Source organism: Gracilibacillus sp. YIM 98692 (assembly GCF_010993965.1).
In the GTDB taxonomy this organism is placed as follows: domain Bacteria; phylum Bacillota; class Bacilli; order Bacillales; family Amphibacillaceae; genus Gracilibacillus.
The window spans coordinates 1-57,671 of sequence record NZ_WIXM01000017.1; the positions used below are offsets into that span (position 1 = coordinate 1).

At 36.5% G+C, this 57,671-nt stretch carries 42 protein-coding genes, 9 tRNA genes, 1 rRNA gene and 1 riboswitch (1 of these 53 running past the window's edge); of the genes, 47 read left to right on the forward strand and 5 right to left on the reverse strand.

The genetic code is table 11. The features are described 5' to 3' along the window. Positions 1 to 178: 178 nt before the first annotated feature. The 24 genes from rrf (at position 179) to GHD00_RS13835 (ending at position 22,094) form a co-directional block, all read left to right on the forward strand. Positions 179 to 294: ribosomal RNA gene (gene rrf, locus GHD00_RS13720) — 5S ribosomal RNA — on the forward strand. A gap of 44 nt (positions 295 to 338) precedes the next feature. Then, positions 339 to 413, forward strand: a tRNA-Asn gene (locus GHD00_RS13725). Positions 414 to 416: 3 nt separating this feature from the next. Continuing rightward, positions 417 to 488, forward strand: a tRNA-Thr gene (locus GHD00_RS13730). A gap of 21 nt (positions 489 to 509) precedes the next feature. Next, a tRNA-Glu gene (locus GHD00_RS13735) sits at positions 510 to 584 on the forward strand. Between the two features lie 78 nt (positions 585 to 662). After that, a tRNA-Val gene (locus GHD00_RS13740) sits at positions 663 to 738 on the forward strand. Positions 739 to 768: 30 nt separating this feature from the next. Continuing rightward, positions 769 to 844, forward strand: a tRNA-Thr gene (locus GHD00_RS13745). A gap of 14 nt (positions 845 to 858) precedes the next feature. Beyond that, positions 859 to 944, forward strand: a tRNA-Tyr gene (locus GHD00_RS13750). A gap of 51 nt (positions 945 to 995) precedes the next feature. Further along, a tRNA-Gln gene (locus tag GHD00_RS13755) sits at positions 996 to 1,070 on the forward strand. A gap of 28 nt (positions 1,071 to 1,098) precedes the next feature. Next, positions 1,099 to 1,174 (forward strand) — tRNA-Lys (locus GHD00_RS13760). A gap of 8 nt (positions 1,175 to 1,182) precedes the next feature. Beyond that, a tRNA-Ala gene (locus GHD00_RS13765) sits at positions 1,183 to 1,255 on the forward strand. A gap of 288 nt (positions 1,256 to 1,543) precedes the next feature. Next, a complete protein-coding gene (locus GHD00_RS13770; RefSeq protein WP_163538734.1) occupies positions 1,544 to 3,211 on the forward strand; it encodes a glycoside hydrolase family 13 protein in 1,668 nt (555 codons plus the stop codon). Between the two features lie 380 nt (positions 3,212 to 3,591). Next, complete coding sequence (sigW, locus tag GHD00_RS13775) at positions 3,592 to 4,155, forward strand: RNA polymerase sigma factor SigW (RefSeq protein ID WP_163538779.1); 564 nt, start codon at positions 3,592 to 3,594, stop codon at positions 4,153 to 4,155. Positions 4,156 to 4,169: 14 nt separating this feature from the next. Further along, positions 4,170 to 4,778 (forward strand): zf-HC2 domain-containing protein, encoded by a 609-nt coding sequence (locus GHD00_RS13780; RefSeq protein ID WP_163538735.1) that lies wholly within the window; start codon positions 4,170 to 4,172, stop codon positions 4,776 to 4,778. A 139-nt stretch (positions 4,779 to 4,917) separates the two neighbouring features. After that, positions 4,918 to 5,739 (forward strand): diadenylate cyclase CdaA, encoded by an 822-nt coding sequence (gene cdaA, locus GHD00_RS13785; RefSeq protein ID WP_163538736.1) that lies wholly within the window; start codon positions 4,918 to 4,920, stop codon positions 5,737 to 5,739. Next, positions 5,732 to 6,970 carry a CdaR family protein gene (locus tag GHD00_RS13790; protein WP_163538737.1) on the forward strand — a complete coding sequence of 413 codons (1,239 nt, stop codon included), beginning with the start codon at positions 5,732 to 5,734 and terminating at the stop codon, positions 6,968 to 6,970. The genes cdaA and GHD00_RS13790 overlap by 8 nt, the downstream gene beginning before the upstream one ends. Before the next feature lie 62 nt (positions 6,971 to 7,032). Further along, complete coding sequence (gene glmM, locus GHD00_RS13795; protein ID WP_163538738.1) at positions 7,033 to 8,382, forward strand: phosphoglucosamine mutase; 1,350 nt, start codon at positions 7,033 to 7,035, stop codon at positions 8,380 to 8,382. A 453-nt stretch (positions 8,383 to 8,835) separates the two neighbouring features. Continuing rightward, positions 8,836 to 10,638 carry a glutamine--fructose-6-phosphate transaminase (isomerizing) gene (gene glmS, locus GHD00_RS13800; RefSeq protein ID WP_163538739.1) on the forward strand — a complete coding sequence of 601 codons (1,803 nt, stop codon included), beginning with the start codon at positions 8,836 to 8,838 and terminating at the stop codon, positions 10,636 to 10,638. Positions 10,639 to 11,127: 489 nt separating this feature from the next. Continuing rightward, a complete protein-coding gene (locus GHD00_RS13805; RefSeq protein ID WP_240468708.1) occupies positions 11,128 to 14,187 on the forward strand; it encodes a family 78 glycoside hydrolase catalytic domain in 3,060 nt (1,019 codons plus the stop codon). A gap of 278 nt (positions 14,188 to 14,465) precedes the next feature. Then, entirely contained in the window at positions 14,466 to 15,464 is a 999-nt protein-coding gene (locus tag GHD00_RS13810; protein ID WP_163538740.1) for a LacI family DNA-binding transcriptional regulator, read from the forward strand. A gap of 230 nt (positions 15,465 to 15,694) precedes the next feature. After that, entirely contained in the window at positions 15,695 to 16,942 is a 1,248-nt protein-coding gene (locus GHD00_RS13815) for an ABC transporter substrate-binding protein (RefSeq protein ID WP_163538741.1), read from the forward strand. A gap of 107 nt (positions 16,943 to 17,049) precedes the next feature. Then, positions 17,050 to 17,913 carry a carbohydrate ABC transporter permease gene (locus GHD00_RS13820; protein ID WP_163538742.1) on the forward strand — a complete coding sequence of 288 codons (864 nt, stop codon included), beginning with the start codon at positions 17,050 to 17,052 and terminating at the stop codon, positions 17,911 to 17,913. Beyond that, on the forward strand, positions 17,913 to 18,731 hold the full coding sequence (locus GHD00_RS13825; protein ID WP_163538743.1) for a carbohydrate ABC transporter permease: 819 nt from the start codon (positions 17,913 to 17,915) through the stop codon (positions 18,729 to 18,731). Before GHD00_RS13820 ends, GHD00_RS13825 begins: the two co-directional genes overlap by 1 nt. Before the next feature lie 22 nt (positions 18,732 to 18,753). Next, positions 18,754 to 20,430: a glycoside hydrolase family 13 protein gene (locus GHD00_RS13830; protein WP_163538744.1), complete on the forward strand. Its 1,677-nt coding sequence runs from the start codon at positions 18,754 to 18,756 to the stop codon at positions 20,428 to 20,430. Between the two features lie 29 nt (positions 20,431 to 20,459). Then, a complete protein-coding gene (locus tag GHD00_RS13835; protein ID WP_163538745.1) occupies positions 20,460 to 22,094 on the forward strand; it encodes a glycoside hydrolase family 13 protein in 1,635 nt (544 codons plus the stop codon). Between the two features lie 138 nt (positions 22,095 to 22,232). Here GHD00_RS13835 and GHD00_RS13840 read toward each other — a convergent pair whose 3' ends face one another. Next, on the reverse strand, positions 22,233 to 22,655 hold the full coding sequence (locus GHD00_RS13840) for a VOC family protein (RefSeq protein ID WP_163538746.1): 423 nt from the start codon (positions 22,653 to 22,655) through the stop codon (positions 22,233 to 22,235). Between the two features lie 284 nt (positions 22,656 to 22,939). Here GHD00_RS13840 and GHD00_RS13845 point away from each other — a divergent pair, with 284 nt between their 5' ends. The 5 genes from GHD00_RS13845 to solA all read left to right on the forward strand — a co-directional run bounded on the left by GHD00_RS13845 (position 22,940) and on the right by solA (position 29,841). Next, on the forward strand, positions 22,940 to 23,824 hold the full coding sequence (locus GHD00_RS13845; protein ID WP_240468709.1) for a sugar-binding protein: 885 nt from the start codon (positions 22,940 to 22,942) through the stop codon (positions 23,822 to 23,824). After that, positions 23,821 to 25,242: a sensor histidine kinase gene (locus GHD00_RS13850; protein ID WP_163538748.1), complete on the forward strand. Its 1,422-nt coding sequence runs from the start codon at positions 23,821 to 23,823 to the stop codon at positions 25,240 to 25,242. The genes GHD00_RS13845 and GHD00_RS13850 overlap by 4 nt, the downstream gene beginning before the upstream one ends. A gap of 27 nt (positions 25,243 to 25,269) precedes the next feature. Beyond that, positions 25,270 to 26,832 (forward strand): helix-turn-helix domain-containing protein, encoded by a 1,563-nt coding sequence (locus tag GHD00_RS13855; RefSeq protein ID WP_163538749.1) that lies wholly within the window; start codon positions 25,270 to 25,272, stop codon positions 26,830 to 26,832. 320 nt (positions 26,833 to 27,152) lie between these two features. Continuing rightward, positions 27,153 to 28,556, forward strand: a complete 1,404-nt coding sequence (locus GHD00_RS13860) for a sugar porter family MFS transporter (RefSeq protein ID WP_163538750.1) — start codon at positions 27,153 to 27,155, stop codon at positions 28,554 to 28,556. Positions 28,557 to 28,710: 154 nt separating this feature from the next. Further along, positions 28,711 to 29,841: an N-methyl-L-tryptophan oxidase gene (solA, locus tag GHD00_RS13865; protein WP_163538751.1), complete on the forward strand. Its 1,131-nt coding sequence runs from the start codon at positions 28,711 to 28,713 to the stop codon at positions 29,839 to 29,841. Positions 29,842 to 29,951: 110 nt separating this feature from the next. Here solA and GHD00_RS13870 read toward each other — a convergent pair whose 3' ends face one another. After that, positions 29,952 to 31,289: an MATE family efflux transporter gene (locus GHD00_RS13870; protein ID WP_163538752.1), complete on the reverse strand. Its 1,338-nt coding sequence runs from the start codon at positions 31,287 to 31,289 to the stop codon at positions 29,952 to 29,954. A gap of 274 nt (positions 31,290 to 31,563) precedes the next feature. Here GHD00_RS13870 and GHD00_RS13875 point away from each other — a divergent pair, with 274 nt between their 5' ends. The 5 genes from GHD00_RS13875 (at position 31,564) to GHD00_RS13900 (ending at position 37,629) form a co-directional block, all read left to right on the forward strand. After that, complete coding sequence (locus tag GHD00_RS13875) at positions 31,564 to 32,823, forward strand: sugar ABC transporter substrate-binding protein (RefSeq protein WP_163538781.1); 1,260 nt, start codon at positions 31,564 to 31,566, stop codon at positions 32,821 to 32,823. A gap of 75 nt (positions 32,824 to 32,898) precedes the next feature. After that, the gene (locus tag GHD00_RS13880) at positions 32,899 to 34,179 is read left to right on the forward strand and encodes a sugar ABC transporter permease (RefSeq protein WP_163538753.1); all 1,281 of its coding nucleotides are present in this window, start codon (positions 32,899 to 32,901) and stop codon (positions 34,177 to 34,179) included. Further along, entirely contained in the window at positions 34,179 to 35,021 is an 843-nt protein-coding gene (locus GHD00_RS13885; RefSeq protein ID WP_163538754.1) for a sugar ABC transporter permease, read from the forward strand. The genes GHD00_RS13880 and GHD00_RS13885 overlap by 1 nt, the downstream gene beginning before the upstream one ends. A 34-nt stretch (positions 35,022 to 35,055) precedes the next feature. Beyond that, the gene (locus tag GHD00_RS13890; RefSeq protein ID WP_163538755.1) at positions 35,056 to 36,798 is read left to right on the forward strand and encodes a glycoside hydrolase family 13 protein; all 1,743 of its coding nucleotides are present in this window, start codon (positions 35,056 to 35,058) and stop codon (positions 36,796 to 36,798) included. 354 nt (positions 36,799 to 37,152) lie between these two features. After that, the gene (locus GHD00_RS13900) at positions 37,153 to 37,629 is read left to right on the forward strand and encodes a metal-dependent hydrolase (protein ID WP_163538756.1); all 477 of its coding nucleotides are present in this window, start codon (positions 37,153 to 37,155) and stop codon (positions 37,627 to 37,629) included. 104 nt (positions 37,630 to 37,733) lie between these two features. Here the strand turns inward: GHD00_RS13900 and thiC are convergent, their stop codons facing one another. Continuing rightward, a complete protein-coding gene (thiC, locus tag GHD00_RS13905) occupies positions 37,734 to 39,518 on the reverse strand; it encodes a phosphomethylpyrimidine synthase ThiC (RefSeq protein ID WP_163538757.1) in 1,785 nt (594 codons plus the stop codon). Between the two features lie 135 nt (positions 39,519 to 39,653). Continuing rightward, a riboswitch (TPP riboswitch) is annotated at positions 39,654 to 39,768 on the reverse strand. Between the two features lie 150 nt (positions 39,769 to 39,918). Between thiC and GHD00_RS13910 the strand changes: the two genes are divergently transcribed. After that, positions 39,919 to 40,446 (forward strand): NfeD family membrane protein, encoded by a 528-nt coding sequence (locus GHD00_RS13910; RefSeq protein WP_163538758.1) that lies wholly within the window; start codon positions 39,919 to 39,921, stop codon positions 40,444 to 40,446. 18 nt (positions 40,447 to 40,464) lie between these two features. Further along, a complete protein-coding gene (locus GHD00_RS13915; protein ID WP_163538759.1) occupies positions 40,465 to 41,913 on the forward strand; it encodes a flotillin family protein in 1,449 nt (482 codons plus the stop codon). A 253-nt stretch (positions 41,914 to 42,166) separates the two neighbouring features. Here GHD00_RS13915 and GHD00_RS13920 read toward each other — a convergent pair whose 3' ends face one another. Then, a complete protein-coding gene (locus GHD00_RS13920; protein WP_163538760.1) occupies positions 42,167 to 43,156 on the reverse strand; it encodes a LacI family DNA-binding transcriptional regulator in 990 nt (329 codons plus the stop codon). A gap of 281 nt (positions 43,157 to 43,437) precedes the next feature. On the opposite strand from GHD00_RS13920, the gene GHD00_RS13925 reads away from it, so the two are divergent. From GHD00_RS13925 to GHD00_RS13970, 10 genes are all read left to right on the forward strand, one after another. Further along, the gene (locus GHD00_RS13925; protein ID WP_163538761.1) at positions 43,438 to 44,736 is read left to right on the forward strand and encodes an ABC transporter substrate-binding protein; all 1,299 of its coding nucleotides are present in this window, start codon (positions 43,438 to 43,440) and stop codon (positions 44,734 to 44,736) included. A gap of 165 nt (positions 44,737 to 44,901) precedes the next feature. Next, positions 44,902 to 45,762: a carbohydrate ABC transporter permease gene (locus GHD00_RS13930; RefSeq protein WP_163538762.1), complete on the forward strand. Its 861-nt coding sequence runs from the start codon at positions 44,902 to 44,904 to the stop codon at positions 45,760 to 45,762. Further along, positions 45,762 to 46,580 (forward strand): carbohydrate ABC transporter permease, encoded by an 819-nt coding sequence (locus tag GHD00_RS13935; RefSeq protein WP_163538763.1) that lies wholly within the window; start codon positions 45,762 to 45,764, stop codon positions 46,578 to 46,580. The genes GHD00_RS13930 and GHD00_RS13935 overlap by 1 nt, the downstream gene beginning before the upstream one ends. Positions 46,581 to 46,608: 28 nt before the next feature. Continuing rightward, a complete protein-coding gene (locus GHD00_RS13940) occupies positions 46,609 to 48,276 on the forward strand; it encodes a glycoside hydrolase family 13 protein (protein WP_163538764.1) in 1,668 nt (555 codons plus the stop codon). A gap of 34 nt (positions 48,277 to 48,310) precedes the next feature. Continuing rightward, complete coding sequence (locus GHD00_RS13945; protein WP_163538765.1) at positions 48,311 to 49,804, forward strand: glycoside hydrolase family 32 protein; 1,494 nt, start codon at positions 48,311 to 48,313, stop codon at positions 49,802 to 49,804. A gap of 243 nt (positions 49,805 to 50,047) precedes the next feature. Beyond that, complete coding sequence (locus tag GHD00_RS13950) at positions 50,048 to 51,046, forward strand: LacI family DNA-binding transcriptional regulator (RefSeq protein WP_163538766.1); 999 nt, start codon at positions 50,048 to 50,050, stop codon at positions 51,044 to 51,046. Between the two features lie 110 nt (positions 51,047 to 51,156). Beyond that, on the forward strand, positions 51,157 to 52,119 hold the full coding sequence (locus tag GHD00_RS13955; RefSeq protein WP_163538767.1) for an ABC transporter permease: 963 nt from the start codon (positions 51,157 to 51,159) through the stop codon (positions 52,117 to 52,119). A gap of 16 nt (positions 52,120 to 52,135) precedes the next feature. Then, on the forward strand, positions 52,136 to 53,032 hold the full coding sequence (locus GHD00_RS13960; RefSeq protein ID WP_163538768.1) for a carbohydrate ABC transporter permease: 897 nt from the start codon (positions 52,136 to 52,138) through the stop codon (positions 53,030 to 53,032). A gap of 33 nt (positions 53,033 to 53,065) precedes the next feature. Continuing rightward, positions 53,066 to 53,662: a YesL family protein gene (locus tag GHD00_RS13965; RefSeq protein WP_163538769.1), complete on the forward strand. Its 597-nt coding sequence runs from the start codon at positions 53,066 to 53,068 to the stop codon at positions 53,660 to 53,662. Between the two features lie 132 nt (positions 53,663 to 53,794). After that, the gene (locus GHD00_RS13970; protein WP_240468710.1) at positions 53,795 to 55,414 is read left to right on the forward strand and encodes an ABC transporter substrate-binding protein; all 1,620 of its coding nucleotides are present in this window, start codon (positions 53,795 to 53,797) and stop codon (positions 55,412 to 55,414) included. Between the two features lie 72 nt (positions 55,415 to 55,486). Here GHD00_RS13970 and GHD00_RS13975 read toward each other — a convergent pair whose 3' ends face one another. After that, positions 55,487 to 56,830, reverse strand: a complete 1,344-nt coding sequence (locus tag GHD00_RS13975; protein WP_163538770.1) for a GntP family permease — start codon at positions 56,828 to 56,830, stop codon at positions 55,487 to 55,489. 287 nt (positions 56,831 to 57,117) lie between these two features. Between GHD00_RS13975 and GHD00_RS13980 the strand changes: the two genes are divergently transcribed. Then, on the forward strand, positions 57,118 to 57,671 hold the 5' portion of the coding sequence (locus GHD00_RS13980; RefSeq protein WP_163538771.1) for a MurR/RpiR family transcriptional regulator. Its footprint extends 301 nt past the window's final position; the window shows 554 of its 855 coding nt (coding positions 1-554); it begins with the start codon at positions 57,118 to 57,120; the stop codon falls past the right edge of the window.

A 57,671-nucleotide genomic window follows, 5' to 3' on the forward strand; every position in this document is an offset into this window, starting at 1 on the left:
CTGACGAATACTAATCGATCGAGGACTTAACTATCATGATGAACGCTTAAAACCGTTCGGTTTTGATGTCTATTTTTCTTATCTAGTTTTTAGGGTATATCCTTTTTAAAATGAAAAGGAAGATCTGTTAATCCCGTTCACGTCCTGTGAACAACACAGATCGACTTACATCTGTAAGCCTGGTAACGATAGCGGAGAGGTCACACCTGTTCCCATGCCGAACACAGCAGTTAAGCTCTCCAGCGCCCATGGTAGTTGGGGCTTTGCCCCCGCAAGAGTAGGACGTTGCCAGGCTAAGGCTTTAACAGCTTTGTGAAGCATCATTGTTTTATAAATATTCCACAGTAGCTCAGTGGTAGAGCAATCGGCTGTTAACCGATCGGTCGTAGGTTCGAATCCTACCTGTGGAGCCATTTGCTTCCATAGCTCAGCGGTAGAGCACTTCCATGGTAAGGAAGGGGTCGCCGGTTCAAGTCCGGCTGGAAGCTCTGCTAGATTTATATATTAATGGCCCGTTGGTCAAGTGGTTAAGACACCGCCCTTTCACGGCGGTAACACGGGTTCGAATCCCGTACGGGTCACCACTATACTCTTTTAACAGGAAGGCATGTTAAAATCGCGACGTTCTGTCGCAACACATGCACTAGCACATCCTGTGCGTCGGAGGATTAGCTCAGCTGGGAGAGCACTTGCCTTACAAGCAAGGGGTCGCAGGTTCGAGCCCTGCATCCTCCACCATTCCCTTAGCAAAAGTAAATATTACCATAAGCCGGTCTAGCTCAATTGGTAGAGCAACTGACTTGTAATCAGTAGGTTGGGGGTTCAAGTCCTCTGGCCGGCACCAGTCTGATATGTCTTGGAGGGATAGCGAAGTTGGCCAAACGCGGCGGACTGTAAATCCGCTCCCATCGGGTTCGTAGGTTCGAGTCCTACTCCCTCCACCATATTGTATAAACTTTTTACGATTGGGTTATACTATTGTTAAAAGCAATTATTGGGCTATAGCCAAGCGGTAAGGCAACGGTTTTTGGTACCGTCATGCGCTGGTTCGAATCCAGCTAGCCCAGCCATTTTTTTTTGTTTTTTTCCTGACATGGAGAGCCATTAGCTCAGTTGGTAGAGCATCTGACTTTTAATCAGAGGGTCGGAGGTTCGAATCCTCCATGGCTCACCATTTGATATGGGGCCTTAGCTCAGCTGGGAGAGCGCCTGCTTTGCACGCAGGAGGTCAGCGGTTCGATCCCGCTAGGCTCCATTATATTATAAAAGGAAAAGCCACGAGGAACTTTTGTGGCTTTTCTTTTTTGTTTCTTCTAGTACAAATGTAAGTATGGGAGGTATATATGAAATTCCTACTTATAAAAAGGTTGTAACTTCCATTTAAAAACGATATAATTTGAGTATACCCATAATTTAATGGGTTTATGTTTTAAGTTTTAAAGCAAACGATTGCACTGAAATATTGATTTTTTATATTATACGGCTTTTATTTAGTATCTATTAAAATGCAATCGTTTTAATAGAGTCGTGAGGGGGACTATCGATGAAAAAAACTTGGTGGAAAGAAGCTGTAGCTTATCAAATTTATCCTAAAAGTTTTATGGATGCAAATGGAGATGGGATAGGAGATCTGCAAGGTGTTCTGTCAAAGCTAGATTATATAAAAAATTTAGGCGCAGATGTCATCTGGATTTGCCCTATCTACCAATCTCCTAACGATGATAATGGTTATGACATCAGTGATTATAAAGACATTATGGCTGATTTTGGAACAATGGAAGACTTTAATCAATTATTAGATGAAGTGCACAAACGTGATATGAAGTTAATTATGGATTTAGTTATTAATCACACTTCTGATGAGCACCCATGGTTTGTAGAATCTAGATCGTCAAAAGATAATCCTTATCGAGATTATTATATATGGCATCCAGGCAAAAACGGAAGAGAGCCGAATAATTGGGAGTCTATCTTTGGAGGGTCTGCTTGGGAGTATGATTCTACGACAAAAGAATATTATATGCATGTATTTTCTAGAAAGCAGCCAGATTTAAACTGGGAAAATCCTAAAGTGCGTCAAGACTTATATCAAATGATAAATTGGTGGTTGGATAAGGGGATCGATGGTTTTCGAGTAGATGCCATTTCTCATATTAAAAAGGTGCCGGGATTTCCTGATATGCCTAATCCTCATAAAAAGCGATATGTTTCATCAATGGATGGTCACATGAATCGACCAGGTATTCAAGCTTTCTTAAATGAATTGAAAGAGAACACGTTTAACCAATACGATATTATGACAGTTGGTGAAGCAAATGGTGTAAAAGTAAAGGAAGCAGAATCTTGGGTTGGTGAAAAGAATGGTGTTTTTAATATGATTTTTCAATTTGAACATTTAGATCTTTGGGGAACGAGCAAGAATGGCAACTTAGATTTACCTAGCCTAAAAAAAACATTGTCCAAATGGCAAAAGGGTTTAGATGGGGTAGGTTGGAATGCTTTATTTTTAGAGAATCATGATCAGCCACGTTCTGTTTCCACATGGGGAGATGATCGAAAGTATAGAGTGGAATCTGCGAAAGCACTAGCAACTATGTTCTTTCTCATGCAAGGAACACCGTTTATATATCAAGGGCAGGAAATTGGTATGACGAATGTACAGTTTGATTCTATTGAAGATTATGACGATGTTGCAATTCATAACCTATATAAAAATGAATTAAAAAATGGGAAAACACATCAGGAGATAATGGACATAATATGGAAGAATGGTCGTGATAATTCAAGAACGCCTATGCAGTGGAATGATAGTGTGAATGCTGGATTTACAACAGGAAAACCTTGGCTAAAGGTGAATCCTAACTATAAAGAAGTGAATGTTAAACGGTCAATAGAAGATCCGGAATCTATTTATCATTACTATAAAAAGTTAATTCATTTGAGAAAGAATAATGACATACTCATTTACGGAAGCTATGACATGGTTTTAGCAAACCATCCAAGAGTTTATGCATATACTAGAACTTTAGGGGAAGAAACTTATTTGATTATCGTAAATATGTTTAACGAAAAAACTCACGTCACTTTACCAAATGCTTTAAAAACCAAGCAGTTACACCTTAAGGTTAGCAACTTTCAAGTAGACACAAGGCAAGTAGATCATTCTTTTTCTTTAAGGCCATATGAGGCTAGAGTATATCATGTTGTATAAGGGGTCCTCCCTTTTACTCAATCTGTTCTAAATAAGTACTAAAAGCGATAAAATTTCGAGTGGTATTTTTACATCATTCGGATTTTGTCGTTTTTTATTTGTTTATAATTGCCAAAAATTTAGGTTTTTTATACATAATACCTTTTATTCTTGCTATAATGTTTTTTGGAATAATTTTTCACCTTATCAGAATTTATATCGTGTTACAGATGAAGTCAATTCGACGTAGATACCACTATTCAGAAGATAAATAAGCGCCATTACGTCTCTGACTTCACCAAAGGCTCGTCAATCGACGAATTTTCTTTAGGAAAATTGAAACCTTTTGGTGATCTATTTCGTATAACAATTTACCGCAGGGTAGCGGAGGTAATAAAATGATGGAAGAACGACTAAAGAAAAGTATTAAATTAGTAAAAAAAGGCGATCAAACAGCATTTGAAGATATTGTTTCTTATTATCAAAATAATGTGTTTGCTATATGTTTTCGTATGCTTGGGAGCAAGCATGAAGCAGAAGATCTAGCACAAGAAACATTTATCCGTGCTTACGTAAATATTCATTCTTACGATGAAAATAGGAAGTTTTCAACATGGCTTTACCGAATAGCTACCAATTTGTCTATTGATAGAATAAGAAAAAAGAAGCCAGACTATTATCTAGATGCAGAAATTAAAGGTACCGAGGGACTGACCTTATATTCTCAAATTCCAAATGATCAAGTGTTACCAGACAATGAGGTGGAAAGTTTGGAAATGCAAGCCTATATTCAAAAAGAAATTATGGCTTTACCTGCTAAATACAGAAGTATTATTGCACTAAGGTTTTTAAATGAGCTATCTCTGAAGGAAATTAGTGACGTATTAGAGATTCCGGTAGGTACAGTGAAAACAAGAATTCATCGAGGCAGAGAAGCTCTCAGAAAAAGGCTTCGTCATGTTTGAAAGGGGTGGATATGATGAGTTGTGATAAAGAAATAGTTGAAATGATGCATCAATATTTAGATGGTGATTTAGATAAAAGTGAAGAAAAAAAGTTGCGCGCCCATTTACAATCATGTCAAGCTTGCCAACATCATTTCCATGAGTTAAAAAGAACTGTAGCCCTAGTGACTGCTAATGTAGATTTACAGCCTTCTCCTGATTTCACTAAAAAAGTGATGTCTCAATTACCGACAGAAAAGAAACGTAATTCGGTGATTCGCTGGATGAGGGTCCATCCGATGATAACAGCAGCAGCTATTTTCTTTATTCTTATGATGAGTGGTGTTTTTTCCGCTTGGAATCAAGATCAATTGTCCTATCCAACAGGAAAGAATCTTATCGTTAAAAATGATATAGTGATTGTGCCTGAAGGTGTAACAATTAATGAGGATATTGAGATACAAAACGGAAATGTAAAAATAGAAGGAAAAGTAAATGGTGATGTGATTGTGATAAATGGTGAGCACCTTACCGCTTCTGCGGGAGCAGTGTCAGGAGATATCAAACAGATCGATCAAATATTCAGTTGGTTGTGGTATAGATTAAAAGAACTAGGACAAAGTGTGTTTGATTTAACAAAATAATTTTTAGATGGAGAGTGATCTATATCTTTAGATACAGATCACTTTTTTATTAATAGGAAGCATACAAAATATGATATAATACGGTTAGATAATCATTTTAATAGAAAGAGGATTCGGATGAACATAAGGTTGTGTTTGCATGGGTAACTGGGACTGGAGCTTTTTAAGTATTTTAAAAGTTGTAGTAGATATCACCATTGTCTGGTATGTATTATACAAATTACTAATGCTTATTCGTGGAACAAAGGCTATTCAGTTGTTAAAAGGTATATTCGTAGTCATTACCATTTATTTTATAAGTGTTGTATTAGAGTTAAGCACAGTGCGAATGATTATATGGCAAGTCATTATGTGGGGGCCGCTTGGTATTATTATCCTCTTTCAACCTGAGTTGCGAAGGGCATTGGAACAGCTTGGGCGTGGAAGTTTTTTCTCGAGAAATACAGAGTCTGAAGAAGAAGCGCTTAATCAATCGATTGATGCTATAGCAAAATCCTGTAAATATATGGCAAAGCGTCGAATTGGGGCTTTAATCACGATAGAACGAGAAACAGCTATGGGAGATTATGTATCAACCGGCATCCCGATTAATGGAAAATTAACCAATCAATTGTTAACCAATATATTTATCCCGAACACACCACTTCACGATGGAGCTGTGATAATTAATCGTGACAGCGTCGTAGCAGCAGCTTGTTATTTGCCGTTATCAGAAAGTCCCTTTATTTCAAAAGAGTTAGGAACAAGGCATCGTGCGGCTCTAGGTATTAGTGAAGTTACAGATTCGATAACCATTACAGTATCTGAAGAAACAGGTAACATATCATACACAAAAAATGGGGAGCTCCATCGAAATGTTTCTACTGAGAAGTTGGCGGAGATGCTCGAACGAGAGCTAGTAACGAAATTTAAGACTTCTTCGTCAAAAGCTTGGAATTGGAGGGGTAGAAAAAATGAATAAATGGTTAGAAAAAACCTGGGCGATTCGTGTCGTTGCATTAGTGCTAGCAGTGTTATTATTCGCAGTAGTAGCTTTTGATGAAAGAGTTTATGATAATGAGGATGGTTATGATTCCCCTTTTGGCACAACTAACGAAACGCAGACATTAGATGATATTCCTGTACGAGCAGAAATTGATCAAGAAAAATATGTTGTACGAGGTGTACCTGATACCGTGACGGTTACATTACAAGGTTCAGTTAGTTTAGTAACCTCTACCACATTGCAACGAAATTTCGAAATATTTGTTGACTTAGAAGATTTAGGAACTGGAACACACATGGTTCCGTTAGAACATTCAGGTATAGCAAACCGAATAAATGTCTATATTGAACCACAAGAAGTGGAAGTAACAGTTGAGGAAAGAGCCACAAAGGATTTCGATGTCACCATGGATATTGTAAACCGAGATCAAATGGAGGCAGGTTATGAAGTAGCCAATATCTATGCAGAACCAGAACAAGTAACGGTTACTAGCTCTAAAAGCATTGTCGATCGAGTAGCCATCGTGAAAGCATTTGTAGACGTGGCTGGTGCAGGAGAGCCACATACCGTTGATAATGTACCTGTTAAGGTGTACGATAATCAGGGGAATGAGTTATCTGTTCGAATAGATCCACCAACTGTCGATGTCACGCTAGATGTAAAAAATCCTCATAAAACGGTACCAATATCGTTGAATACAACGAATAGTGTACCAGATGGTTATAGAATTACATCAATGGAATTAAAGAGAGAAGAAGTAGAGGTTTATGCTTCAGAATCTTTTTTAGAAGGTCTATCAGAAATAGGAACAACAACAGTTGATTTAAGTGAAATAACAGAAAATCAAACAATTGAAGTGGGACTAGCTTTACCGTCAGAAGTTAGAAAAGTAAATAGTAAAACAGTTCAGGTGGAAGTCCAAGTAGAGGAAATTGAAGAAAGAACGCTTGAAAACATCTCCATAGAAACAGAAGATCCAGGAAATACAGGGCGTGTTCAGTTCCTTGAACCTTCTACGGGAATGCTTGATGTCACAGTAAAAGGCTATCCTTCCAGCTTAGAGAATATAAACAAATCTGATATCCGCCTTTATGTATCGGTGGGTAATAGAGATCCAGGAGAGTATGAACTAGACGTCCAATGGGAAGAAGTAGAGGATGTAGAAGTAGAATTAGAAATTGACCAAGCTAGGGTCTCGGTTGAGTAGCTTATCACATACATAGATTTTATGAACGGGAACTGTTTTTGATAAAAAAGGAGAGATACAGAATGGGAAAATATTTTGGTACCGATGGTGTCCGAGGAATTGCTAATAAAGATTTGACACCAGAATTAGCATTTAAATTGGGGCGTTACGGTGGCTATATCCTAACAAAAGAAGTCGAGAACCCGAAAGTATTAATAGGCCGTGATACGAGAATTTCCGGAAATATGTTAGAAGGCGCATTAGCTGCTGGTCTGTTATCTATTGGGGCAGAAGTGATGCGTCTTGGAGTAATTTCTACACCGGGAGTAGCTTATCTTGCAAAAGCAATGAGTGCACAAGCTGGTGTTATGATTTCAGCATCTCACAATCCTGTTGAAGATAATGGTATTAAGTTCTTTGGATCTGACGGGTTTAAATTGTTAGATGAACAAGAAGAAGAGATTGAGGCATTGCTTGAAAAGGAAGAGGATGATTTACCTCGTCCGATTGGTGGAGCAGTAGGGCAAATCAATGATTACTTTGAAGGTGGACAAAAATATATACAATACTTAAAGGAAACAATCGATAATGAATTCGAAGATTTACATATTGCGCTAGATTGTGCACATGGTGCCACATCTGGTTTAGCATCGCATCTTTTTGCTGATTTAGAAGCGGAAATTTCAACGATTGGTTGTACACCGAATGGCCTAAATATTAATGATGGAGTTGGCTCCACACACCCAGAGAAGTTGCAGGCATTAGTAGTTGAAAAAGAAGCAGATGTTGGTTTAGCCTTTGATGGAGATGGTGATCGCCTGATTGCTGTTGATGAAAAAGGAAATATAGTAGACGGGGACCAAATCTTATTCATCATTGGAAAGTATTTAAATCATAAAAGATTATTACGGCATTCAACCGTTGTATCAACTGTTATGAGTAATATTGGTTTCTATAAAGCATTAGAAGCAAATGGAATGAGCAGTAATAAGACCGCCGTTGGAGATCGTTACGTAATGGAAGAAATGCGTAAAGGTGGCTATAATCTAGGCGGTGAGCAGTCTGGCCATATCATATTTCTTGATCACACGACAACAGGAGATGGCATGTTGTCTGCTATTCAGTTAGTGAATGTGATGAAAGAAACAGGACGAACGCTTTCTGACTTAGCAAGTGAAATAGAGAAGTTCCCACAAGTTTTAAAGAATGTGCGTGTAGTAGAAAAAAATCAGGTCATGTTAAATCAAACAGTATCAGAAGCGATAGAGAAAGTAGAAAAGGAAATGGGAGATCGTGGTCGTGTATTAGTGCGACCTTCTGGTACAGAGCCATTAGTCCGTGTCATGGTCGAAGCACCCACGCTTGAAGATTGTAATTATTATGTGGATCAAGTGGTCGAAGTGATTGAAAAGGTTATGGGAATGGAAGAATAATAAAAATGAAAAAATAAAGAAGCCACAGCAGAAATTGTGGCTTCTTTTCACTATTACTGATTTTTTTGCATAGAATAGTGTTAACTAAAGTTTCATGCAAGTTTTTGTTGCTAAATACAGTATTTTCAAGTAAAATTGAATAAGTCATTTTGTAATGACCGACTCAAAAATAGAAAGGAGCATCGAAGTATATACTTGTAAAGCGCCAGGGCTATGGATTGACGATATCACATAGCTGACGAGGAGGAGGATTATCGAGTTTGATCGGCGGATACCTCCCGGTTGTCAAACATCTCAACCGATATGTTTTTATTCGAAAGCGATTAGGCAACTTTTCGTACAAGAATAAAGACAAGATGTATGAACAAACGAGAAAGGGGCAATCGGACGCCCCTTGAACAGCAGTGCAACGGGCGTTAGTTTGCCCCTTTAATTAAAGGAGGAAACAACGCTATGTGCGGAATAGTAGGATATATTGGGGAAGAAAATTCGAAAGACATTTTATTAAACGGGTTAGAAAAATTAGAATACCGTGGATATGATTCAGCTGGTATTGCTGTCTTAAATGATGCTGGTATGAACGTTTTTAAAGTAAAAGGTCGTATCGCAGCGCTTCGAGACCAAGTGGATGATGAGGTGCAAGCAACAATGGGAATTGGCCACACTCGCTGGGCGACTCATGGCGAACCGAGTGTTGATAATGCCCACCCACATCAAAGTCTATCCGAGCGTTTTACTTTAGTTCATAACGGGGTCATTGAAAATTATTATGAAATTCGCGATGAATATTTAAAAAATATGGATTTGAAAAGTGAAACAGATACGGAAATTGTTGTGCAGCTGATTGAACAGTTATACGAAGAAGTCCATGATGTACAACAAGCTTTTCGACAAGCACTTTCTTTATTAAAAGGATCCTACGCTATTGCGTTAGTGGACAATGAAAATTCAGATATGATCTATGTAGCGAAAAATAAAAGTCCATTACTCGTAGGGCTAGGCGATGGGTTTAATGTAGTTGCTAGTGATGCAATGGCAACATTGAAGGAAACCGATCGTTATGTAGAGATCGAAGATAAAGAAATTGTTTTGGTGAAAAGAGATCAAGTCCAAATTCAAAAACTAGATGGCACAACAGTGGAACGTGAATCATATGTGGCGGAAATTGATGCAGCTGACACCGAAAAAGGAACATATCCGCACTTTATGTTAAAAGAAATCGATGAGCAGCCGTTAGTGATTCGAAAAATTATTCAGGAGTATCAAGATAGTGATGATACGATCAAGTTAGACGAAGATATTCGAAAAGCGATGAAAAAGGCTGATCGTATTTATATCATTGCAGCAGGTACTAGTTACCACGCTGGACTTGTTGGAAAGCAATTTATTGAAAAGCTGGCAAACATCCCAGTAGAAGTGCATATTGCAAGTGAATTTTCTTATAATATGCCATTACTTTCTGAAAAACCGTTGTTTATTTATATTTCACAAAGTGGAGAAACAGCAGATAGTCGTTCGGTATTAGTGCAGACCAAACAATTAGGTCACCCGGCACTAACGGTTACGAACGTACCTGGTTCAACCCTTTCTCGTGAAGCAGACTATACCTTGCATTTACATGCAGGGCCAGAAATTGCTGTGGCCTCAACGAAAGCTTACACTGCCCAAATTGCCGTTCTAGCCATTTTAGCTGTAGATACAGCAAGAGCAAAAGGGGTAGAATTAGCGTTTGATCCATTACAGGAGTTAGGGATTGTAGCAAGTGCGATGGAATCCTTAACAGATCAAAAGGAATCGTTTGAGGTAATAGCAAAAGATATGTTTGAAACTACTCGAAATGCATTTTTCATTGGTAGAGGCATGGATTATTTCGTCGTTCAAGAAGCAGCGTTGAAGCTGAAAGAGATTTCCTACATCCAAGCAGAAGGATTTGCTGGCGGGGAACTAAAGCATGGTACGATTGCGCTTATTGAAGATGGTACTCCAGTTATTGCGATTTCCACGCAAGATAATGTGAACTTATCGATCCGTGGTAATGTTCAAGAAGTAGCCGCGCGTGGGGCCAATGCATGTGTTGTAAGTATGAAAGGACTGGAGAAAGATGATGATTCATTCGTACTTCCACAAGTACATGAACTGTTAACACCATTAGTAAGTGTGATTCCAATGCAATTACTAGCCTATTATGCGGCATTGCATCGAGATTGCGATGTGGATAAACCTCGTAACCTTGCAAAAAGTGTTACAGTAGAATAATGTATTAATAATCTAGCTGCAAATGTGCTCACGTACAATATAGTTGGTAAACTAAAAAAGTTTAATTTAATATGGCGATATAAGGATTAAAGCTTTGTTTTAGGAAAAATTATCATAAACATGCCAGCTTTTTTCGGAGTGGTATAGATGATTATGTCTAACAGAAGTTTAACAATGATATTTTTAACTAAAAGTCCCTTGAGAATTTTCTTAAGGGACTTTTTGTATTTCTAGAACCCTAGAAAGAAATACCTTTGACTGTTGGTCTATTAAGGTACTAACGTTTTATGAACATTCTTATGTTTTAAGAATTTAAAATTAGCGTGCAGAGGATTTCTAATATATCCTCTGCTCTTTTTAAATAAAAGTTTTTCGACTCTGTATTGTCTATATAACCATGTTAATATGTCTGGATTACCTATCTTGTAGTTGTATAATAAATACTATAATTTATTTAGAGGAGTTTTTATCTCTTGAGGAGGGAAAGGTTTGAATACACAAAAGGATAATTTAAAGAGCAAGGTAAAGATTAATAACTTGAAAGTTGAAAATGCATATAACCCACTGGGCGTTGACGCAGAAAAGCCACGATTTAGTTGGATGATGGAATCAGATTTACATGGGCAAAAACAAACTGCTTATCAAATTCTTGTTGCGTCAAGTCCTTCACAATTAAGTGAAATTAGTGCAGATATATGGGACAGCGGTAAAGTCGTATCAGATGTCTCTGTAGCCATTAAATATAATGGTGATACCCTTGAACCATCAACGAAATATTATTGGACTGTTATTGTATGGAATCAAGATGACAAACCGATTCTGGCTCAAGAAAATGCTTATTTTGAAACAGGTCTTAAAAGTATGGATGGAAATAAAGGCTGGAGTGGCGCCAAATGGATTTCGATGGATGGAAAAGATGCTAATAGTCATGGTGCGCCTTTGCTCAGAAAGCAAGAGAAGCTATACGGAACGGTTAAAAGAGCAAGGCTATATATATCCGCATTAGGAGTCTATGATGCATATATAAATGGACAAAAACTTGGAATTATTCATGAAGGTAATGAGAGTCCTACAATGGAATTTATGCCTCCAGGATGGACGAATTATGATTCCAATATAAATTATATGACCTATGATGTAACTCCTTATATGAAAGATGACGTTGTAACCCTTGCTGCCGTACTGGGAAATGGCTGGTGGAATTCTCGTATTTCAAAGGGAAGAGAACCGGATGGCCTAACAAATTATTATTCGGATGAAGGGAATGAACTCGCTTTATTTGCTAAGTTATTCATTACTTATGAAGATGAATCTGTTCATTCGGTGGTAACGGATATTAATTCTGGTTGGAAGGCAGCAGATTCTGGTCCAATACGCTCAGACGATATATATGATGGAGAAATATATGATGCAACAATGGAGATTCAGGGCTGGAATGATACCGGGTTTGATGACTCAGAATGGAATGATGTGAAAGAACATGATTTTACAAAGGCATTCCCGAATGCAACCGTTACTGCATTTAATGGTGATACAGCACAGGTTATCGATGAATTAGATCAATTCCCTCAATCTATTACTTATTACAATGATGTAATCAATAAAGACTCTAGCAAAAATGGACGAGGAGCTATTGATATTGATTCCAAACGGACAATTCTTGATTCAGAGCGAGCGAAAGAGTGTGATGTCACAATCTCTGATGAGGATACTGTTATTTTTGACCTTGGTCAAAATATGGTAGGAGTTCCGAAAATTACTGTTCAAGGAGAAAAAGGAAGTCAAATTAAATTACGATTTACTGAGATGTTAAATGACGATAGTGAAGGGGCTGATGGTCCTCAAGGCTCAATATATACAGCAAGCTTACGGTCAGCAAAAGTAACAGATTATTACACGCTAAAGGGAGATGCAGAAGGGGAAACCTACCAGCCTACCTTAACATTTCATGGTTTTAGGTATGTTGAAGTTACCGTGGTTTCACCGAATACTTCCGTCCATCTTAAAAGCTTAATCGGTAAAGTTGTAATGTCTGCACTTGAGGAAACCGGAAGTATTGTTACATCACACCAAGAAGTCAATCAACTGTTTTCCAATATTATGTGGGGGCATAGAGGCAATTATCTATGGATTCCAACGGATTGCCCACAGAGAGATGAAAGGGTTGGTTGGTCAGGGGACACACAGCTTTTTGCAAACACTGCTTTATACAATATGGATGCAGCTATTTTCTTGGAGAATTGGATGGAGATGCTTACAGACTCTCAAGAAGCATATGGCGAGGGAAACTTTCATTCCGCTTCACCTAGTGGGAGGTACTCAGATTTCATGGGTGTTGTTGGAAATGGTGGTTGGGCTGATGCTGGTGTCGTTGTTCCTTGGACGGTATGGCAGATGACTGGTGATACGACGATTATCGAAAAAAACTATCATGCCATGAAAAAGTTTATGGATTGGATCTACAGTCAAACAGGTGAAACATATAGAGGACCAGGTAGTATAGGAGATTGGTTGAATTTTGAGGGGACAGCTAAAGAGCTTATGAGTGACGCTTATTATGCTTATGATGCGAAACTAATGGAGAAAATGTCATTAGCCATTGGTAAACAAGAGGAAGCAAATAAATATAGTAAGTTGTTTGAAAGGATTAAAAAAGAATTTATAAAGAATTATATTGTAATAGATAACAATGGGAAATTAACATTGAAGTCTACTAATGGGTCGCCTTTTAATATGCCCAATTTTTATTCTTCTGCAGATGTAGAAGATAATAGTCAATGTGCACTGCTTTGGAGTTTAAAGCTAGAGCTGTATGAGAACGAAGACCAGAAGCAGCAAATGGTTGATTTACTTGTTGAAAATATAAAAAATGATGAAGACTACAAGCGGACACATCCAGATAGCAATCGTGTGAATTATGCCGAAAATACGTTGTCCGTTGGGTTTCTTGGAGTAAATGTGATTGCTCCGGTTCTTTCAGAGGTAGGTCATTCGGAAGTTGCATATTCACTATTGTTACAGGATCAAATGCCTTCATGGTTATACTCCGTGAAAAATGGAGCAACAACGGTTTGGGAACGTTGGAATTCTTACTCGGTAGAGGATGGCTTTGGCGACGTAGGCATGAATTCATTTAATCACTATGCTTACGGAGCAATTGCCGAATGGATGTACAAGTATATGGCGGGCATTTCAAATGACGAGGCACGACCTGGCTTTAAACACATTCATTTACAACCAAATATTGATCAGAATAAGCGTCTTACTTCAGTAAGTGGAGAGTACAAGTCCCTCTATGGCACCATAAAAAGTGAATGGAAGATGAAAGGCGATACGCTTCATTATAATGTTTCCATTCCTGCAAATACCACTGCAACAGTTTGGATGCCTACTAGTGATCAGAATACAGTAAAAGTAGGTGGGAAACTAGTTAGAGAGCATAATGAAATGGAAGTTATTGATTATAAGGATGGGAAAGCAATTCTTAAAATAGGATCAGGAAATTATGTGTTTGAGTCAACTATACAGAACACTAAAGAAAATAATTAATTTTTCTAAATGATATTATCTTTATCCCGTATTAGGTTAAAGCTGAGGTAATGATTGAAATTACCTCAGCTTTTTCTTTTTTTAATTTCTATTATGTGCTTTACTTTTGGGATAACTTATGTTAATAAAAACTCATAACTTTTTTTATTGAATGTTTTTATGCTAAAGAATATACAAAAATATAAAATATAGTAATCAATTGGATATTGAAAGGGGTTTCGTTTAATGTTATAATTCATTTCGTAAACGTTTACTACAAAAAGCAGGAGAGAAGAATCATGGTAGCAACAATTAAAGATGTAGCAAAAGCGGCAAACGTCTCCATTGCAACTGTATCACGAATACTGAATAATCAGCCTGGATATTCAGGGGAAACGAAAACAAAAGTAGTACAAGCCATAAAAGAACTTGGATATCAACCAAATGCTGTAGCAAGGGGACTAATTAATAAAAAGACCCAGACTATCGGTGTATTGTTTCCAGATATATCAAGCATGCTTTCTTCTGCAGTTTTAGGAGGGATTGAGGAGGTAACACATGAACATGGAAATAGTGTGATTGTCTGTCATACAGCAGGAAATAAAGCGATGAAATATATACAGCTTTTAAGAGAAAAAAGAGTGGATGCCATTCTTTGGGTCAGTGAAGCTATGCGCGAGGAATACTATCAGGCTTTATTAAATATGAATATTCCAGTTGTGCTTATTTCAACTGAATCCAATCGTTTTCAGTTTCCATATGTAAAGGTAAATGACAAGAGTGCCTCATTTAGTGCAACGGAGTACATGATTAACCATGGTCATCAAAAAATTGGGATGATTAGTGGACCAAAAGAAGACTTAATATCAGGTTTTCCAAGGTATGAAGGTTATAAGCTGGCGTTAAATGAATACGGCATAGAAATGAAAGAAGAGCAAGTTGTCTTTAGTAATGGATTCGATTACGACAATGGAAAGAAAAGTTTTAAAAAACTTATTAATAAATTTCCAGATATTACCGGCGTTGTGGCGGCTAGTGATGAAATGGCAATTGGAGCTATTGCTTCTGCTTACAAGTTAGGGATCACTGTACCAGCCGATTTATCTATTATAGGTTATGATAATTTAAAACTTGCAGAGATGGCTGTTCCTCCTCTGACAACTGTAGCACAACCGTTAAATGATCTAGGACAAACAGGAGCAAAAATGCTTTTTGAAATGCTTGAAACAGGCGAAAAAGCAAGTAATATTATTTTACCGCATTCAATAGTTGAAAGAGAATCAGTGCGATCTGTGTAAGTATTTTTTTAAACACGTAAACGTTTTCTAAAAAATGAATTGTTATTAAAGTTATAGGACTTTAATAACAACTTTAAAATAAAAAATCACAAGGTTTAATGAAGAGTTTAGCTGATATAACAATACATTTATGATTTATAATGTGTGTATTTTTTTGTTTCATAAACGTAAACGTTTTCTATGTATATTTCTTTATAAGAGAAAGAGATTATTATTAGGAGGTAATTATAATGAAAAAAAATAATGGGAAAATATTAACAAGTCTATTTTCATTGGCAGTAGGTGCAACATTACTCACCGGTTGTGGTGGTGGAGATGCTGGCGGCGAAGGTGGTGACGTCCAATTAGAGTTGTTTTCAAACAAATCTGAGAATATGGAAACCTATGAAGGGTTAATTGCAGAGTTTGAAGAACAAAATCCAACGATTGATATTGAATTAAATGCACCACCGGAAGCAGAAACCGTATTAAAGTCCCGTCTTACTAAAAATGACATGCCGGATTTAATGGCAATTGGTGGTAATGCAACTTATGGTGACCTAGCAGAAGCAGGAATTTTTAAGGATTTTTCTGGATCTGACTATTTAGAACAAATTCAACCGGCTTATATTGATATGATTAATAAGCTTGTAGGTGAAGAAACAGAAGGCACTTATGGTATTCCTTATGCAACAAATGCCAACACTGTTATTTATAACAAGGACAAATTAGAAGAGCTTGGTCTTGAAGTGCCTAAAACATGGGATGAATTTGTTAATGCTTTAGAAGAAGCAAAGGCAGCTGGTGAGATTCCAGTTCAATTTACATTAAAAGATGCGTGGACAGGAATGATTTCGTGGAATTCTGTTGCTGCAAACATACAACCTGATAACTTTGCTGCTAAGAAATCTGCTGGAGAAGCAAGCTTCCAAGAGCACTATTCAGAAGTAGCCGATAAAATGCTTACACTTGTAGAGTATGGTCACGATGATAATTTCGGTGTTGGATATAGCGATGGAAATACTGCATTTGGTAATGGGGAAGGGGTATTTTACTTCCAAGGTAACTGGGCTATTCCTGAAATTAAGAAAGCAAACCCTGATATTAATTTAGGTGTATTTCCAATGCCTGTAACTAATAATCCGGAAGAAAACAAACTAGTTTCTGGTGTGGATGTATTATTTGCAATGAGCACTGAAACAGAACACGAAGAAGAAGCTAGAAAGTTTATTGAATTTCTACTAGAACAAGAAAAGGCAAAACAATACATTGATGAGCAGGCGGCATTTTCAGCTGTTAAGGGTGTGTTACAAGAAGACCCTGTAATGGAAGGAATTAAGCAAAACTTTGAGGAAGGAACGATTACAAGTTTCCCTGATCATTATTATCCAGCAGGTATGCAAGCTGCAAACTTAATTCAAGCTTTCTTAATTGAGAAGAACAAAGATGAGTTCTTAAAAAAATTAGATAATGAGTGGGACAAAGTAGAAAATAGGTAACCTTAAGTTAGGGCATCTTACCAAGGTGCCCTAAATCAAAATATTGAAGAGGTCACTTTTTCCGCTTACATTGTTGGATATGTTTCTTTAAAAAGGAGAGATTTTTTATGCAAAAGCGACAAAATGCTTTTATTTTAATGACAATACCTGCATTAGCCCTTTTTTTTATATTTCATACTTTTCCTGTGCTTCAAGGGATTTTTTATAGTTTTACTGACTGGAAAGGGTATGGAGATTGGAATTTTGTAGGGTTCAAAAATTATTTGAATGTTTTTCAAGATGGACGGGCATTGAGCGCTTATGGTTTCACCTTTCAATTTTCTATTGTCTCAACTATTCTTGTTAACATTTTTAGTCTAGTTGTTGCTATGGGATTAAATGCGAAAATCAAATTCCAGAAGACGCTTCGAGCCGTTTATTTTATGCCAAATATTTTAGGTATCTTAATTGTTGGTTATATTTTTAATTTTATTTTTGCTCATTTTATTCCAGATATTGCTGAGAGTCTTGGAATAAACGCTTTATCAAAAAATATATTAGGGGATCCAGATCTTGCTTGGGTTGGCATTGTAATTATGGCAGTTTGGCAAGCAGTAGCATTTAATACGATTTTATATCTAGCTGGTCTTGTTACCATTTCTGATGATTTATATGAAGCAGCAAGTATTGACGGTGCGGGTCCTTGGAAGAAATTTTGGGCTATTACATTTCCATTAATTGCTCCATTCTTTACCATTAACATGGTACTGGCAATGAAAAACTTCTTGATGGTATTTGATCATATCATTGCATTAACAGGTGGAGGACCTGGTCAATCAACTGAATCTATTTCTCTTTTAATTTACCGAGGAGGATTTGAAGGTGGAGAATTCGCTTATCAATCTGCAAATGCAGTCATTTATTTTATTGTGATTGTTATCATTTCGGTATTTCAGATTAGAGTACTGCAAAAAAGAGAGGTGGAAATGTAATGAATCGTCAAACAAATTGGTTAATTACGACGTTGTTGATTTTGGGGTCTATTCTAATACTTTTGCCGCTATATTTGACTATCACTATTGCACTTAAAACCCCGAATGAGTTGTCAAAGTCTTTACTAGCTCTCCCTGAAGAATGGCGTTTTCAAAACTTTTTAGAAGCGATAGAAATAACCAATTTTTTTAATGCACTAACTAATAGTATGATCATTACGATTTTTGTAGTAATTTTTACACTTTTGACCAATTCCATGGTTGCCTATGCTATTGCGAGAAATATGCATAAAAGATTTTATAAGTTTTTGTTTTACTATTTTGTAAGTGCTATGTTCGTTCCATTTCCTATAATGATGCTTCCAATTGTTAAACAGACGAGCAGTTGGGGAATGGATAATATCGCTGGTCTGATTTTATTGTATATTGTTTACGGTCTTGCTTTTAATGTGTTTATCTATGTGGGTTATATTAAATCCATTCCGAAATCGCTGGAAGAAGCCGCTATTATTGATGGAGCAAGTACATGGCAGGTTTTCTGGAAAGTTATTTTTCCGCTATTAGCCCCAATGAATGCTACGGTTGGTATATTAACAACACTTTGGGCGTGGAATGATTTTATGTTACCGCTAATTATATTGAGTGATCGAGATCAAGCGACTTTACCACTTGTTCAATATTTATTCCAATCTCAATTTAGTACAGACTATAACCTGGCATTTGCCTCTTATTTAATGGCTTTAGCCCCAATGATCATTGTCTATATCTTTGCGCAGAAGTGGATTATTAGTGGGGTAACTAAAGGTGCAATAAAGTAATTAATTGTTAGGAGTGTTATCAATGGAAAAAGCTTGGTGGAAAGAAAGTGTAGTTTATCAAATTTACCCTAGAAGTTTCAATGACAGTAATGGAGATGGAATTGGAGACATTAAAGGGATTATAGAGAAGCTAGATTATTTGAAACAATTAGGCGTGGATGTTATCTGGTTGTCCCCAGTATATAAATCGCCAAATGATGATAATGGCTATGATATTAGTGATTATCAAGCAATTATGGATGAATTCGGTACAATGGATGATTGGGATGAGCTTTTAGAAGGATTACATTCTCGTGGAATGAAGCTAATGATGGATTTAGTTGTAAACCACTCATCGGATGAGCATAAATGGTTCATTGAATCACGTAAATCAAAGGATAATCCATATAGAGATTATTATATTTGGCGTCCAGGGAAAGATGGCATAGAACCAAACAACTGGACATCTATTTTCAGTGGATCTGCTTGGGAATATGATGAGATAACAGATGAATATTATCTTCACCTTTTTAGTAAAAAACAACCAGATTTGAATTGGGAAAATCCAACATTAAGACAAGAAATTTATGACATGATGACATGGTGGCTAGACAAAGGGATTGATGGTTTTCGTATGGACGTCATTAATCTCATTTCAAAAGCAGAAGGTCTGCCAAGTGCTCCAGGAGGGAAAAGATACGACTGGGGTGGAGATTTCTTTATGAATGGCCCTCGTGTTCATGAGTACTTACAAGAGATGAATCGGGAAGTACTTTCGAAATATGACACGATTACGGTCGGTGAGTGCCCAGGAGCATCAACGGAAGATGCAAAAAAATATGCCAATAAAGAAGGTACAGAACTAAACATGATTTTTACTTTTGAGCATATGGATATAGATTCAGGCCCAGAAGGAAAATGGGATTTAAAGCCATGGCAACTTTCTGATTTAAAGGACGTTATGACAAAGTGGCAAAAGGGACTAGAAGATGATGGCTGGAATAGTCTATATCTAAATAATCATGATCAGCCGAGAGTGGTTTCTCGTTTCGGTAATGATACAGAGTATCGTGTGGAATCAGCAAAGATGCTTGGTACATTTCTTCATATGATGCAAGGCACACCTTATATTTACCAAGGGGAAGAGATTGGGATGACAAATGTTCGCTTTGATTCCTTAGATGATTATAATGACATAGAGATTCACAATATGTACCGTGAAAAGGTTATCGAAGGAAATGAAGGTCATGATAAAGTGATGGAATCTATTTATGTCAAAGGCCGAGATAATGCAAGAACACCAATGCAATGGGATGATAGTAAAAATGCAGGCTTTACAACGGGTACCCCTTGGCTCAAGGTTAATCCAAATTATAAAGAAATCAATGCTAAGAGTGCAGTTGAAAATCCGGATTCTATTTTTAGTTATTACCAAAAGTTGATTAAGTTGAGAAAAGAACATGACATCATCGTTTATGGTACGTACGATCTTATAGATGAAGAGAATGAGCAAATTTATGCTTATACACGTACATTAGGTGATAAAACATTAGTGGTCATCTGTAACTTTACAGAAAACAAGACAGAATTTGAATTACCAACAAATATCAATTATCATTCAAATCACCTTTTAATTAGTAATTACAATCGTGAAGATAGTAAAGATATCTCGTCTATTGAATTAAAACCTTATGAGGCATTGGTATATCTTTTGAAGTAAGATTGGTTTGTAATAGGAGGAAAAGCATCATGACAAAAAAATGGTGGAAAGAAGCTGTTGTTTATCAAGTATATTGGCGCAGCTTTTATGATTCGAATGGCGATGGTTATGGGGATCTCCAGGGTGTTATGGAAAAACTAGATTATATTAAAGAGTTAGGGGTTGATGTAATCTGGTTAAATCCTTGCTATGAATCACCTGATATCGATAATGGATACGATATTAAAAATTACTATAATATCATGGAGAAGGCTGGAGACATGGAAACATGGGAGAAGCTGCTTGAAAAAATCCATAAATTAGACATGAAATTAATCATGGACTTAGTGGTCAATCACACCTCCGACCAACATCCGTGGTTTGTGGAATCACGATCGTCCAAAGACAATCCTAAAAGAGATTGGTATATTTGGAAAGATTCTGTAAAAGGTGGTCCTCCAAATAACTGGAGATCTTATTTTACACCATCAGCATGGGAATACGATGAACTTACAAACCAATACTATATGCATTCCTTTGCGGTGGAACAACCAGATCTTAATTGGGAAAATGAAGAACTAAGAGAAGAAGTATATAGAATGATGCGCTTTTGGTTAGATAAAGGTATCGATGGTTTCCGTTTAGATGTTATCAATTTATTAGCAAAATTAAAAGGTTTCCCTAATGTTGAGAACCCTGATAACATTAATTATTTAGGTAATAACGAAGGAATACATGATTATTTACAAGAAATGCATGAAAAAGTATTTAAACACTATGATATTATGACGGTAGGTGAAATTCCTTTTGTAACACCTGAAGATGGAGTTCTTTATGTTGGCGAAGACCGAAAAGAACTACACACACTTTTCCATTTTGAAGTAGCGGATGATATGCCAACTTGGGATTTGCAACGTTTTAAGGAAATTCAGACACGTTGGTATGAAGGTTTAAAAGGTAAAGGAACCAATTCTCAATTTTTAAACAACCATGATCATACCCGACAAGTAACAAGATACGGGAATGATGGAAAGTACCGTATCGAATCAGCCAAATTATTAGCAACCATGATTCATACATTACCTGGTATTCCGTATGTTTACCAAGGTGAAGAAATTGGAATGACAGGTGTTCGCTTTGATTCTATCGAAGACTATAATGATATTGCCATGAAAAATGAATACAAAGAAGAAGTCGCAAAGGGGAGAGATCCTCAAGAAGTTTTTGAAGACCTTCTGTTGCTAAGCCGCGATAATTCAAGAACACCGATTCAATGGGATTCATCAAAGAATGCAGGGTTCACAGATGGTCAACCATGGATAAAGGTAAATCCTAACTATAAAACAATCAATGTGGAGCAAGCACTAAAAGATCCTGAGTCTGTATTTTATTACTATAAAAAGCTAATTCAATTACGTAAGAAGAATCCGGTTATGATATATGGTGATTATCAAGACTTATCATTGGATGAAAAAGAGCTCTATGTATATACTAGAACCTACGAAGGTAAGTGCTGGTTGGTCCTGTTGAACCATTCCGACACAAACAATTTATTTACATTACCAGAGCAATTAGATGAAAATAATAAACAGTTAATTATTTCTAACTATACGGATCTGGATGGAACAGAAGACATACATCAAACAGAAATGAGGCCACATGAAGCTAGAATTTACGATTTATAAAAAATGAATAGCTTTTAAACAAGGTTCTATCCAAATTAAAGGTTAAAATAGACCAAACCCACAATCCCTTATACAGAAGGGTGTGGGTTTTTTATATAGAAATGAACGTCTTCATAGTTTGAACAGAAACCTATAACTTTAATTTTGTTCTTCAGGATAATCACAATACTCAATAATCGTTCCTTCTGTATCAGCAGGATTTAAATAAATCAACCTTCTGCCATGTTTATTCACTCTAAAAGTATGCTCCAATACGCGAATCCCATCATCTTTTAAATCTTTTAAAGCTTGATCTAAATCCTCTACTCGGTAGGCAATATGATGAACACCTTTTCCTTTTTGCTTGATGAATCTAGCGATAGGAGAAGTCGTATTATTCGTCGGTGCAAGCAATTCTGTTCTCACACCATTCACATCCATAATCGCAATCTCACTTTCTACACCAGCCGTCTCACTTCTATATCTGTCGATTAGCGTACCACCTAAAACATTTATATAAAAAGATATACTATCCTCCAGATTTCGAACAGCTACCCCAATATGATCCAAAACCTTTTCCATAACGATCCCCTTCTGTGATAAATTTAATGCTATTATAACAAAAAGTCAGAGGGAAATAGAATGACAGGATCAGTGGAATGTCGTTAGTGCCTCTTTCGTCACTTTTCCTGCCTATTCAGATTGTGCTATCATTATCCTGACTCTAATAAAAAGAGAGGTAATCTAATATGAATAGCACACGACTGCTGTATACGACCCTGATCTTCTGCTTTGCGGCAGCGGTTATTTTTTCAATATATTTTTATTTTCAATCCCAAAGGTATGCGGCGAAGGTGGAAGAAGCTATGCCAACAGAGAGCTCACTTCCCACTTATCATTTTGCACTAATCGGTGAGGAAATGGATCACGATTATTGGCGATTAGTAGGAGAAGGGGCAAAAGATACGGAAGCACAATATGATGTTTTAGTGGAATATGGAGGTCCTCGGAGATCGAATCCAGAGGAACAGTTAAAACTATTGGACATAGCGATTAAATCAAAAGTAGATGGTATTATGGTCCAAGCACTGAACGATGATTTTTTGCCGATGATTGAGAAAGCGGTAAACCAAGGTATTCCTGTTATCACCATTGATACAGATGCTCCAGAGAGTCCGCGCTCTGCATATATTGGGACAGATAACTATGCTGCTGGACAATTAGCTGGAAGAACTTTAGTAGAAGATACGGAAGGAGAGGCAACCGTTGGGATCATAACAGGCAGTTTTGATAACGCTCACCATCGATTGCGTGTCGAAGGGTTTCAGGATGTAGTAGAAGGTGAAGAAGGCATTGAAATTGTAGCCATTGAAGAATCTAATATTACCAGAGTGGTAGCAGAAGAAAAAGCATATACCATGTTAAATGAAAAACCTGATATCACTGCTTTATATGGAACCAGCGCATTAGACGGGATAGGAATGGCAGCAGCAGCAGAATCTTTAGAAATGGTAGAAGATCTATATATGATTAACTTTGATACATTGGAAGAAAATCTTCAATTGGTAGAGCAAGAGAAAATAGATGCTTTGATTGATCAGAAACCTTATGAAATGGGCTATCGAAGTGTCGAGTTAATGTTGGATATCTTGAAGGGACAACCAGTACAAGATGTTTATCATACGGAAGCTTCTATTGTTCATAAGGAAAATATAGATCAATACAAGGCACAAGCGAGTGAAGTGCCATGATTAAAATTCGTACGAAATTACTTCTATATTTTGCAGCTATATTGTTGTTAGTGATTGGGATATTTTTAGTACGAGAACAAAGCTCTCAAACCATGATAAACTTGCATGATGAAAGCTCTGATCAATATTTTTTGTTAAACGAAATAACCAATGTGACAGATCAAACATACCAATCTTTACGAATCTATGTACATGAACCAATACCTAGAAATTTAAATGCTTACTTAGAAGACAAACAAGAGCTTCTAGCATTACAAGAACACTTTGAAGTACAAACAGAAGAAGGCCTTGCTAAGAAAAATTATCTTCATATGCTGACAAGTTTTGTCGAATTGACAGAACAAACAGTAGAAGGGATCGATCAAGAGGATGTGGAGCAGTATTCTTATTATTTAAATGAAGCAGATAATACGGCGACATATATTCATGAGAAAACATTGGAGCTCATTAATCATGATTTGACGGTATATCGAGATTTAATCAGTTTAGAAAATCAGAAGGTACAATATACCAAGCATATGGGGACATCTATTTTTATTTCCATGGTTATCTTGAGTGTTTTATTTGCCATTTGGTTCTCTAACAGTATTACAAAGCCGATTGATCGATTAACAAGTGCGGCTAAAGAGATTTCAGCTGGGAATTATGCTGGTGATGATGTAGTCGTTTCTCAAAAAGATGAGCTTTGGATTTTAACGAAAACGTTTAACAAAATGAAACAAAATATTTTACAATCAGTTAGTGAAATGAAAGAAAAAGCGAGATTAGCACAACTATTAAAGGAAATGGAATTGAAGAGCTTGCAAAACCAAATCAATCCGCATTTTCTTTTTAATACATTAAACACGATTTCAAAAACTTCCTATATAGAAGGGGCTGAACGAACGAGTGACTTGATTTCTTCCGTTTCTGCTCTGCTTCGATATAATATAGGCAGTCTTGATCGTGAGACGGTTATAAGAGATGAAGTAGACGTTGTAAAGGAATACTTTTTTATCCAAAAAACGCGCTTTGGTGATCGAGTTTCCTTTTCGCAGCATATTGATGATGATTGTTTATTAATATCACTCCCGCGCCTAACCCTGCAACCTATTATAGAAAATGCCTTTATGCATGGAATAGAAGAAATGGCAGAGGGAGCAGAGATTGAATTAAACATTTATCAGAAAGATGGGCTGGTATATATTGATATAACAGATAATGGAGTTGGAATGGACCAAGAGACGGTTGATCGTTTATTGCAGAGTGATCAGGATAAGGGATCCCCCTCATCGAAAAGATCTGGCCATTCTACTGGAATTGGGATGAGAAATGTAAAGGATAGACTGCAATTATTTGATAAAGAATGTCAACTATCAATCATTTCAGAGTTAGGAAAAGGAACGACAGTGAGGATTCAACTGCCAAAGCGAAAGTAAAGACAATTGGAGGAAAGGAGCCTTATCATGATAAAAGTCATGCTTGTCGATGATGAATCGATTGAACGTGAGGGCATTCGAATGATATTAAGCAGGAATCGCTCTCATTTTGACATTGTAGCAGAAGCGCAAAATGGGAAAGAGGCTGTTGACTGCGCTTTGTCAGAAAAACCAGATATTATTTTTATGGATATCAAAATGCCAGAATTTGACGGTTTAGTGGCGATTGAAAAGATACTGTCTCATCTCCCTAACACAAAATGTATTATGGTATCTGCTTTTGACATGTTCCAATATGCTCAAAAAGCGATGAAATTTGGAGTGAAAGAGTATTTATTAAAACCAAGTAAAGTGTCAGAAGTCTTAGAAGCTTATGACAGAATGGCAGATGAAGTAGAAAAGGAAAGACAACAAGTACAAGATAAGGTGAATATAAAGCATCGTTTAGAACGAGCAAGCTCCTTAATAGAAATGGAGTTCATTGTATCCCTTATGATGGATTATGTGCATGAATTCAGTAGAGAGGATTGGAAGGAATGGTTGAATCTTGATGAAACGAAAGGGTTTGTAGTGGTTTTTTCCTTTCATTCCGATCAAATGAGACCTGATCGCAATCAAAAAAGTGAGTGGTATAGAGTATTAAAACAATCACTAGAACAGCAAGAGCATTCCTGCTTCATCGGTCCTTTAACAGGTTTCCAAGTCCCAGTATTTGTGAAATGCTTGCATGAAAATGTGGAAGCAGGGCAAAGAGACGAATTTGCACGGAACGTGATTCATGATGCCCAGCGTAATTTGCGAGAATGTAAGCTTTTTGTAGGTGTTGGAGCAACGGTAACGGATTTAGCACAATTCTCACGTTCTTATGAAGAAGCAGTCTATGCCTTGGAATTAGTGCAAAGTCATCCGAGTGCCGCCTATTTAACCTATGACTCTAAATTAGAAGATAAAAGAAAAGAGCTTTTACCTTTTGAAAAAGAAAAGGCTTTGTTAGAGGCAATTAAGCAAGGGGATGTACAAACAGGGCTGCAGGCTTTTGAGTCTTATTTTCAATGGATTCAAAAAAATGCGGATTATCAAATAAGACTTGTAAAAAAAGCAGTAGAAAATTTCTTTATTGTGCTAACACGAGTGACAAAGGAATTGGGCTTTGATCATGATCTAGAGATGAGTGTTGCGTGCTTTGAGACAACCACACAAGTAAAAGAAGCTGCGAAAGCACATTTGTTATCCGTGCTAAAGCAATTGGATACCTGGAGATCAAAAGGAGTTCAAGGGTTACTGATTAATGCGAAAGAATATATCGAAAGTTATTACCATACTGCGATAACTTTGGAAGAGGTAGCGGAAAAAGTTGGTTTGAGCTCTTATTACTTAAGCAAACTGTTTAAGGAGCACTTTCAAGTAACTTTTGTCGAATATTTAACAAACGTTCGAATAGATAAGGCTAAAGCATTTTTATTGAATGGCAGCACACCATTGAAAGAAATTGCACTAAATATTGGCTATAAAGACCCTAACTATTTTAGTCGAGTGTTTAAAAAAGAAACAGGCTTAAGCCCAAGTGAATACAGGATGAAATATCAGTAACAACGACCTTAATAGGTCGTTTTTTTATGCTAGATTATCGAGTGACCGATAAATGTGAAAAACTGACCGATAAATCGATAAAAGTGACCGGTAATCTTTTATTTTTAGCCAAGAAAAAATGTAACCCCTTAACAAGATTGTCTAGTACTTCGCAAAAAAGTGAAGATGAATGTGCTCTTATGAAAGTGTATACATGATAAATTGAATACAGCTGAAAATTACAAGCGCTTTAACAAATGATGAAAGCGTATAAGGAAAGTGTTTGCAACTTTTGCTTTAAACGGAAGCTATATCAAATTCAACATAATGGGGGTTATATCATGGAAAAGAAACATTCATTTTGGTATGTCATATTAATTGCAGCATCTGCTGGAATGGCCGGGCTTTTATACGGGTTTGATACAGCGGTTATTTCAGGAGCTATTGGTTATTTACAGGAATTATACAATTTAAGCCCTGCAATGGAAGGATGGGTTATTTCTTGTGTCATGATTGGTGGTGTCACAGGTGTTGCACTATCAGGATTTCTAAGTGATAAATATGGTCGTAAAAAGTTGTTAATGGTTTCTGCTATATTCTTTATTATTTCCGCGTTGGGGTCTGCCTTTGCAATTGATGTTACCACATTAGTACTTGCCAGAATTCTTGGCGGATTAGGGATTGGTTTTGCGTCTGCATTATCGGTTACGTATATAAGTGAGTGTGCGCCTCCTGCGATCCGTGGTAGATTAGGTTCTTTATATCAACTTTTCACCATCTTTGGTATTTGTGCAACCTTCTATATTAATTATGGTGTAGCAAATAGTGGGACGTATGAATGGGGACTTGAACTAGGATGGCGTTGGATGCTAGGTTATGGAACCATTCCAGGCGTTATCTTTTTATTCTTATTATTCTTTATACCAGAAAGTCCGAGATATTTAATTCAAAAAGGAAAAGATCAAGAAGCATATCAAATATTAAAGCGCATTAATGGTGCAGAAATAGCGAAAAAAGAAGAAAAAGATATTAAAGCATCGATTAAAGTAGAAAAGAGCAGCTCTGTTAAGGAGTTAGTAAAACCAGGTTTAAGAATGGCGATGGGTGTTGGGATTTTCCTTGCCTTGTTTAACCAAGTGATTGGTATGAATGCGGTGACATATTATGGCCCAGATATTTTCCGCAGTGTAGGTTTTGAAAATAATACAGAGTTCTTAGCAACAAGTATTATCGGTAGTGTACAAGTCGTTTTCACGATCATCGCGATCTTTTTAATTGATAAATTAGGCAGAAAGAAATTAATGGCAATTGGTTCCAGCTTAATGGCAGTTTTTATGCTGTTAATCGGAAGCGTATTCCATTTTGAACCTGCTAATGCAGGGGTCTTACTAATTATTTTAATTGCAGGATTTACGGCATCCTTTTGTGTGTCTATGGGGCCTATTCCTTGGATTATGATTCCAGAAATATTCCCGAATCACCTGCGTGCAAAGGCGGTAGGTATTGCTACCATTTTCTTATGGGGAGCAAATTGGGCAATTGGTCAATTTACGCCTGTACTGATTAATAACATGGGCAGCACTTTTACATTCTGGATGTTCGCAGTGATTAACGTGATTTGCTTTACCTTTGTCATGACGATTGTACCGGAAACGAAAAATAAATCTTTAGAAGAAATCGCAAAGATTTGGAAAAGCAAGAAACAAAGACAAAAAGAAGATGAAGTGCACGAAGAATTGGCATAATCGTAAACCCACTGGATAGTGATCTGTTCAGTGGGTTTTGTATGCTTTATAAGATTTTGGTATTAAATAAATGATTGAATTTTGCAAACTATGCATGTATGATTCTAGTTAATCTGATGAAGATCAAGGTAGTCGGAACAAAGGGGGTAATGAAATGGACTACGAAGTGATTATCGTTGGTGCTGGCTCTATGGGAATGGCAGCTGGTTACTATTTAGCTAAACAAGGAAAAAGTGTTTTATTAATAGATGCTGGTGATCCACCGCATACAGATGGCTCGCATCACGGTGAAACAAGAATTATTCGGCATGCCTATGGAGAAGGGGAAGCCTATGTTGATATGGCGCTAAGAGCACAAGCTTTATGGGAAGAATTACATGACTTATCAGATGAAGAGATTTTTATTCCAACAGGCGTTTTGAATATTGGACAGTCACACTCCGTATTTATGCAAAATGTCATCAAAAGCGCCAAAAACTATTCACTAAACGTGGAAAAACTATCAGCAGATGAAATCAATCAGAGATGGAATGGATTTCATTTACCAGATAGTTACATGGGATGCTTTGAAAAAGATTCGGGTGTTTTATTAAGCGAGAATGTGGTTAGCACGTATAAAAAAGAAGCATGTAGGCATGGAGCGGTAATGAAAGTGGATTCGGCAGTACGATCTATTTCTATTTTGGATAACCGTGTAGAAGTAGGTGTAGGAAAAGAAAGCTTTACTGCTAATTTCTTAATTTTAACTCCAGGTGCTGGTACTAGGCAGATTCTTTCCCTTATTGATTTAGAGTTGCCTTTGCAAGAAGTGAGGAAAACTTTCTCCTGGTTTGAAGCGGATGAATGTACCTATCATTCTCGTAATTTCCCTGCTTTTTCTTTTGTATTACCTGATGAAACCTATTATGGGTTTCCTAGTGTACACGAAGCAGGTGTGAAAATGGGACGGCATGATGGTGGCCAGTTAAGAGATATGAGAAAACCTCCAGAGACATTTGGGTCTTATGATGAAGACTGGCGGGATGTAATAAACCTTGCTAGACAATTTATGCCACAAGTTGGGCAGCATAAAATCGGTAAAGTTTGTACATACACTAATACACCTGATGGGGATTTTATTATTGATAGACACCCTAACCATGATCATGTGGTGATTGCAACTGGATTTTCTGGTCATGGCTTTAAATTCAGCAGCGTGGTGGGAGAGATGCTTAGTCAATTAGTTACAGGAGATGGACAACCTGCGTTCGACATCAGTCCGTTCTCCCTGAAAAGATTTGAATAAAAATGAAGAACGAATAGTAACGTATAAAAGCAATAGATCCAATTGTATTACATAAGGGGAATTCGATATCGCTCCCGGAGTTCCTCTTTTTCCATGATGGACGTCTCTCTTTATTTCTTTTGAGAAATAAGATTCATGTGTTGCCAACGTCTCGATCTCCATCTTAAAAGCATTATAACACCACGAATCCATTCATCAGCGATCATAGCAAACCATACACCAACTAAACCAAACTCCAGTTCAATCCCTAAAATATAGGTTAATAGAACGCTAATTCCCCACATAGATAAAACCCCTGTATAAACTGGGAATCTTACATCTCCTGCTGCACGAAGTGAATGAATAACTACAATGTTTAAGGAACGGCCAGGTTCTAATAGAATGGTCAGAAGCAATAACATTCCACCCATCGAAACAATCTTTTCGTTTGTTGTAAAAATTTGAAAGAGAAAGTCTGAAAAAATAGTGAAAATAACCGTGATAGTAAGTGATATATAGATCGCAATCTTTAAACTGCGTAAACAACGATAATAGGCTTTTTCTCTCTCTTTTGCTCCAACCAAGTGGCTGACCAATATTTGGGTGCCTTGACTGATGGCAATGGTAAATAGAAAAATAAACATACTAATATTTTGAGTATATATTTTTGTAGTTATTGCTTCAGTTCCTAGCATGGTAATAAAATAGGTAATGGCCATTTGTGAACCGTTATAGGCAAGCTGTTCCCCAGCAGATGGGATGCCAATAAAAAGCAATTTCTTTAAATGATTTCTATATTGTTTACCTAGTGTAAGTGTATGGTCGATTCGTTTTAGTAGACCGAGTAATAACGCTATCACTCCTATACCTCTACTGACGGCTGTCGAGATAGCTACCCCTTCTACTCCTAATACAGGGAAGCCAAATGGGCCAAAAATGAACAGGTAGTTCCCGATGACGTTAATGATATTCATACCTAGCGTGATATACATAGCATCCTTGGTAAAGCCGTAGCTACGTATAGTTGCCCCGATTGTCATGATAATAGATTGTAAAAAAAGAAAGGAGCCGACCATTCTCAGGTAGAATTTGGCGGAGTCCAGTACATCAGCTGATAAATTCATCATGGATAAAATAGGATGTGAGAAAAATAAAAATAAAACGCTTACCACCAAACCAAAAATGAAATTGGCTATTAAGGAGATGGTTACCACTTCAATGGCCGCTTTTTCATTAGAAGCCCCTAGGTATTGGGCAATGATAATACTAGTACCAAGGGAGACAAATCCAAACATCACAATAATGACGGATAAAATTTGGTTAGATACTCCAACAGCAGCAACAGCATGATCTGCATATTGACTAAGCATTAGGGTGTCCGCATTTCCCATTAACATATGTAAGGAAATTTCAATAAAAATAGGCCAAGTGAGAGCAAATAATGTAAGTTTTTTTCTTTGCCTATCCATAGACTCACCTCAAGTTGACATAGTAAATGCTTTATTAAAGGTACATCCTTGCCATTTAAAAGTCAAACGTTTGCACAAGAATATAAGGTTTTACTTGTAAAATTTTATATAATTAAAAAAACAAAGAAAAAAAGTATTGAATTATGTAGATATTAGTCTTATAATAAAAATCACAACAAATGCAATCGTTTTCCTTATAAGTTAGTAGTTGTTATTTTTTGTGGATTTAGTGCAAACGATTGCTTCATTTTTTAAAAAAGGGGAGGAAACAATGATGTTCAAAAAGTCTATTTTATCTATGATATTTTCAGCCATGTTATTCGTAACCTTAGCAGCTTGCGGGCCAGACCGTGAAACAGAACAGACAGAAAACAATGCAGAAGGGGAAGGTTCTGAAAAGCCAGAAACACTCACGGTTTGGGTTAATGATGACGAATCGCAAATTGATGCTTACGAGGAAATTACGGCTAGATACACAGAAGAAACAGGGATTGAAGTAGAATTAGTTAGTTTTTCTATGCTAGATCAAACGGAAGCGATCTCATTGGATGGTCCATCTGGAAATGGTCCTGATTTATTTTATCAACCGCATGATCGATTAGGGGATATATACTTACAAGGTTTAGCAGCAAGCCTTGAGCTTACAGATGAACAATTAGAAGGCTATACAGAAGGTGCTTTGGAGGCGTTCACCTATGAAGGAGAATTACTAGGATTGCCTGCTGTAACAGAAACTTATAGCCTATTATACAATACAAATTTAGTATTAGAAGCGCCTGAGACAATGGAAGATCTTATAGGCATCGCAGAGGATCTAACAAATCCTAGTAATGATGAATACGGATTTCTTATGGAAGCAAATAACTTTTATTTTACGTATCCGTTTTTGACTGCAACTGGTGGTTATGTGTTTGGAACCAATGAAGAGGGCGTTGTGCAACCTGATGACATTGGTTTAGCTTCAGGTGAAGTGGTAGAGGGTGCGAAAGCTATTCAATCTTGGTATGAAAATGAATACATTCCAGAAGGTCTAAATGCAGACATTCTAAATGGATTGTTTGTAGACGGAAAAGTGGGAGTAGCTATTAATGGGCCTTGGGCAATCCCAGATTATAAAGAGGCTTTGGGAGATAAGCTAGCAACAGCTCCATTGCCAACAAAAGATGGAGAGCCTTTAAATTCTTTTGCTGGTGTGAAAGGATGGCTTGTTTCTGAATTTACCGATTATAAGCAAGAGGCAACAGATTTAGCACTGTTTATGACAAATGCAGACAGCTCTTTAACATACTTTGAAACAGCTGGCGAATTACCTGCTCGTACAGATGTGGAAATTGACGATGAATTACGTGCTAGCTTCTTAGAACAAGCACAATATGCAGAGGCAATGCCAAGTATTCCCGAAATGTCTCAAGTTTGGGAGCCAATGGGGGATGCGCTGAACTTTATTAGTCAGGGTGATGATCCTAAAGAAGTATTAGAAGAAGCGGTAGCGCAAATCGAAGAAGAGATTGCATTACAGCAATCGGGTCAATAGATTAGTAGATCTGGTGGAAAGTGCCAAGTGTCGTATGCACTTTTCATCCTTATCTTTTAATAGGAGGTAGCTATTATGACTGGGAAAACAGAGCAACACAACTCGAGATTAGCCGCATTTCTCTCGATTATTCCAGGTTTAGGACAAGCTTATAATCGTAGATATGTAAAAGGGTTTATATTTATAGCTATATTTATAGCTTTTTTGATTACATGCAGCCGTTTTATCAATATAGGGATTTGGGGGCTTTTTACCTTAGGAGAGATACCAGGTCTAGATGACTCGCGTGTGTTATTGTCGCAGGGTATCATATCTATTATATTGCTTGGATTTGCGCTCACTTTTTATATAGCTAATATTGTCGATGCGTATAAAGACGCGCAAAAAATCAAGGAAGGCTGGAAAGTACCCGGTATTCGCGAAGGGTTTCAAAATGCATGGGATAAAGGATTTCCTTATTTACTAGTCAGTCCTGGGTTATTTTTATTGATTTTCGTTGTGGCTTTTCCGCTTATGTTTATGGGATTTCTCGCATTTACGGACTATAATTTATACAATGCACCACCCAAAAATCTATTAAGTTGGGTAGGTTTTGAAAATTTCATTTCATTAGTGACGGTACCTATATGGAGAGATACATTTTTTAGTGTATTAATTTGGACATTAATCTGGACATTTGTGGCGACTACATTGCAGATTGCCTTAGCCTTTTTTCTAGCGTTACTTGTCAACGATCCAAGAATTAAATGGAAAAAGTTCATTCGCACGGTTTTGATATTGCCATGGGCAGTCCCGGGATTTGTCACGATCCTAATTTTTGCAGCTCTTTTTAACGATAATTTCGGTGCGATCAACCGTGACATTCTAACTCCGCTATTAGGTTCTGGCCTTCCGTGGATGACAGATCCTTTCTTTTCAAAGATAGCGTTAATTATGATTCAAGTTTGGCTAGGCTTTCCATTTGTATTTGCCTTATTTACAGGCGTTCTACAAAGTATTTCAGCTGACTGGTATGAAGCTGCAGATATTGATGGTGCATCACGTATTCAAAAATTTACCAACATTACCTTTCCGCACGTGATGTTTGCAACAGCACCACTATTGATTATGCAGTATTCATTTAACTTTAATAACTTTAATATCATTTATCTATTTAATCAAGGAGGACCAGCTGTACGCGGTCAAAATGCTGGTGGTACAGATATCTTGATCTCTTGGGTATATGGTTTAACTTTTGAGTCACAGAATTATAATATGGCGGCAGCTATATCCATTATCATTGGGTTTATTGTTGCTGGAACTGCTTTTTTCCAATTCCGTCGTACACGTTCGTTTAAAGAGGAGGGGAATATTTAATGTCACGTAAAATGAAGAATACACTTGAAGTAACCGGTATTTACTTGTTTATTGGGATTATGTTTGTGGTGATTGCCTACCCACTGATTTGGACACTCGGCCTTTCGTTGAATCCATCATCTAGTCTATATAGTGCGAGCATTATTCCAGAAAATTGGTCGTTCACTCACTATAAATGGTTATTCTTCGATCCGAGAAGTGATTATTTGTTATGGTATAAAAATACTTTAATTGTGGCAACAGCCACTTCATTCTTCTCTGTATTGTTTGTGTCATTGACAGCATATGCATTTTCACGATATCGATTTGCAGGTCGAAAGAATGGGTTGTATGCTTTCTTAGTGTTGCAAATGTTCCCTGTACTCATGGCGATGGTAGCTCTTTATATTCTATTAAATACAGTAGGTCTTTTAGATTCGTTAGTAGGTTTAATTATCGTTTATGTAGGGGGAGCTATCCCTATGAACGCTTTCCTTGTAAAAGGGTATTTTGATACAATCCCGCGTGAATTGGATGAGTCGGCAAGAATTGACGGAGCAGGACACTTCCGAATTCTTTTTACAATCATGTTACCGTTAGCGAAGCCTATTTTAGCAGTAGTAGCATTATTTAATTTCATGGCTCCTTTTATGGACTTTATTTTGCCTAGGATCATTTTAAGAAGCTCTGAAAATTACACATTAGCACTTGGGTTATTTAATTTTGTGAATGATCAATTTGCTAATAACTTTACTCGATTTGCGGCAGGGGCGATTTTGATTGCGTTACCTATTGCCACGATTTTCTTATTATTACAACGTTACCTTGTTTCTGGTTTAACAGCAGGTGCGACTAAAGGTTAAAAATGTTATCTATTTATACTGGGAGGACTAAATGATGCAAAAAGAAGCAATCTATCACCGTCCAAAGAATCACTTTGCTTATGCAAGAGATGAGCAAACCATTCATATAAGGTTACAAACGAAAAAAAATGATGTAAAAAACGTAAATGTCCATTGCAGAGATCCATTTGCATGGAATGGTGTAGGCTGGGATAATGTTGTCATTTCTATGTATAAAACAGGGTCTAATGGCCTGCATGACTTTTGGGAAGCGGAAGTAACACCTCCGAACCGAAGATTAGAATATTTTTTTGAATTAACGGATGAAAAGGAGACCTTGTATTTTACAGAACGAGGGTTTTTTAATAAAAGGAAAAATGTTACAACCAGTCAATTTAAGTTCCCATTTTTAAATCCAGCAGATATATTTCGTGCCCCGGATTGGGTGAAGGATACAATATGGTATCAAATTTTTCCTGAACGTTTTGCGAATGGCGAGTATAGCAATGACCCAGAAGGTACACTAGCATGGGGAAGCAAAGAGCCTGAGCAAGATAGTTTTTTTGGTGGGGACTTACAAGGTGTTATCAACCATTTAGATTATTTAGTCGAACTAGGGATATCAGGCATTTATTTTACTCCAATTTTTAAAGCTACCAGTAACCATAAGTATGACACAATAGATTATTATGAACTGGATCCTCAATTTGGAACCAAGGAGACTTTAAAAAAATTAGTGAAAGAATGTCATAAACGAGGCATTCGAGTGATGTTAGATGCAGTGTTTAATCATAGTGGATTTTATTTTGCGCCATTTCAGGATGTGTTAGAAAAAGGGGGATCCTCCCGATATAAAGATTGGTTTCATATTCATGAATTTCCGGTTAAAACAGAACCAATTCCTAACTACGATACTTTTGCTTTTACTTATATGATGCCAAAGCTAAACACAGAAAATGCAGAACTAAAAGAATATTTGTTAGGTGTTGCGCGTTATTGGATCGAAGAATGTAATATTGATGGCTGGCGGCTAGATGTGGCGAATGAAGTTGACCATGCTTTTTGGCGAGAATTTCGGAAGGTCGTAAAAGAAGTCAAACCAGATGCCTATATATTAGGGGAAATATGGAATGATTCTATGCCATGGTTGCAAGGGGATCAGTTCGACGCTGTCATGAACTATCCTTTTACAGATTATGCTTTAGATTATATGGCAAAAGAGACCATCGATTTACAGCGTTTTAGACAAGGTATAGAAGAATTGTTGCATATATATCCCAAAAATGTTCATGAAGCAACTTTTAATTTATTAGGAAGTCATGACACCGCTAGAGTATTGAATCAAGCAGGTGAAGACAAAGAAAAGCTGAAGTTATTATTTTTGTTCCAGCTTACGTTTTCAGGTAGTCCTTGTATTTACTATGGGGATGAAATTGGAATGACTGGCGAAAATGATCCAGACTGCCGTCGCTGTATGATATGGGAGGAAGAAAAGCAGGATAAAGAATTATTGTCTTTCGTGAAAGAACTCATTCAATTAAGAAAAAGTTCAAAGGCATTAAGCCAAGGTACCATGACATTCCAAGAACATCCTGATTTATTGGTGTATGAAAAAAGGTGGGGAGATGAGACTTTTGTAATTGCTATCAATAATCAAAATAAGACTAGTCTTTTTTCTATTGATCAAAAGGGTTATCAAGTGATATTACTGCATGGTAAAGAGGCAAATGATAAAGGACTGCAATTAGCTGATAAGGGGTTTGCGATCTTAAAAAAGAAAAAAGGAATAAAAAAATAGAGGTGAACATCCGCCTCTATTTTTTTATTCTGTCAATCCATCCGAAATGGTTTGGATATTGGATTCCATCATTTTTATATAGGTGTCCCCTGCTTCTCCAAGCGAATCTGTAAAGACTTGTTTCTACAAATAATGCGTCAATCTGTTTTTCTTGTATTACTTCTACAATCCGAGTGATGATTAGCTAACTTTTGTCGTTTATGCTTGACTCTTGCATACGCAATGATAAAAAATGGGCGGATTTCTTAAGTGATGGAAAGGGTTTAAATGATTTTATATATAGTCATGCAAGGTAAAGAATGCTATGCTCATGGAAGTGAGCAAAAATATAAAAGTTAGAAGGAGACGGAGAAGATGACAGGAAAGACACACATAATGGGCGGAATAGCTTCGACTGTTGTAGCAACTCATGTAACCAATTATGACCCTGTTATGTGTATAACAGCTGGAGCAATTGGTGGATTGATCCCTGATATTTGCCATGGAGGCAGTAAAATAGGTCGGAAGTTCCCACTCCTTTCTAAGGTAGTGAATGCATTATTTGGTCATCGAACCTTTACACATAGCTTGCTTTTTTTATTGCTGACAAAAGTGTTGTTGTCCATGTTTATTAGTAATCAATCTATCATTATGGGAGTTTTAATTGGAATGTGCAGTCATTTTATATTGGATGCCGTAACGAAAAGAGGGATTCAACTGTTTTATCCTATTAAATTAACAGTACGACTTCCGATCACGGCAAAAACAGGCGGGACGATAGAATACATGGTTCTGTTAGGGCTTATTTTTATATCTCTTTACTATGGGAAAGATTTTATATTTGGTATATAAATGAATTATGAAATGAAGTGCACTGTATAAACAACTGGAATATACTTGGACTCTTGTATATTCCAGTTGCGTTAACTTAGAGACAGCATCTTGTTTTTGAACGCCTATTGATAAATGTTACTTCCTTTTTCCTTAAACTCTTTTGCTTTTTCTTTCATTCCTTTATCAATAGCTTCTTGTGTATCGAGATTATTTTCTTTTGCATAGTTTCTTATATCTTGAGAAATTCTCATGCTGCAAAATTTAGGGCCGCACATGGAACAGAAATGAGCGGTTTTAGCTCCTTCTGCTGGTAATGTTTCATCATGATAAGCGAGCGCTCGTTCAGGATCTAAAGACAGATTAAATTGATCTCTCCAGCGAAACTCAAAACGAGCTTTAGATAGTGCATCATCACGTTTATGTGCACCTGGATGCCCTTTCGCAAGATCGGCAGCATGTGCCGCTATTTTGTAAGTAATGACTCCTTCACGCACATCATCTTTATTCGGTAAACCAAGATGTTCTTTTGGTGTTACATAACATAGCATCGCTGTTCCATACCAGCCGATCATAGCAGCCCCGATTGCTGATGTGATATGGTCATAACCAGGTGCGATATCCGTCGTAAGAGGCCCAAGTGTATAAAAAGGTGCTTCATCGCAGGCTTCTAATTGTTTGTCCATATTTTCTTTAATTAAATGCATCGGTACATGTCCAGGACCTTCCACCATCACTTGGACATCATGCTCCCAGGCTATTTTGGTTAATTCACCAAGTGTTTTTAGTTCAGCAAATTGAGCTTCGTCATTAGCATCTGCAATACAGCCTGGTCTTAAACCATCACCTAAGGAGAAGGCAATGTCATATGTCTTCATAATTTCACAAATGTCTTCAAAATGAGTATATAAAAAGCTTTCTTCATGATGGTAAAGACACCATTGTGCCATAATAGAACCGCCGCGAGAAACGATACCTGTTACCCTTTTGGCAGTAAGCGGCACGTATCTTAACAAAACACCGGCATGGATGGTAAAATAGTCGACCCCTTGTTCGGCTTGTTCGATTAAGGTATCTCGATAAACTTCCCAAGTTAAATCTTCAGCAACCCCATGTACTTTTTCTAACGCTTGATATATCGGAACGGTTCCAACTGGCACAGCCGAATTTCGGATAATCCACTCTCTTGTTGTATGAATATTTTTACCTGTCGATAAATCCATCATCGTGTCAGCTCCCCATCTTGTAGCCCATGTCATCTTCTCTACTTCGTTTTCGATGGAAGAGGAGACGGCAGAATTTCCAATATTAGCATTAATCTTAACATGAAAGTTTCTGCCTATAATCATTGGTTCGGTTTCTGGATGGTTCACATTTGCTGGGATGATGGCCCTTCCACGTGCTACTTCATCTCGAACAAACGCTGGATCTAAATTTTCTCTTATGGCGATGAACTCCATCTCAGGTGTGATTATACCTTTTTTAGCATAGTGTAATTGGGTTACATTCTTTCCTTTTCTCGCTTTAAGCGGCTTTCGTTTTAGTTCAGGAAATTCAGCTGTATTTCCTCTGGGATCATGGACATGACGATAACCGTTATCTTCTGGTTTGATTTGTCTCCCTTGATATTCTTCTACATCGCTTCTTTCATGTATCCAAGTACTTCTAATAGGCGGAAGCCCTTTTGTTAAGTCTACGTTATAATTTTTATCCGTATATGGTCCGCTTGTGTCATATACACGGAATGGTGGATTTTCTTCTTCGCCAAAACTTCCGGTTGTTGGATGCTGTTCTATTTCACGCATCGGAACTTGAATATCGGGACGTGATCCCTCCACATAAACCTTTTTGCTTCCCGAAAAACTAGACATGATGGAAATGTTTTTTTCATTTAGTGTTGATTGTGACATAAATTCGTCTCTCCTTTTTCTTTTTTAAAAATGAAAAGGACGAGATCTAGAAAAAGTTGGAGAAATATGAAGTAAAAAAGCCGCATCCGTTTAGAAACGGACCCGGCTTTATGTAGAAGTATGCAGCATAAAAAAATGCAGTCTATCTAACTTCCCCACGCTGGTATTATCCAGATCAGGTCCAAAGAGTCAAGAAACTTCCACGCGTTTCTTTCTCAGCCCAGCTTATTGGACTCCCCTAGTTAATTATTTAACTGATTACATTATATACTATTATTGGAAATTTTTAAATACCTTATTTTAGTTAAATTGAAAAAAATACTATTATTTCTATAATATTGAAACCTTTTGCTGTGTGTATCGTATATATAAGTGAAAGATCTTTAAAAAGGAGTGTGTTGTGATTGGAGTAATTGATATTTACTGGTGGCTGTTATGGGGGAGTCTCGGATTTGCACTTATCTTCCTTTTTTTAGGGAACGTGTTAGATGGTATACTAGATAGCTTGTTTGATAGCATTGGAGAATTTTTAAACCCTCTTTTGTTATTTGGTACTTTATCCGTTATTGCAGGATCGGGTGTTTTATTAACAAAATATTCTGGCTTAAATCATGTATTAGTGCTACTCGTTAGCTTATTATTTGGCATTGGTGCCTATTTTCTAATCTATTATTTCCTTGTGATTCCGATGACTAATGCGGAATCTTCCACTTCCATATCGATGTATGATTTAGAAGGGGAAGCAGGAGAGGTAATCACCACTATCCCAGCTAAAGGGATGGGGGAAGTCTTTATTAAATCTACTAATGGCAGTCGCAGTGAGACAGCCTCTAGTTTTGACCAAAAGGAGATTAAACAAGGTACGAGAATAGTTGTGGTACAAGTAAGGGACCACGTATTGTATGTTTCTGAATTAACAGATTTATAAAATGATAGGAGGAATAACATGGATTTTTTGATTGTGATTGGTGTCATTGTAGCTGTCATTGTCGCATTTGGAATTCTTTTTGCTGCACGATATAAAACCGTGGGCGCAGATGACGCTATGATTGTGACAGGTAGTTTTCTAGGAAGTAAAAATGTACATAAGACCGATGATGGCAGTGGAATTAAGATTGTCCGAGGCGGCGGTGCTTTTATTCTGCCAATTTTTCAACAAAAAGAGAATATTAGTCTTCGGTCCCACAGCCTAGACATCTCTACTCCTAATGTATATACCGAAAATGGTGTGCCTGTAATGGCAGACGGTACAGCTATTATTAAAGTGCAAAGTACGACAGAAGGTATTGCGACAGCAGGGGAGCAATTTCTAGGAAAAGATGATTCGGAGTTGCGTGGAGAAGCACAAGAAGTGCTTGAAGGCCATTTGCGAGCGATATTAGGTACCATGACAGTAGAAGAAATATATAAAAATCGTGAACGTTTTGCCCAAGAAGTCCAAACCCAAGCAGCTGTTGATTTGAAGAAGATGGGGCTGCAAATCGTTTCTTTCACGATCAAAGATGTGCAGGATGAGAATGGATATTTAGAAGCATTAGGTAAACCGCGTATTGCAGAAGTAAAAAGAGACGCACAAATAGCAGAAGCGAATGCTATGCGCGATGCTCGTATTCAAAAGGCTCAAGCAGAAAGAGAAAGTCAAGGTGCGGAATTATTAAGCGAAACCCAGATTGCAGAGTCTACGAAAGAGAAAGAATTAAAAGTAGCCTCTTATAAGCGCGAACAAGACACAGCAAAAGCAGAAGCGGATATGGCTTATAAGCTGCAAGGTGCTAAGTCAGAGCAGCAAGTAAAACAAGAAGAAATGCACGTACAGTTAGTAGAAAAGAACAAGCAAATTGAAATCGATGAAAAAGAAGTATTAAGAAAGCAACGTCAATATGAAGCAGAGATTTCAAAAAAGGCAGAAGCAGAACGTTATGCAACAGAGCAAAAAGCAGAAGCGGATAAAGTGGCACAAGTCAAAAGTGCTGAGGCAGAAGCAGCTCAAATTCGTTTAGATGGGGAAGCGGAAGCAGATGCTATTCGTCAAAAAGGTTTAGCAGAAGCGGAAGCGAAAGAGAAGCTTGCCGATGCAATGGAGAAATACGGAGAAGCTGCTATCCTAGAAATGATTATCAATATGCTTCCTGAGTTCGCAGGTAAAATTGCGGAGCCAGTTCGTTCTATTGATAAGGTAACAGTCGTAGATAACGGAAAAGGCGATAGTGATGGTGCCGCTCGTATGAGTAGTTATGTGACGAACTTAATGAGTCAACTGCCAGATACTTTAAAGGATGTATCAGGTGTAGATTTAAAAGGTATGCTTGATAATGTGGCAGCCAATAGCGAATCTAAAATAAATGACAACTTATCGGTTTCAAGAAAAGAATATTCCGAAGTAGCGGATGAATAAGAAGAGGGAGTGAGCTCCCTCTTTTTTGTACCCGTATAGGAGAGTATAAATTGTCAGCAAGGAAGCAATCTCAACGTAGTGGACAAATTTAGGAATATAGATAAGGGCAACTAGGCTGCCGCACTGCGCCATAAGGCCTGGCGGATAGCCAAGTTTTTCTTTATAATGAAGGAGGAGTATATCCGAATTACGAAAAATTCTTGTAGGGAGAATTGGAAAGAGAGGGCCCCTTTCTCTTTCTCCTATTAGATCATTAAGTAGTATCTCCTTTAATTAACTCGACATCAAACACTGTATTCTCTCTTTCGGGGAGCTCAGGACTTTCGACATGCTGAATAAGTGTAGAACATAAAGCTTTACCTATTTTGTCTATTGGCTGTGCAATCGTTGTCAACTTTGGTTGTTGTAACATTCTTGTGAAACTGTGATGATCATATCCAACAACTTTAAGTTGATCAGGCACCTTGACCCCCATTTTTGAAGCGTATACATAAAGAGTATATGCCATTATGTCATTACTGCAAAAAACTCCATCATATTTTTTTAAGTAAGGTGCAATATGTTGATCAATAAATTTCCAATTCTCTTCAAATGTAGCTTTTATATGTGCTCCCTCAATTATTTTTGCATTGATATTAGACCTTAAACAAGTTAATTGAAAGGCATCACTTCTTCTATTTGGCAGCAAATCATATTGCAAAGGCCCTGAAATATGAATGAGATTTTTACAACCTTGTTCGATTAAGTGTTTAGTAGCTTTTTCTCCGCCTAAATAATTATCACTTGCTACATAAGGAATAGAACTGGATAAGATTCTATCAAAGGTAACAATAGGCATAGAAAGGTTACGGTAAGCCTCTACATTTAAAGAGTGACTACACATGATGATACCATCTACTCTATTCTGCTTTAACATACTTATGTAATTTAGTTCTTTCTCAGAATTTTGTAAAGAGTTACAGACAAGTATCTTGTAATTTTTATCATTTGCGTAAGATTCTATCCAATTGATTAGTTCCGAAAATAGGGGATGGCTTAAGTCAGGGACTATTACCCCTATGATAGATGATTGATTTCTAAGTAATGAACGTGCGATTTCATTAGGTTGATAATTTAGTTCTTTCATTGCATTTTCGACTTTTTGTCGAGTTTCCTTACCTATATAACCTCTGTTATTCATTACTCTCGAAACAGTCGTTACAGATACTCCTGCATGTTTTGCTACATCTTTAATACTTGTCATATTACTTTTTCACCCCCATTAAAAAGCATTTTATTTTATTGTATCACGATCCCTCTTTGTTGACTTAGTAAAAGGATGCTCCTTAATAATCATATTATATATTATAAAATATATGTCAAACGTTTTCATATGTTTATTACTTAATTAATTGCTATTTAAATTAAAGTAAATAGTGGTATATCCGAAAAATATATGAAAACGATTGACATGTTTTTCGACATAATTTATAATTCACCTATGAAAACGATTCAAACATAATATATTAAGGGGTGTGACACATTATGAAAGCGATAAATCTTTATAGTAAAGGATTCATAGCCATCATTATGGCAATCTCTTTAATGGTAGGGTGTGGTTCTGCTGAGGAAGGAGAGTCCGCAAGTAATTCTGAAGATACAATAACCATTGAGATCTATCAGGGGAAAGTGGAATTTGCTGATCAATTTGAAGCCTTAGCAGAAAAATACGAGGAAAATAATCCTAATGTAGACATTAAGATTACTAGTGTAGGTGGAGGAAGTGATTACTTAGGAACATTAAAAACTCGATTCTCCTCTGGAGAAGAACCAGAGATTTTCAGTATTGCAGGTCCATCAGAAGCAGAACAGTTTGAAGATTATTTAGCAGATTTATCAGACACAGAAGCAGCTGGTTTAGCTCTTGAAGGCAGTCTTTCAAGTGTACAGGAAGGTGATGCTGTATATGGGTTGCCTTTCAACCAAGAAGGTTATGGTTTGATTTACAATAAAGATGTTTTTAAGCAAGCAGGAATCGATCCCAGAGAAATTTCGACATATGAAGACTTAGAGAGTGCAGTAGAAACATTAGATGCACAAAAAAATGAGTTAGGTATAGAAGAAGTGTTTGCATATCCAGCAAAGGAAAAATGGGTAGGCGGTAATCACTTAGCTAATGTATATTTAGCTCCTGAATTCAACAATAACGTACTTGAAGCTTATAATGCCGATACAGTTCAATTTAACAAAAGTGATGAATTGCAGAAAATGTTTGATTTACAAACGAATTACTCAATTCAGCCTGTATTGAGCTTGGACTATTCCCAACAGGTAGAAGAGTACTTCTCATTAGGGCAAGTTGCTATGATTCAACAAGGAAACTGGATATATCCTTCTGTTGAACAGATGGACGAGGATTTTGCTGCAAATAATATGGGCATTATTCCTATTCCTGTAGAAGGATATGAGGGTAAACTACCGGTTGGGATCCCAAATTATTGGGCTGTGAATAATAATAGTAATGATGATGTGATACAAGCATCAAAAGATTTCTTGGATTGGATGTATACATCAGAAACAGGAAAAGAGGCAGTTCTGTCAGACTTTAACTTTATCCCTGCATACGAGGGATATGATGCTGAGAAAATAGCAGATCCGCTATCTAAAGAAATTTATGAGTACTCTTCTAATGGAGATACAATTGGATGGGTTTTTGCAGGTTTTCCTAGTAATGCTTGGGGAGATATAGTTGGAGCCAATATGCAAAAGTATGTAGGCGGAAAAATGACATGGGAAGAATTAATACAGGATTCCATACAAAAATGGGAAGAAGGACGTAACTAAGCAGTTTGTGAAGTAAAAGAAAAGCCAACAAAAGATTTTCGTAAATCTGTTTTGTTGGCTTATTTTCTTTCACCAGAAAAATTAAAATTTTAGTTGAATGCCTATTCGACGCAGCTAAAATTTATAAGTGCAAAGTATAAAAAATGATAGCAAGGAGTGATCAAGATGAGCAACCGAGATTTATCGTTCTGGCTTTTCTTAACACCAGTATTATTAGGTTTAAGTTTAGTAGTTATTATTCCGTTTGTGTATGGTTTAGTATATTCATTTACAGACTGGGATGGATTAACAGCTAATGTTTTCTTAGGATTGGAAAACTATATTAACCTTTTTAAAGACAGTGAGTTTATAAATGCCTTATGGTTCACAATAAAATTCTCTGTTGTGTCCGTTATTTTATTAAATATCTTAGGGTTAGTGTTAGCGCTGTTAGTTACAAGAAAAATCCAATCTAGTAATTTTTTAAGAACAATATTCTTTATGCCAAACTTAATCGGTGGCTTAATATTGGGCTTTATATGGCAGTTTATTTTTATTAGCGTTTTTGATGATATAGGAAAGGCATTAGGAATTTCTGCTTTAAGTGGTTGGTTATCCACTACAAATACAGGTTTTTGGGGGCTTGTTATCCTCATGTGCTGGCAAATGGCCGGGTATATTATGATTATTTATATTGCATACTTGCAAAATATACCATCTGAACTAATAGAAGCAGCTGAAATAGATGGTGCAAATAGCTGGCAGCGATTTCGTAATATTACCTTTCCGTTAGTTGCACCTGCATTTACTATCAGTATGTTTTTAACTCTATCCAATTCATTTAAAATTTATGATCAGAACTTGTCTTTAACAGATGGCGGGCCTTTTAATTCGACACAAATGGTAGCCATGGAGATAGTAAGAACGGCATTTACTGAAAACGAAATGGCGTACGCGCAAGCAAAAGGGATTATCTTCTTCTTAATTGTAGCAATCATAGCTATTACACAAGTATATTACAATAAGAAAAGGGAGGTAGACATGTAATGAAGACCAAAAGGAAAAATATATTAATAATAGAATTGATTGGTTTAGTATTAGGTTTGCTATGGCTCTCTCCATTCTATCTCATGATTGCTAATGCATTTAAAACGAAAAGAGAGATTTTCGAAGGAGTTCTAGGTATTCCTGATAGCTTTATGATAGATAATTTTATACAAGCTTTTATAGACCTTACTTTTTTAAGGTCACTATTTAATTCCGTGTTAATTACAGGTTTAAGTGTTGCGGTTATAATCATCTTTTCTTCAATGGCTGGTTATGCACTAGCAAGGAATAAAAGCAAGCTTAGTGGTGTTTTGCTTCTCATATTTGTATCAGCGATGTTAATTCCATTTCAATCGGTGATGATACCGCTTGTATCACTTTTTGGTAAAGTTGAAATGTTAAACCATGCTGGTTTGATTTTTATGTATTTAGGTTTTGGATGTAGTTTATCTATCTTTTTGTATCACGGTGCTATGACAGGGATTTCTAAAAGTTTAGATGAAGCTGCAATCATAGATGGTGCAAACAAATTACAAACATTCTGGTACATTATTTTTCCTTTATTAAAACCGATATCCGTTACCGTAGCAATTCTAAATGTCATTTGGATTTGGAATGATTATCTATTGCCATCATTGGTATTGAGCGAATCTAACGCAACGATTCCTTTAAAAATGTTCTTTTTCTTTGGACAATATACCAAACAATGGCACTTAGCACTGGCGGGTTTAACACTTGCAGTTATTCCAGTAATTGTTGGTTATTTCTTTGCACAAAAACAAATTATTGAAGGTGTATCAGACGGAGCTGTTAAATAAAAAATAAAAGGTTTAGGAGTAGATATAAATGCGTAGAGTATGGTGGAAGGAAGCTGTAGCTTATCAAATTTATCCTCGCAGTTTTTATGATTCAAACGGAGACGGTATAGGGGATCTACAAGGTGTAATTCAGAAATTAGACTACGTAAAAGGTTTGGGCATCGATGTTATTTGGATATGTCCTGTATATGATTCACCTAATGATGATAATGGTTATGATATTAGTAATTATAAAGGAATTATGTCAGAATTCGGAACAATGTCAGATTTAGATCAACTACTAGAGGAAGTTCATCAACGGGGTATGAAATTAATTATGGATTTAGTCATCAATCATACATCTGATGAGCATCCATGGTTTATTGAATCGAAATCTTCAAAGAATAATGCTTATCGAGACTTTTATATTTGGCATGAAGGAAAAGATGGGAAGGAGCCAAATAATTGGGAGTCGATATTTGGCGGATCTGCATGGCAATGGGATGAAGAAACAGAAGAATATTATATGCATGTCTTTTCTAAAAAACAACCAGATTTAAATTGGGAGAATAAGGAAGTTCGAAAAGAATTGTATAAAATGATTAACTGGTGGCTAGACAAGGGAATCGATGGGTTTAGAATTGATGCCATTTCGCATATCAAAAAAGAAAAAGGATTTCCTGATTTGCCTAATCCAAATGATAAAAAATATGTTCCTTCATTAGATGGTCATATGAATCGTCCAGGTATTGATGAATTTTTGAAAGAATTAACGAAAGAAACATTTAGTCATTATGACATCATGACTGTTGGAGAGGCGAATGGTGTTACCATACAAGAAGCAGAAGATTGGGTTGGAGAAGAAAATGGTTACTTTGATATGATTTTCCAATTTGAACACCTTGACCTTTGGGGGAAAGGAACTACTGATACATTAGATATTCATGCTTTAAAGGAAACTTTATCTAAATGGCAAGAAGGGTTGGATGGTATCGGTTGGAATGCCTTATTCTTAGAAAATCATGATTTACCTAGGTCTGTTTCGACATGGGGAGATGGAGAAAAATACCATGAAGAGTTAGCGAAATGTTTGGCTACTCTTTATTTTAATATGCAAGGTACCCCTTTTATTTATCAAGGCCAAGAAATCGGTATGACCAATGTCCAGTTTCATTCAATCAATGATTATAATGATGTGGCCATCCACAATTTATATAATGAAGAAATAGAGGAAGGTAAAAGTCATGAGGAAGTAATGAATGTGATTTGGAAAACTGGCCGCGATAATTCTAGAACTCCAATGCAATGGAATGAAGAGTTGCAGGCTGGCTTCACAACTGGTGAGCCATGGTTAAAAGTTAATCCGAATTATAAAGAAATAAATGTGGAAAAATCTCTAAAAGATCCAGACTCCATATATCATTACTATAAAAAATTAATCGAGTTGAGAAAAGAAAATGACACGCTTGTCTATGGGGATTACAAACTAATACTTGAAGAACACGGCCAAGTATTTGCATATACACGCACATTTAACAAGGAAACCATCGTAATTTTTGCAAATTTATTTCCGACATTAACAAAAGTTAACTTACCAAAACATTTACTGCAAAAAAAGGGTGAATTGTTAGTAAACAATTACTCTGTAAATATATCTGATTTACCATCGATTTTTCATTTAAAACCATATGAAGCGAGAGTTTACAAATTAAAATAGTATTTTAATGTTCATATAGTATGGGAGTGGTTTCATGCAGCATGTAGAAAAAAGATCAAAAGTAAACGTAGCTAATCAAGCGATTCAAGAAACTTATAAACAATTACCCGAGAGCTATTGGCGACCGCAGTTTCACATTAGTCCGCCTGCGAATTGGATGAATGATCCGAATGGTTTTTCTTATTATAAGGGGGAATACCATTTGTTTTATCAGCATCATCCATTTGGTGTTGAATGGGGACCTATGCATTGGGGGCATGTGAAAAGCAAAGATCTTGCAGTGTGGGAGCATTTGCCAATCGCTTTGGCTCCTAGTGAAGATTATGATCAAGATGGTTGTTTTTCAGGGAGTGCAATAGAAAAGGATGGAAAGTTGTACTTGATGTATACAGGCAATACATGGACAGGCGATAATCCGGATGAGGATCTTTATCAAGTTCAAGCACTAGCAGTAAGTGAGGATGGGTTGGATTTTGAAAAAATAAGCAACAATCCGGTTATATCGAATACCCCTGAAGGAGATATTCATCCATTTCATTTTAGAGATCCAAAGGTATGGAAACATGAGGACTATTACTATTGCGTTTTAGGTTCGAAAACGAAGAATGAAAAAGGCCAAATCCTTTTATATCGATCTAAAGATTTACTGGATTGGGAATTTTTAAATATTGCAGCAAAAGGAGAAGGTAACTTCGGATTTATGTGGGAGTGTCCAGATATTTTCCGTCTTAATGGATATGATTTTTTAGTAATGTCTCCACAAGGTGTACATCCAGAAGGAAGTCTATATCATAATTTACATCAAGCTGGGTATGTTTATGGTAAACTTGATTATTCCACTGGTAAACTGGATCATGGTTCTTTCCATTTACTTGATTATGGTTTTGATTTCTATGCACCGCAAACTACCATAGATGAAAAAGGTAGAAGAATCATGATTGCATGGATGGCGATGTGGGAAAGTGAAATGCCGGAGCAAGATAACCATTGGTCAGGGGCCATGACTGTGCCAAGAGAATTAACTTTTGATGGTAAGCAGCTTCTAACAAAACCTGTACCTGAATTATCAAATCTTCGTATGACATGTGTAGAATTTGATCATGAAATATTGAAAGAAAGAAAAGAATGGAAAGGTGTAGAAGGAGATTGTCTAGAGTTAGAGCTAGAAGTAGATTTAAAAGATGCAAATGTTTTTGGCATTTATTTCCGAGCAAATGAGGAAGAAACGGAACAAACTGTCCTAACTTATCATAGCAAAGAAGAAGAGCTAGTTTTGGACCGTAATTCCTCTGGTGTGGGGCCAGGCGGCATTCGAAAAGCTCCTGTAAAACTTAAAAATAACAAGTTGCATTTGCAAATTTTTATAGATCGTTCATCTGTAGAAGTATTTATAAATCATGGTGAAAAGGTAATGACTGGAAGGATATATCCAGGTGAAAACTCAAAAGGCATATCATTTTTCGCTGATAAGGAGTTAGAGCTTGTTTCATTAAAAAAATGGGATTTAAAAAAAGGGATAAGTGTTTGATGAGGCAAGAAAAGCCAAACTATTTTATATAGTTTGGCTTTTTTAGCTAATAGTTTGGTTATATTGAAAATGGGGTGTTATGATAAGAGGATGGATGTATTAAAGAAGCAGAATACATAAACAAATTCAAAATAGAGAAATAGTAATTGACAATATCCAAGAAATGGTGTACAGTTGTTTTAAACGATTACGTAAACGTTTTTCTCGTTTGGAAAGAAAGCGCTTTATAAAAGAGGGTAGAAAATGGCTAGTATAAAAGATGTGGCAAGAGTAGCAAATGTATCAACTGCAACGGTTTCACATGTTATTAATGAGACAAGGTATGTATCAGAGGAAACAAAGCTAAAGGTTTTTCAAGCAATGAAAGAGTTGGATTATAAGCCAAACTTAATTGCTAAAAGCTTAAGAAGTCGGAAATCCATGATTATAGGTTTAATAGTACCTATGCAATATGCCGATACGTCTAATTTCTTTTTTATGTCTATTGCCAATGGAATCGAAAAAATAGTGAAGGAAAAAGGATATAATCTTATCTTAGGCAATTCACATGAAAATATAGAGACGGAAATGGAACAAATTAAATTGTTTAATTCACAATTAATTGATGGTCTGATTATTGCCCCTGCTGCTGATCACTATAGTCAATATGAAGAACATCTTACTGGTGATTATCCTGTGGTATTTATTGATCGTAAACCGAAAGATTTTAGTGGGGATCTAGTTATGGCCGATAGTCATCAAGGGACTTTTGATGCTATTCATTCTTTAGTTCAAAAAGGACATAAAAGAATTGGGTTTATTACGGGTTATCTTGGTATATCAACAAGCGATGACCGCTTAACAGCATATAAAAGAGCTTATATGCAAAATAATTTAACAGTAGATCCGTTATTAATGGCAGAAGGCCCTCCGAGTTTTGATGAGGGATATAGATTAGCTGAAAAGTTAATAAAGGAAAGAAAGGCAACGGCTATATTTGCAGCTAATAATGTCATGACAATGGGAGCTCTTAGTTTTATTAATGAGAGCAACTTAAAGGTTCCAGAAGATATTGCTGTAATAGGATTTGATGATTATGACTGGATGAGAATTACAAACCCGCCATTATCCGTTGTACAACAGCCATCCTTTGAAATGGGGGAACATGCAGTCCGTATTTTGTTAGATAAAATTGACAATAAAATAATTGAAGAAGAACAAGTCATTTTACCTACTAAGTATGTTTCTCGTCAATCAGTGTAAACCAAGCTTTACATTGATTTTTAATCACTTAAAGGTAATCGTTTACGTAATCGATTATCTAAAGTGTATTCATACCTTAGCACAGGATATCTAGAAAGGGGGATTTAACAATGATAAATAAATCTATAAAATCAGAATCATACATGGAAGGCAAAAACTTGATATGGAAGAGAAGTAAGCGATGGAATCAGATTAAAAGAAATTGGGAGTTGTATTTGTTTCTCTTACCGACGTTGCTTTATTTTATTATTTTCCATTATGTTCCTATGTATGGTGTGCAAATAGCTTTTCGTGACTACTCACCGGGTTTTGGTATTCTAACCAGTCCGTGGGTAGGTTTAGAGCATTTCATCCGTTTTTTTGAATCTTATCAATTTTGGAGCTTAATTTATAATACCTTTTCACTTAGTGCCCTTCAACTATTAATCACATTCCCGCTGCCAATTATTGTGGCTATTATGTTAAACCAATTGATGTTTAAAAAGTATAAAAAGTTTGTTCAAACGGTTATATATGCACCACACTTTATTTCAGTGGTTGTTTTAGTTGGTATGGTATATGTTTTCTTTTCAGGTAATGGAATTATTAATAATTTCCTGAATTTGCTAGGGATGGAAGAGGTTCGATTTTTAACAGAACCCTCATGGTTTAAACCTTTATACTTAGGTTCTAGTGTTTGGCAAGAAACAGGCTGGGCTGCGATTATTTATTTAGCTGCGCTGGCAGCAGTTAATCCTGAATTGCATGAAGCAGCTATTGTAGATGGGGCCAGTAAATTCCAGCGAATTTTACATGTTGATGTTCCAGCTATTATGCCGATAGCGATGATCTTACTTGTTTTATCAGTCGGCAATATCATGAACATTGGTTTTGAAAAGGCTTACTTATTGCAAACTCCACTTAATCAGACTTCTTCTGAGATCATACCAACTTATGTGTATAAAGTAGGTCTTCAACAAGCACAGTACAGCTTTGCAGCAGCAATAGGCTTATTTAATGCTGTTATTAACTTAGTGTTGTTATGGTATGTCAATAGAGTAGCTAAACGATTATCTGGTACTGGTTTATGGTAGAAAAGGTGGTGAAAATATGAATTTATCAAAAATTAATCGAACGAAAGAAGATAAAATATTTGATGTGATTAATATTACATTATTGACATTGATGTTATTGGCAATTCTTTACCCTTTATACTTTATTGTTATTGCTTCCATTAGTAATCCAGACCGTATCTTTGCAGGTGATGTATGGCTGTATCCAATCGAGGTGACTTTTGAAGGGTATGCCAGAATATTTCAAGACGGGAAAATTTGGATAGGGTATAAAAATACGATTATTTATACAGCAGTCGGCACAGCTATAAATATTGCCTTAACCCTTACTGCTGCTTATGCTTTATCACGAAAGGATTTTTTTGGACGTAACTTTTTCATGTTCATGTTTGTTTTTACCATGTTTTTCTCAGGTGGTTTAATTCCGACTTACCTTGTTGTTCAAAATTTAGGAATGGTAAACACGATGTGGGCGATGATCATACCAAAAGCTGTTGCCATATGGAATATTATCGTTGCACGGACCTTTTTCCAATCAACTATTCCCGATGAAATGTTAGAGGCAGCAAAAGTTGATGGATGCTCTAATACTAAATTTTTTACCAAAATTGTGTTGCCATTATCCAAACCTGTTATTGCAGTTATGGTTCTCTTTTATGCAGTCGGTCACTGGAATTCTTATTTTGACGCATTAGTCTATTTAAATGATGAAGCCCTATATCCACTTCAATTAATACTGCGGAATATTCTAATTCAAAATGAGGCTGCAGCGACTATGGTAAGTGATGTTGAATCAGTTGCAGCACAGCAACGTGTGGCAGATCTTATCAAATATGGCGTGATTATTGTAGGAAGTTTACCTTTGTTAATTGTGTATCCTTTCATACAGAAATATTTTGTTCAAGGGGTCATGATTGGCGGTATTAAGGGATAACAATAAAATACTTTGTCATATAGGGGGATAGGAATGGCTTTCTTTCATTCAAGGTTATATCAAGCAGCAGAAAAAATGGTTAATCTATTGCTTTTAAACTTTCTTTGGGTATTGGCCAGTTTACCAATTATAACTATTTTTCCTTCGACAATCGCTATGTTTGGCGTATTGAGAGATTGGCATATGCAAAAGAACGAGGGTGTTTGGAAACCATTCATTAGACACTTTGTAAAAAATTTTAAAATAAGCTTAGTTATGACCGTGATCTGGGTTCCTTTAGCTTATATTTTAGTCACCAATTTACAAATATTAAATATTCTTCATTCCGTCACAAGCGTCATTATGGCATTTGTAATTGGCTTGCTTGTATTTATCTTAATCTATACTACCATGTATCTATTTCCTGTAATGGTTCACTTTGATCTACCAATCATACAGCTGATCAAAAATGCTTTTTTTATCGCTTCAAGTCAATGGAAATCTACAAGTATTGGCTTAGTTATATTACTAATGTCAGGTTTTTTTCTATATCAATTTCCTGCATTAATTATCTTTGCTACAAGTATTATCAGCTATTTAATCTATCAGAATTGTTACAGTGCTTTTAAAAATATAGGTGCATCCTATTAAAATTTTCATTATTCATAACAATGACTTTTGATGTTTACGTAATCGTTTAACTCAACAATTTAAGGGGGTGGTAACACAACTACCGTTAGTATTTTGTTTTATAAACGATAATCTTAAAAGGGAGGATCAATTATGTTGAAAAAATTAAGTTATTTTGGATGTTGGATGCTTTTTTTATTACTTTTTGTTGCTTGCTCTAATGATGATGTAGCAAGCGAAAAAGATGAACAGGATTCAGGCAATGATAAAGAGATATCTGATAATTTTAATAAAGAAGGACTACCCATTGTGGATGAAAAAGTTTCATTACATTTTGTATCTCCTAAAGCTCCATTGGCACCAGACTATAACGAAATGGAAATTATTCAACGACTAGAAGATAAAACAAATGTTCATATTGAGTGGGACAATATTTCAGGCGATGGATATGAAGAACGAAAAAATTTGATGTTTGCTAGTGATGAATTACCTGATGCCTTTTATCATGCCGAATTTTCAGATTATGACATCGTTCGGTATGGTCGATCAGGACAAATTATTCCTCTAGAGGATTTAATTGAAGAACATGCACCAAACCTTCAAAAAATATTTGAAAAAAGGCCAGAGTTAAAAAGTATGGTGACTGCTCCAGATGGACATATCTATTCACTTCCAAGAGCGGAGGAAATGGGATTAGTTGCCGTTCCTAATTTCACTTCTATTAATACCAAATGGTTAGATGAATTGGGACTTGACATGCCAACAACACTGGAGGAATATGGAGATGTTTTAAGAGCATTTAGAGATCAAGATCCTAACAATACAGGCGAAGATGATGTCATTCCATTAAGTTATATGCATAATTTTTGGACAGGTAATTTCGGTGATATGTTTGCTGCCTTTGGGGTTCCAGATAATACAGAGCATCGTATTGTACGTGATGGAGAAGTCATCTTTACTGCTACTCAGCCAGAATATAAAGAAGCAATTGAATATTTTCACGGTTGGGTAGAAGAAGGATTAATCGATGATGAATCATTTATTCAAGATGTAAGTCAATATTTTGCCAAAGGGAAAACAGATCCTCCTACTTTAGGGTCTTATATTTGGTGGGAAACAGAAGAGATTGTAGGACCTGAGCGTTCTGATGATTATGAACTACTTCCTCCGCTAGAAGGGCCAAATGGTCACAAAATCGTCGGACGTTCTAATAACTCAGAGTATAGTCGAGGTGCTTTTGCTATTACATCTGCGAATGAACATCCTGAAATAACCATGCGCTGGGTTGATCAAATATATGATCCAAAGATGTCTGCGCAAATGAGCTGGGGACCAATTGGTATTATTTATGAAGAAGATGAAAATGGAATGTTAGTCAATAAAGAGTTAGAAGAAGGAGTAGCCATGGGTGAGTTACGTCAAAAAGTGGCACCAAATGGTCCAACTGTTGTTTTGGAAGAAGACTTTGGGACTGTTGTCGATATGGAACCTAGAGCAAAACAACGTTTAAAAGATATACAAGAAATTTATGAGCCTTATCTAGAAGAGGAAAGTTTTCCTCAAATATTCTTTAGTGAAGAAGAGCTGGATCAAATCAATCGACTAGAGGTAGATATACTAGAATTTGTAAATCAAAAACAAGCAAGTTGGTTACTAAACGGTGGTGTGGAAGAAGAATGGGACAGCTATATCCAACAATTAGAAAGTATGGGGCTTCATGAATTAATGCAAATTTATCAAGATGGCTTAGATCGATTTAACGAAAACTTATAAAGAGAAAAGCCGGAATATTTATGGATTCCGGCTTTTTTTCAATGAGCTTATTTTTGGAACAGCTTTTTTACCTTAACCTATAAAAATACCTAATACCAATGCTACACCTAAACCGACAAGTCCAATTAATGTTTCCATAACAGTCCAGGATTTTAAAGTGTCTTTAACATCTAACCCAAAGTAACGACCTACTAACCAAAAACCAGAATCGTTTACGTGAGAAAGTACAGTGGCACCTGAAGCTACCGCTATAACAATTAATCCTAATACCGGACCTTCTAAATCTAAAATTCCAATTAGAGGGGCAACCAGCCCTGCTGCTGTTACCATTGATACAGTTGCAGATCCTTGTGCAACACGAACGGCAGCGGCAATCAAAAAGGCTAACAGGATGGGAGGTAGATTAGAACCTGCCATCATATTACCGATGACATCCCCAACCCCTGAATCAATTAATACTTGCTTAAATACACCACCAGCACCAGTTACTAAGATAATGATACCAGCTGGCTCTAACCCTTTATTCGCAATATCCTGTACTTCTTGACGAGTAAACCCTCGTTTTGTACCAAGGAAGACAAACGTTAAAATAGTTGCAATGGTCAGTGCCACAAATGGATGGCCTAAGAAAGTAAAGATTTGTTGCACGATATGATCTTCATCTAATAATACGCCAGAAAAAGTATTCAATAAAATCAACACTAAAGGTGTTAAAATGATAGATGCAATCAGTCCAAAGCTTGGCAGCTCACGATTATATTCTACTTCTTCCATATTCATATAATCAGGAACGACAATGTGTAGACGCTTTGAGATATAGCGAGCAAACATTGGCCCTGCAATGATCATGGAAGGAATACCAGCAATCACTCCGAACAAAATAACCCAGCCTAAATCAGCTCCAACTAGATCAGCTACGGCAATCGGCCCAGGAGTAGGCGGGATAAAAGTATGGGTAACAGCTAGTCCGGCTAAAAGAGGAATTCCATAGTATAATAGTGATTTTCCTGTTTTCTTTGCTAATCCATATACTATAGGTACTAGAATAATGAAACCGACATCAAAAAAGACAGGAATAGCTACAAGGAAACCAGTTATACCTAATGACCATTGTGCTTTATCTTCACCGAACTTATTAATCATCGTTCGGGCTAATCTCTCAGCACCGCCAGAAACTTCAAGCATCTGTCCGAACATGGCTCCTAACCCAACAACGACAGCAACGAATCCAAGAGTTCCTCCCATCCCGCTTTCCATCGTTTCAATGACTTCACCTAAAGGCATTCCAGCGAGAATACCAACAATTAAACTCACAAGTAATAAAGCAACAAAAGCGTGAAGCTTTGTTCGAATAACTAAAAATAATAAAAGAAAAATACCTGCTAATGCAATTAAAATTAACATTTGGTCTGACATGATGTTCACTTCCCTTTCTATGTATTAAATGGTATCCTTTTCATCTTGATCAGAAGAAAAGATAGATAGAAGCGAGTCTATAGAGAGATCGCTTACAATGAAAATCAGTGTTTGAAAAATACTTATTTTGAATGACACCCTTTCCTTGCTCGAAAAACCTCGAAAAAATTTTCGTGATAAGTCTATTATACGAAAAAAATTTCTTTTTACAACCGTTTACAGAAAAATATTTTTTCTTTTACTGAAATCCTGTATAATAAGAAGAAAGTCATAATAGGGGAATTGCAATGAAGAAAAAACAACAAACATGTCTAGCCAAAATTCGAACAAACTATCCGAGATTTAGTGTGACAGAGCGGAAGATAGCTGATTATATTTTGCAAAATACAAATAAAATTATTCATTCTTCTATTAATCAATTAGCAGAAGATTTACAAGTAGCAGATTCGACCGTATTTCGTTTTTGTAAACGGATTGGTTATAAGGGATATCAAGCCATGAAGATCGCACTTGCATCTGAAGTCGTAGAACCAATGCAGGATATAAATGAAAACGTTAACGAAAATGATGCGGTAGATACGGTAGCTTCGAAGGTATTTCAAGCTCATATACAAACACTAGAGGATACGCTGCAGATTGTTGATGAAGCACAGTTACAGAGAGCTGTTCAAGCACTATTAACAGCAAAATCTATTCACTTTTTTGGCAGTGGGGGATCTAGCACGGTTGCACTTGATGCGTATCATAAATTTATTCGTTCTGGGTTAAATGTCCAAATGGTTACCGATACTCACTTTCAACTGATGGCAGCCTCTCAATTAACAGAAGAAGATTGTGCTGT

What these genes read in the sequence shown, in the direction of transcription:
- GHD00_RS13835 (WP_163538745.1), top strand. Translation starts at nt 20,460, where the DNA reads ATGACAAAAAAATGGTGGAAAGAAGCTGTTGTTTATCAAGTATATTGG.
- GHD00_RS13920 (WP_163538760.1), bottom strand. Translation starts at nt 43,156, where the DNA reads ATGACAAGTATTAAAGATGTAGCAAAACATGCAGGAGTATCTGTAACG.
- GHD00_RS13975 (WP_163538770.1), bottom strand. Translation starts at nt 56,830, where the DNA reads ATGTCAGACCAAATGTTAATTTTAATTGCATTAGCAGGTATTTTTCTT.
- GHD00_RS13960 (WP_163538768.1), top strand. Translation starts at nt 52,136, where the DNA reads ATGAATTTATCAAAAATTAATCGAACGAAAGAAGATAAAATATTTGAT.
- GHD00_RS13945 (WP_163538765.1), top strand. Translation starts at nt 48,311, where the DNA reads ATGCAGCATGTAGAAAAAAGATCAAAAGTAAACGTAGCTAATCAAGCG.
- GHD00_RS13870 (WP_163538752.1), bottom strand. Translation starts at nt 31,289, where the DNA reads ATGGATAGGCAAAGAAAAAAACTTACATTATTTGCTCTCACTTGGCCT.
- GHD00_RS13850 (WP_163538748.1), top strand. Translation starts at nt 23,821, where the DNA reads ATGATTAAAATTCGTACGAAATTACTTCTATATTTTGCAGCTATATTG.
- GHD00_RS13940 (WP_163538764.1), top strand. Translation starts at nt 46,609, where the DNA reads ATGCGTAGAGTATGGTGGAAGGAAGCTGTAGCTTATCAAATTTATCCT.
- GHD00_RS13770 (WP_163538734.1), top strand. Translation starts at nt 1,544, where the DNA reads ATGAAAAAAACTTGGTGGAAAGAAGCTGTAGCTTATCAAATTTATCCT.
- glmS (WP_163538739.1), top strand. Translation starts at nt 8,836, where the DNA reads ATGTGCGGAATAGTAGGATATATTGGGGAAGAAAATTCGAAAGACATT.
- GHD00_RS13915 (WP_163538759.1), top strand. Translation starts at nt 40,465, where the DNA reads ATGGATTTTTTGATTGTGATTGGTGTCATTGTAGCTGTCATTGTCGCA.
- GHD00_RS13965 (WP_163538769.1), top strand. Translation starts at nt 53,066, where the DNA reads ATGGCTTTCTTTCATTCAAGGTTATATCAAGCAGCAGAAAAAATGGTT.
- GHD00_RS13790 (WP_163538737.1), top strand. Translation starts at nt 5,732, where the DNA reads ATGAATAAATGGTTAGAAAAAACCTGGGCGATTCGTGTCGTTGCATTA.
- sigW (WP_163538779.1), top strand. Translation starts at nt 3,592, where the DNA reads ATGGAAGAACGACTAAAGAAAAGTATTAAATTAGTAAAAAAAGGCGAT.
- GHD00_RS13925 (WP_163538761.1), top strand. Translation starts at nt 43,438, where the DNA reads ATGAAAGCGATAAATCTTTATAGTAAAGGATTCATAGCCATCATTATG.
- GHD00_RS13935 (WP_163538763.1), top strand. Translation starts at nt 45,762, where the DNA reads ATGAAGACCAAAAGGAAAAATATATTAATAATAGAATTGATTGGTTTA.
- GHD00_RS13885 (WP_163538754.1), top strand. Translation starts at nt 34,179, where the DNA reads ATGTCACGTAAAATGAAGAATACACTTGAAGTAACCGGTATTTACTTG.
- GHD00_RS13825 (WP_163538743.1), top strand. Translation starts at nt 17,913, where the DNA reads ATGAATCGTCAAACAAATTGGTTAATTACGACGTTGTTGATTTTGGGG.
- glmM (WP_163538738.1), top strand. Translation starts at nt 7,033, where the DNA reads ATGGGAAAATATTTTGGTACCGATGGTGTCCGAGGAATTGCTAATAAA.
- cdaA (WP_163538736.1), top strand. Translation starts at nt 4,918, where the DNA reads ATGGGTAACTGGGACTGGAGCTTTTTAAGTATTTTAAAAGTTGTAGTA.
- GHD00_RS13820 (WP_163538742.1), top strand. Translation starts at nt 17,050, where the DNA reads ATGCAAAAGCGACAAAATGCTTTTATTTTAATGACAATACCTGCATTA.
- GHD00_RS13855 (WP_163538749.1), top strand. Translation starts at nt 25,270, where the DNA reads ATGATAAAAGTCATGCTTGTCGATGATGAATCGATTGAACGTGAGGGC.
- GHD00_RS13860 (WP_163538750.1), top strand. Translation starts at nt 27,153, where the DNA reads ATGGAAAAGAAACATTCATTTTGGTATGTCATATTAATTGCAGCATCT.
- GHD00_RS13970 (WP_240468710.1), top strand. Translation starts at nt 53,795, where the DNA reads ATGTTGAAAAAATTAAGTTATTTTGGATGTTGGATGCTTTTTTTATTA.
- GHD00_RS13890 (WP_163538755.1), top strand. Translation starts at nt 35,056, where the DNA reads ATGCAAAAAGAAGCAATCTATCACCGTCCAAAGAATCACTTTGCTTAT.
- GHD00_RS13840 (WP_163538746.1), bottom strand. Translation starts at nt 22,655, where the DNA reads ATGGAAAAGGTTTTGGATCATATTGGGGTAGCTGTTCGAAATCTGGAG.
- GHD00_RS13780 (WP_163538735.1), top strand. Translation starts at nt 4,170, where the DNA reads ATGAGTTGTGATAAAGAAATAGTTGAAATGATGCATCAATATTTAGAT.
- GHD00_RS13950 (WP_163538766.1), top strand. Translation starts at nt 50,048, where the DNA reads ATGGCTAGTATAAAAGATGTGGCAAGAGTAGCAAATGTATCAACTGCA.
- thiC (WP_163538757.1), bottom strand. Translation starts at nt 39,518, where the DNA reads ATGTCACAATCAACACTAAATGAAAAAAACATTTCCATCATGTCTAGT.
- GHD00_RS13900 (WP_163538756.1), top strand. Translation starts at nt 37,153, where the DNA reads ATGACAGGAAAGACACACATAATGGGCGGAATAGCTTCGACTGTTGTA.
- GHD00_RS13810 (WP_163538740.1), top strand. Translation starts at nt 14,466, where the DNA reads ATGGTAGCAACAATTAAAGATGTAGCAAAAGCGGCAAACGTCTCCATT.
- GHD00_RS13830 (WP_163538744.1), top strand. Translation starts at nt 18,754, where the DNA reads ATGGAAAAAGCTTGGTGGAAAGAAAGTGTAGTTTATCAAATTTACCCT.
- GHD00_RS13955 (WP_163538767.1), top strand. Translation starts at nt 51,157, where the DNA reads ATGATAAATAAATCTATAAAATCAGAATCATACATGGAAGGCAAAAAC.
- GHD00_RS13815 (WP_163538741.1), top strand. Translation starts at nt 15,695, where the DNA reads ATGAAAAAAAATAATGGGAAAATATTAACAAGTCTATTTTCATTGGCA.
- GHD00_RS13880 (WP_163538753.1), top strand. Translation starts at nt 32,899, where the DNA reads ATGACTGGGAAAACAGAGCAACACAACTCGAGATTAGCCGCATTTCTC.
- solA (WP_163538751.1), top strand. Translation starts at nt 28,711, where the DNA reads ATGGACTACGAAGTGATTATCGTTGGTGCTGGCTCTATGGGAATGGCA.
- GHD00_RS13930 (WP_163538762.1), top strand. Translation starts at nt 44,902, where the DNA reads ATGAGCAACCGAGATTTATCGTTCTGGCTTTTCTTAACACCAGTATTA.
- GHD00_RS13845 (WP_240468709.1), top strand. Translation starts at nt 22,940, where the DNA reads ATGCCAACAGAGAGCTCACTTCCCACTTATCATTTTGCACTAATCGGT.
- GHD00_RS13875 (WP_163538781.1), top strand. Translation starts at nt 31,564, where the DNA reads ATGTTCAAAAAGTCTATTTTATCTATGATATTTTCAGCCATGTTATTC.